At 55.3% G+C, this 56,913-nt stretch carries 53 protein-coding genes and 3 pseudogenes (1 of these 56 only partly in view); 29 read left to right on the forward strand and 27 right to left on the reverse strand.

The window, feature by feature from the left end; genetic code table 11:
* From LBF07_RS00005 to LBF07_RS00025, 5 genes are all read left to right on the forward strand, one after another.
* Complete coding sequence (locus LBF07_RS00005; protein WP_094935489.1) at nt 1-1,440, forward strand: GGDEF domain-containing protein; 1,440 nt, start codon at nt 1-3, stop codon at nt 1,438-1,440.
* A 119-nt stretch (nt 1,441-1,559) separates the two neighbouring features.
* Complete coding sequence (locus LBF07_RS00010) at nt 1,560-2,525, forward strand: sensor domain-containing diguanylate cyclase (RefSeq protein WP_094935490.1); 966 nt, start codon at nt 1,560-1,562, stop codon at nt 2,523-2,525.
* 82 nt (nt 2,526-2,607) lie between these two features.
* The gene (locus tag LBF07_RS00015) at nt 2,608-3,135 is read left to right on the forward strand and encodes a GNAT family N-acetyltransferase (RefSeq protein ID WP_094935491.1); all 528 of its coding nucleotides are present in this window, start codon (nt 2,608-2,610) and stop codon (nt 3,133-3,135) included.
* Between the two features lie 118 nt (nt 3,136-3,253).
* Nucleotides 3,254-4,705 (forward strand): tagaturonate reductase, encoded by a 1,452-nt coding sequence (locus LBF07_RS00020; protein WP_094935492.1) that lies wholly within the window; start codon nt 3,254-3,256, stop codon nt 4,703-4,705.
* A 200-nt stretch (nt 4,706-4,905) separates the two neighbouring features.
* Nucleotides 4,906-5,820 carry a bestrophin family protein gene (locus LBF07_RS00025; RefSeq protein ID WP_033145546.1) on the forward strand — a complete coding sequence of 305 codons (915 nt, stop codon included), beginning with the start codon at nt 4,906-4,908 and terminating at the stop codon, nt 5,818-5,820.
* Here the strand turns inward: LBF07_RS00025 and LBF07_RS00030 are convergent.
* On the reverse strand, nt 5,808-6,356 hold the full coding sequence (locus tag LBF07_RS00030; protein ID WP_094935493.1) for a GNAT family N-acetyltransferase: 549 nt from the start codon (nt 6,354-6,356) through the stop codon (nt 5,808-5,810). The genes LBF07_RS00025 and LBF07_RS00030 overlap by 13 nt on opposite strands.
* 231 nt (nt 6,357-6,587) lie before the next feature.
* Between LBF07_RS00030 and LBF07_RS00035 the strand changes: the two genes are divergently transcribed.
* The 8 genes from LBF07_RS00035 (at nt 6,588) to LBF07_RS00070 (ending at nt 13,158) form a co-directional block, all read left to right on the forward strand.
* On the forward strand, nt 6,588-7,091 hold the full coding sequence (locus LBF07_RS00035) for a hypothetical protein (protein WP_224435097.1): 504 nt from the start codon (nt 6,588-6,590) through the stop codon (nt 7,089-7,091).
* Nucleotides 7,091-7,678 (forward strand): hypothetical protein, encoded by a 588-nt coding sequence (locus tag LBF07_RS00040; RefSeq protein ID WP_094935494.1) that lies wholly within the window; start codon nt 7,091-7,093, stop codon nt 7,676-7,678. The genes LBF07_RS00035 and LBF07_RS00040 overlap by 1 nt, the downstream gene beginning before the upstream one ends.
* Nucleotides 7,679-7,687: 9 nt before the next feature.
* Entirely contained in the window at nt 7,688-8,158 is a 471-nt protein-coding gene (locus tag LBF07_RS00045; RefSeq protein ID WP_094935495.1) for a GNAT family N-acetyltransferase, read from the forward strand.
* Nucleotides 8,159-8,170: 12 nt separating this feature from the next.
* The gene (locus LBF07_RS00050; protein WP_094935496.1) at nt 8,171-8,611 is read left to right on the forward strand and encodes a GNAT family N-acetyltransferase; all 441 of its coding nucleotides are present in this window, start codon (nt 8,171-8,173) and stop codon (nt 8,609-8,611) included.
* 145 nt (nt 8,612-8,756) lie between these two features.
* Nucleotides 8,757-9,752, forward strand: a complete 996-nt coding sequence (locus LBF07_RS00055; protein ID WP_045888366.1) for an alpha/beta fold hydrolase — start codon at nt 8,757-8,759, stop codon at nt 9,750-9,752.
* A gap of 44 nt (nt 9,753-9,796) precedes the next feature.
* Complete coding sequence (locus LBF07_RS00060) at nt 9,797-10,537, forward strand: response regulator (RefSeq protein ID WP_033145553.1); 741 nt, start codon at nt 9,797-9,799, stop codon at nt 10,535-10,537.
* On the forward strand, nt 10,534-11,832 hold the full coding sequence (locus LBF07_RS00065; RefSeq protein ID WP_094935497.1) for an ATP-binding protein: 1,299 nt from the start codon (nt 10,534-10,536) through the stop codon (nt 11,830-11,832). Before LBF07_RS00060 ends, LBF07_RS00065 begins: the two co-directional genes overlap by 4 nt.
* Nucleotides 11,833-11,967: 135 nt before the next feature.
* A complete protein-coding gene (locus tag LBF07_RS00070) occupies nt 11,968-13,158 on the forward strand; it encodes a cytochrome c biogenesis protein/redoxin (RefSeq protein WP_094935498.1) in 1,191 nt (396 codons plus the stop codon).
* A gap of 4 nt (nt 13,159-13,162) precedes the next feature.
* On the opposite strand, the gene tam is transcribed toward LBF07_RS00070, so the two are convergent.
* Nucleotides 13,163-13,921 carry a trans-aconitate 2-methyltransferase gene (gene tam / locus LBF07_RS00075; protein WP_048981351.1) on the reverse strand — a complete coding sequence of 253 codons (759 nt, stop codon included), beginning with the start codon at nt 13,919-13,921 and terminating at the stop codon, nt 13,163-13,165.
* 383 nt (nt 13,922-14,304) lie between these two features.
* On the opposite strand from tam, the gene LBF07_RS00080 reads away from it, so the two are divergent.
* Nucleotides 14,305-14,943, forward strand: coding sequence for an acyl-homoserine-lactone synthase (locus LBF07_RS00080; RefSeq protein ID WP_087822586.1), 639 nt, complete (start codon nt 14,305-14,307; stop codon nt 14,941-14,943).
* A gap of 14 nt (nt 14,944-14,957) precedes the next feature.
* On the opposite strand, the gene LBF07_RS00085 is transcribed toward LBF07_RS00080, so the two are convergent.
* Together LBF07_RS00085 and LBF07_RS00090 are read right to left on the reverse strand one after the other, a co-directional pair.
* Nucleotides 14,958-15,650, reverse strand: coding sequence for a LuxR family transcriptional regulator (locus LBF07_RS00085; RefSeq protein WP_023311808.1), 693 nt, complete (start codon nt 15,648-15,650; stop codon nt 14,958-14,960).
* 302 nt (nt 15,651-15,952) lie between these two features.
* Nucleotides 15,953-16,537, reverse strand: coding sequence for an NUDIX domain-containing protein (locus tag LBF07_RS00090; RefSeq protein WP_094935499.1), 585 nt, complete (start codon nt 16,535-16,537; stop codon nt 15,953-15,955).
* An 86-nt stretch (nt 16,538-16,623) separates the two neighbouring features.
* On the opposite strand from LBF07_RS00090, the gene LBF07_RS00095 reads away from it, so the two are divergent.
* Nucleotides 16,624-17,391, forward strand: coding sequence for a DeoR/GlpR family DNA-binding transcription regulator (locus tag LBF07_RS00095; RefSeq protein WP_094935500.1), 768 nt, complete (start codon nt 16,624-16,626; stop codon nt 17,389-17,391).
* Between the two features lie 12 nt (nt 17,392-17,403).
* On the opposite strand, the gene LBF07_RS00100 is transcribed toward LBF07_RS00095, so the two are convergent.
* The 4 genes from LBF07_RS00100 to LBF07_RS00115 form a co-directional block, all read right to left on the reverse strand.
* Nucleotides 17,404-17,775 (reverse strand): VOC family protein, encoded by a 372-nt coding sequence (locus tag LBF07_RS00100; RefSeq protein ID WP_094935501.1) that lies wholly within the window; start codon nt 17,773-17,775, stop codon nt 17,404-17,406.
* Between the two features lie 87 nt (nt 17,776-17,862).
* Nucleotides 17,863-18,291, reverse strand: coding sequence for a DUF4354 family protein (locus LBF07_RS00105; RefSeq protein WP_048981345.1), 429 nt, complete (start codon nt 18,289-18,291; stop codon nt 17,863-17,865).
* Nucleotides 18,292-18,328: 37 nt separating this feature from the next.
* Nucleotides 18,329-18,772: a PACE efflux transporter gene (locus tag LBF07_RS00110; protein ID WP_033145563.1), complete on the reverse strand. Its 444-nt coding sequence runs from the start codon at nt 18,770-18,772 to the stop codon at nt 18,329-18,331.
* 74 nt (nt 18,773-18,846) lie between these two features.
* A complete protein-coding gene (locus LBF07_RS00115) occupies nt 18,847-19,809 on the reverse strand; it encodes an NAD-dependent epimerase/dehydratase family protein (RefSeq protein WP_094935502.1) in 963 nt (320 codons plus the stop codon).
* Nucleotides 19,810-19,903: 94 nt separating this feature from the next.
* On the opposite strand from LBF07_RS00115, the pseudogene LBF07_RS00120 reads away from it, so the two are divergent.
* Nucleotides 19,904-20,811, forward strand: a pseudogene (locus tag LBF07_RS00120) (LysR family transcriptional regulator).
* 260 nt (nt 20,812-21,071) lie between these two features.
* Here LBF07_RS00120 and LBF07_RS00125 read toward each other — a convergent pair.
* A pseudogene (locus tag LBF07_RS00125) lies at nt 21,072-21,155 on the reverse strand (alpha/beta hydrolase); the annotation flags it as partial.
* Between the two features lie 188 nt (nt 21,156-21,343).
* On the opposite strand from LBF07_RS00125, the pseudogene LBF07_RS00130 reads away from it, so the two are divergent.
* Nucleotides 21,344-21,583, forward strand: a pseudogene (locus tag LBF07_RS00130) (hypothetical protein); the annotation flags it as partial.
* A gap of 153 nt (nt 21,584-21,736) precedes the next feature.
* Nucleotides 21,737-22,183 (forward strand): hypothetical protein, encoded by a 447-nt coding sequence (locus LBF07_RS00135; protein WP_224435098.1) that lies wholly within the window; start codon nt 21,737-21,739, stop codon nt 22,181-22,183.
* A gap of 42 nt (nt 22,184-22,225) precedes the next feature.
* Here LBF07_RS00135 and silA read toward each other — a convergent pair whose 3' ends face one another.
* Genes silA through LBF07_RS00155 form a run of 4 tightly spaced genes read right to left on the reverse strand, consistent with a single transcriptional unit; the run spans nt 22,226 to nt 28,394 of the window.
* Nucleotides 22,226-25,366, reverse strand: a complete 3,141-nt coding sequence (silA, locus tag LBF07_RS00140; protein ID WP_094935872.1) for a Cu(+)/Ag(+) efflux RND transporter permease subunit SilA — start codon at nt 25,364-25,366, stop codon at nt 22,226-22,228.
* Between the two features lie 10 nt (nt 25,367-25,376).
* Nucleotides 25,377-26,627, reverse strand: a complete 1,251-nt coding sequence (locus LBF07_RS00145) for an efflux RND transporter periplasmic adaptor subunit (protein ID WP_094935871.1) — start codon at nt 26,625-26,627, stop codon at nt 25,377-25,379.
* An 11-nt stretch (nt 26,628-26,638) separates the two neighbouring features.
* Nucleotides 26,639-26,980, reverse strand: a complete 342-nt coding sequence (gene cusF, locus LBF07_RS00150; RefSeq protein ID WP_045888224.1) for a cation efflux system protein CusF — start codon at nt 26,978-26,980, stop codon at nt 26,639-26,641.
* 28 nt (nt 26,981-27,008) lie between these two features.
* Nucleotides 27,009-28,394: an efflux transporter outer membrane subunit gene (locus LBF07_RS00155; protein WP_112778272.1), complete on the reverse strand. Its 1,386-nt coding sequence runs from the start codon at nt 28,392-28,394 to the stop codon at nt 27,009-27,011.
* A gap of 162 nt (nt 28,395-28,556) precedes the next feature.
* On the opposite strand from LBF07_RS00155, the gene LBF07_RS00160 reads away from it, so the two are divergent.
* Nucleotides 28,557-29,240: a copper/silver response regulator transcription factor gene (locus LBF07_RS00160; protein ID WP_094935869.1), complete on the forward strand. Its 684-nt coding sequence runs from the start codon at nt 28,557-28,559 to the stop codon at nt 29,238-29,240.
* Nucleotides 29,230-30,684, forward strand: a complete 1,455-nt coding sequence (locus tag LBF07_RS00165; protein ID WP_094935868.1) for a Cu(+)/Ag(+) sensor histidine kinase — start codon at nt 29,230-29,232, stop codon at nt 30,682-30,684. Before LBF07_RS00160 ends, LBF07_RS00165 begins: the two co-directional genes overlap by 11 nt.
* 3 nt (nt 30,685-30,687) lie before the next feature.
* Here the strand turns inward: LBF07_RS00165 and LBF07_RS00170 are convergent, their stop codons facing one another.
* Nucleotides 30,688-31,593 (reverse strand): LysR family transcriptional regulator, encoded by a 906-nt coding sequence (locus LBF07_RS00170; protein WP_094935867.1) that lies wholly within the window; start codon nt 31,591-31,593, stop codon nt 30,688-30,690.
* 117 nt (nt 31,594-31,710) lie between these two features.
* Here LBF07_RS00170 and LBF07_RS00175 point away from each other — a divergent pair, with 117 nt between their 5' ends.
* Nucleotides 31,711-33,087, forward strand: a complete 1,377-nt coding sequence (locus LBF07_RS00175) for an MFS transporter (protein WP_094935866.1) — start codon at nt 31,711-31,713, stop codon at nt 33,085-33,087.
* Here the strand turns inward: LBF07_RS00175 and LBF07_RS00180 are convergent.
* The 5 genes from LBF07_RS00180 to LBF07_RS00200 all read right to left on the reverse strand — a co-directional run bounded on the left by LBF07_RS00180 (nt 33,080) and on the right by LBF07_RS00200 (nt 37,986).
* Nucleotides 33,080-34,200, reverse strand: a protein-coding gene (locus LBF07_RS00180; protein ID WP_087451024.1) for an IS3-like element ISSen4 family transposase whose coding sequence is annotated in 2 segments (ribosomal slippage) — nt 33,080-33,942 and nt 33,942-34,200 — 1,122 coding nt in all. Because the reading frame shifts where the segments join, the coding sequence is not laid out codon by codon here. The genes LBF07_RS00175 and LBF07_RS00180 overlap by 8 nt on opposite strands.
* Before the next feature lie 412 nt (nt 34,201-34,612).
* Nucleotides 34,613-35,005 (reverse strand): polymorphic toxin type 44 domain-containing protein, encoded by a 393-nt coding sequence (locus tag LBF07_RS00185; protein WP_094935040.1) that lies wholly within the window; start codon nt 35,003-35,005, stop codon nt 34,613-34,615.
* A gap of 270 nt (nt 35,006-35,275) precedes the next feature.
* Nucleotides 35,276-36,271: a DUF2891 domain-containing protein gene (locus LBF07_RS00190; RefSeq protein ID WP_094935039.1), complete on the reverse strand. Its 996-nt coding sequence runs from the start codon at nt 36,269-36,271 to the stop codon at nt 35,276-35,278.
* 9 nt (nt 36,272-36,280) lie between these two features.
* The gene (locus tag LBF07_RS00195; RefSeq protein WP_094935038.1) at nt 36,281-37,267 is read right to left on the reverse strand and encodes a DUF979 domain-containing protein; all 987 of its coding nucleotides are present in this window, start codon (nt 37,265-37,267) and stop codon (nt 36,281-36,283) included.
* Nucleotides 37,264-37,986, reverse strand: a complete 723-nt coding sequence (locus tag LBF07_RS00200) for a DUF969 domain-containing protein (protein WP_069302844.1) — start codon at nt 37,984-37,986, stop codon at nt 37,264-37,266. Before LBF07_RS00200 ends, LBF07_RS00195 begins: the two co-directional genes overlap by 4 nt.
* Before the next feature lie 238 nt (nt 37,987-38,224).
* Here LBF07_RS00200 and LBF07_RS00205 point away from each other — a divergent pair, with 238 nt between their 5' ends.
* Entirely contained in the window at nt 38,225-38,731 is a 507-nt protein-coding gene (locus tag LBF07_RS00205; protein ID WP_094935037.1) for a winged helix DNA-binding protein, read from the forward strand.
* Between the two features lie 2 nt (nt 38,732-38,733).
* Here the strand turns inward: LBF07_RS00205 and glgX are convergent, their stop codons facing one another.
* Genes glgX through treZ form a run of 3 tightly spaced genes read right to left on the reverse strand, consistent with a single transcriptional unit; the run spans nt 38,734 to nt 45,077 of the window.
* The gene (glgX, locus tag LBF07_RS00210) at nt 38,734-40,809 is read right to left on the reverse strand and encodes a glycogen debranching protein GlgX (protein WP_094935036.1); all 2,076 of its coding nucleotides are present in this window, start codon (nt 40,807-40,809) and stop codon (nt 38,734-38,736) included.
* A gap of 15 nt (nt 40,810-40,824) precedes the next feature.
* Nucleotides 40,825-43,293, reverse strand: coding sequence for a malto-oligosyltrehalose synthase (gene treY / locus LBF07_RS00215; protein WP_094935035.1), 2,469 nt, complete (start codon nt 43,291-43,293; stop codon nt 40,825-40,827).
* Nucleotides 43,290-45,077: a malto-oligosyltrehalose trehalohydrolase gene (gene treZ, locus LBF07_RS00220; RefSeq protein WP_094935034.1), complete on the reverse strand. Its 1,788-nt coding sequence runs from the start codon at nt 45,075-45,077 to the stop codon at nt 43,290-43,292. The genes treY and treZ overlap by 4 nt, the downstream gene beginning before the upstream one ends.
* A gap of 132 nt (nt 45,078-45,209) precedes the next feature.
* Here treZ and LBF07_RS00225 point away from each other — a divergent pair, with 132 nt between their 5' ends.
* The 4 genes from LBF07_RS00225 (at nt 45,210) to LBF07_RS00240 (ending at nt 48,614) form a co-directional block, all read left to right on the forward strand.
* On the forward strand, nt 45,210-45,737 hold the full coding sequence (locus LBF07_RS00225; RefSeq protein WP_033145585.1) for a GNAT family N-acetyltransferase: 528 nt from the start codon (nt 45,210-45,212) through the stop codon (nt 45,735-45,737).
* A gap of 86 nt (nt 45,738-45,823) precedes the next feature.
* Nucleotides 45,824-46,573 (forward strand): 5'-nucleotidase, lipoprotein e(P4) family, encoded by a 750-nt coding sequence (locus LBF07_RS00230; RefSeq protein ID WP_198922072.1) that lies wholly within the window; start codon nt 45,824-45,826, stop codon nt 46,571-46,573.
* A gap of 141 nt (nt 46,574-46,714) precedes the next feature.
* Complete coding sequence (locus LBF07_RS00235) at nt 46,715-47,701, forward strand: MBL fold metallo-hydrolase (RefSeq protein WP_064672557.1); 987 nt, start codon at nt 46,715-46,717, stop codon at nt 47,699-47,701.
* Between the two features lies 1 nt (nt 47,702).
* Nucleotides 47,703-48,614 (forward strand): LysR family transcriptional regulator, encoded by a 912-nt coding sequence (locus LBF07_RS00240; RefSeq protein WP_094935033.1) that lies wholly within the window; start codon nt 47,703-47,705, stop codon nt 48,612-48,614.
* Here the strand turns inward: LBF07_RS00240 and LBF07_RS00245 are convergent.
* Nucleotides 48,605-49,489 (reverse strand): LysR substrate-binding domain-containing protein, encoded by an 885-nt coding sequence (locus tag LBF07_RS00245; RefSeq protein WP_094935032.1) that lies wholly within the window; start codon nt 49,487-49,489, stop codon nt 48,605-48,607. The genes LBF07_RS00240 and LBF07_RS00245 overlap by 10 nt on opposite strands.
* A 112-nt stretch (nt 49,490-49,601) precedes the next feature.
* Between LBF07_RS00245 and LBF07_RS00250 the strand changes: the two genes are divergently transcribed.
* Nucleotides 49,602-51,089: a UbiD family decarboxylase gene (locus LBF07_RS00250; RefSeq protein WP_094935031.1), complete on the forward strand. Its 1,488-nt coding sequence runs from the start codon at nt 49,602-49,604 to the stop codon at nt 51,087-51,089.
* Nucleotides 51,090-51,162: 73 nt separating this feature from the next.
* Here LBF07_RS00250 and LBF07_RS00255 read toward each other — a convergent pair whose 3' ends face one another.
* Together LBF07_RS00255 and LBF07_RS00260 are read right to left on the reverse strand one after the other, a co-directional pair.
* Entirely contained in the window at nt 51,163-52,497 is a 1,335-nt protein-coding gene (locus LBF07_RS00255; RefSeq protein WP_058840934.1) for a J domain-containing protein, read from the reverse strand.
* On the reverse strand, nt 52,498-54,192 hold the full coding sequence (locus tag LBF07_RS00260) for an Hsp70 family protein (RefSeq protein WP_094935030.1): 1,695 nt from the start codon (nt 54,190-54,192) through the stop codon (nt 52,498-52,500).
* Nucleotides 54,193-54,357: 165 nt separating this feature from the next.
* On the opposite strand from LBF07_RS00260, the gene LBF07_RS00265 reads away from it, so the two are divergent.
* Together LBF07_RS00265 and LBF07_RS00270 are read left to right on the forward strand one after the other, a co-directional pair.
* Nucleotides 54,358-54,645 (forward strand): VF530 family DNA-binding protein, encoded by a 288-nt coding sequence (locus LBF07_RS00265; RefSeq protein ID WP_033145603.1) that lies wholly within the window; start codon nt 54,358-54,360, stop codon nt 54,643-54,645.
* Between the two features lie 7 nt (nt 54,646-54,652).
* On the forward strand, nt 54,653-55,945 hold the full coding sequence (locus LBF07_RS00270; protein ID WP_206462011.1) for a glycoside hydrolase family 10 protein: 1,293 nt from the start codon (nt 54,653-54,655) through the stop codon (nt 55,943-55,945).
* A 39-nt stretch (nt 55,946-55,984) separates the two neighbouring features.
* Here LBF07_RS00270 and dsbG read toward each other — a convergent pair whose 3' ends face one another.
* Both dsbG and LBF07_RS00280 read right to left on the reverse strand, forming a co-directional pair.
* Nucleotides 55,985-56,743 carry a thiol:disulfide interchange protein DsbG gene (gene dsbG, locus LBF07_RS00275; protein ID WP_094935029.1) on the reverse strand — a complete coding sequence of 253 codons (759 nt, stop codon included), beginning with the start codon at nt 56,741-56,743 and terminating at the stop codon, nt 55,985-55,987.
* A gap of 41 nt (nt 56,744-56,784) precedes the next feature.
* Nucleotides 56,785-56,913 carry the final stretch of a DsbA family protein gene (locus LBF07_RS00280; protein WP_094935028.1) on the reverse strand. Its footprint extends 483 nt past the window's final position, so the window shows 129 of its 612 coding nt (coding positions 484-612); the start codon falls outside the window, past its right edge; its stop codon occupies nt 56,785-56,787.

Below are 56,913 nucleotides of genomic sequence, written 5' to 3' on the forward strand. Positions count from 1 at the left end.
ATGCGTTCTGCTCTTACCGCTTTCAGGCCGTTCCAGGTTGACACGCCGCTGCGAAATGCAGCGACGATCTTCATCCTCACCACCTTATTCTATTTTGTGGGCGCGGAATTACGGCTCGTTGAGGCCCTGTCGCTGTTCTGGCCGCTGAACGGCGTCATGGCAGGGATCTTCGCCCGCTATGTTTACCTGAATCGCCTGCATTACTATGCGGTATGTTATGTCGCGATGCTGTTGTACGACGCGGTTACGACCAACTGGGGTATGGCCTCCGTGGTGATCAACCTGTCAAACATGATCTTTATCGTCGTCGTCGCCGTGCTGGTTCAGCGCGACAAGCGGCTGATGAAGAAAACCCCCGATCCGCTTAACGCGCTACGCCTGTTTAACTACTGTCTGATTGCCGCGCTGCTTTGCGCCTTGCTCGGCGCGGTAGGGTCGGTCGGGATTGACAGTCATACTTTCTGGCCGCTATTTGCCGACTGGTTTAGCGAGCAGTTCTCAACCGGCGTGCTTGTTGTGCCCTGTATGCTCACGTTGCGTATGCTCGGGCGTGAACTCAGGCTCCGTCTGGAGCAGCTGCTGCCGGTAATTGCGCTGATCGTCTCGGTGATCGCGTCGGTGGTGATTGGCGGAGCGGGGAGCCTCTCGTTTCCTCTGCCTGCGCTTATCTGGTGTGCGGTTCGCTACTCGTTGCCTGCGACCTGTCTGCTGACGTTTATCACGGGGGCCACTGAAATCATTCTGGTCGCCAACTCGATCATTAATATTGCCGTGGCGACGCCGTTTACGACGCCAATGATGTTTTCAGCCCGGCTGGGGATCGCCACGATGGCGATCTGCCCGGTGATGGTTTCCGTCAGCATGGCGGCGATTAATTCCCTGATCCGTCAGGTTTCGCTGAGGGCGGATTATGACTTTTTAACGCACGTCTACTCGCGTTCCGGGCTTTACGAGGCGTTAAAGCATGAAGAGACGTACCGGCACACGCGTTTTCTGACCGTCATGCTGCTGGATATTGATTATTTCAAGAGCATTAATGATAACTACGGCCACGAGTGCGGAGATCGCGTGCTGGCGTCGTTTGCCCGACAGGTGCAGCAGGTCGTCGGCGAAGACGGCATGGTGGCGCGCATGGGCGGGGAAGAGTTCGCCGTGGTGGTCAATTCAGGCGACGCGCAGCACGGTTTTGAACTGGCTGAACGTATCCGATCCACCGTTGCCGGCCATCCTTTTACATGGCGTCACCAGACGCTCTATCTGACGGTCAGCATTGGCCTCGGCAGCGGAAAGGCCGAGTCCTGGCAGCTGACCGAGGTCTTCAACAAGCTCATGGCCGAAGCGGACGATCATCTCTATCGTTCCAAAAAAGCGGGTCGAAACCGTACCAGCGCCCGGGTGGCGGACGAGCAAATTGCCGCGCCCTCCGGGAGTGAAACATAGCTGCGTTAATCGTCATAAGGCATTGACGTGAATAGTAAGCGGCTTAACAGGACGTCAGAACACTGACAATGTCTCTGTTTAAGCTACGCTTTTAGTAACGCTTTACGTCAGGAGACATTATGAAAGCACCTGCAACCCCTGAAAATGAAACAGACAGACTCAACTCGCTACGAGAATCAGGTCTGCTTGAGATCGACAGCTCCCCGGCGTTTGACCGCTTAACGCGTCTGGCAAAACGCTTCTTCCAGGTGCCGCTGGCGATGGTCAATCTCATTGATGAGCATTCGCTGATCGTGAAGTCGGCCGATGGTCAGGCACCCGGAAGCGTTCCGCGTAATATCTCATTTTGCGGGCATACGATCCTCACCGAAGCGCCGCTGGTGGTGGGGGATATGCTTCAGGACGATCGCTTTGCGGATAACCCGCTGGTGGCCGGTGAGCCTCGCGTGCGGTTTTACGCGGGCTTCCCGCTGCGCCTGCGCGACGGCGCAAGCGTTGGCTCGCTGTGCCTGATTGATTACGCTCCCCGCGAGTTTTCTGCCGCCGACCTCGCCGTGCTGGGTGACCTTGGCGCGCTGGCAGAGGATGAGTTTGCTGCCATCAGCGCGGCGACCACGGACGAATTAACCGGGTTATTCAACCGTCGGGGCTTTAATCAGCTCGTGCGGTTCACGCTTTCCGTTGCCCGGCGTCGCGCTGAGCCGCTCACGCTCGGCTGGCTGGATTTGGATCGCTTTAAGGAAATTAACGATCGCTTCGGGCATGAAGAGGGGGATAAGGCGCTGAAAGCGATGGCGCAGCTGATGCGCGCCTCTTTCCGTGAGGCGGATCTGCTGGTGCGTTTTGGCGGGGACGAGTTCGCCGTGCTGTTCGCGGATACGGATGAGCAGGGCGCCTGGATTGCCATGCAGTATCTTGCCGAGCAGGTAGAAAATTATAACGCCCGCAAGCTACATCCCTGGTCGCTCCATTTCTCGTGGGGGCTCAGTGAATTCGATCATAACGGCAACGACCTGCAGCAGTGGTTAAAAGAGGCCGATGAAAAGATGTATGCCATGAAACAGCAGCGACAGCACTCCCGGTAACATAACAAAAGCGTATGTCCGATCCGTTTGCGTTAAGAAGATGTTAAATGCACAGTGACGGTATTCAACGTAAGGAAAAACAATGAATACCTCACTGCAAATCAAAAACCTCACCCGAGACGACATTCTCACCCATCTTGATGCGCTGGCCGGGATCCTCGAAAACTGTGTGAACGGCGGGGCATCCGTCAGCTTTATGCTTCCCTTTAGTCTGGATAAGGCTCGTTCGTTCTGGCGCGGCATCGCTGAAAGCGTAGGGCGCAACGAGCGTCTGGTGCTGGCCTGTGTCGACCCGCAGGACGGCGTCATCGGTACGGTGCAGCTGATCGTCGACCAGCCGGAAAACCAGCCGCATCGCGCCGATGTGGCGAAGCTGCTGGTTCACGAGAAAGCCCGCCGCAAAGGTGCCGCGATGGCCTTGATGGAAGCGCTTGAAGCGGAGGCGCGGGCCAGAAATATTTCGGTTCTGGTGCTCGATACCTCCACCGGCAGCGGCGCCGAGACGTTCTACCAGCGTGCCGGCTGGCAAAAGGTGGGGGAGATCCCGCGCTATGCCCTGATGCCGGACGGCGCCATGACGGCCACGTCCGTGTTCTATAAGTTCTTATGATTATTTTGTACAACTACGCCGTCCATTGATCAAAACAGGGTTTCTGGTCGTTAAGTTTTGATAAGTTATCGTACCAATCTTATCAGGCTGTATGACTAATCATAAAAGGAACCCTCTTGTGAACACGCTCAACCGTCGTGATTTTCCCGGTGCTCAATACCCGGAACGCATTATTCAGTTTGGTGAAGGCAACTTCCTGCGTGCGTTTGTCGACTGGCAAATTGACCTGCTAAATGAACATACCGATCTTAACGCCGGAGTGGTTATCGTTCGTCCTATTCAGAGCGACTTCCCGCCGTCGCTGAACACTCAGGATGGTCTCTACACCACTATCATTCGTGGCCTGAACGGGCAGGGTAAAGCGGTGAGTGAGAGCCGTCTTATCCGCTCGGTTAACCGGGAGATCGACGTCTACGGCCAGTATGATGCGTTCCTGAAACTGGCGCACAATCCGGACATGCGCTTTGTTTTCTCGAACACCACCGAAGCGGGTATTAGCTACCACGCGGGTGACCGATTCGACGATGCCCCTGCGGTGAGCTACCCGGCGAAGCTGACGCGACTGCTGTTTGAGCGTTATAGCCACTTCAACGGTGCAGCGGATAAAGGCTGGATCATCATTCCGTGCGAGCTGATTGACTACAACGGTGATGCGCTGCGCGAACTCGTCCTGCGCTATGCCCGCGAATGGGCGCTGCCTGCCGCCTTTATCCAGTGGCTTAACGAGGCGAACAGCTTCTGCTCGACGCTGGTTGACCGTATCGTGACCGGTTACCCGCGCGACGAAGCGGCCACGCTGGAGGCTGAGCTGGGTTATCACGATGGTTTCCTGGATACGGCTGAACATTTCTATCTGTTCGTTATCCAGGGGCCGGCATCTCTTGCGCAGGAACTTCGTCTGGATAAGTACCCGTTGAATGTGCTGATTGTCGACGACATCAGACCGTACAAAGAGCGCAAAGTCGCTATCCTGAACGGCGCGCATACGGCGCTGGTGCCGGTGGCATTCCAGGCTGGGTTAGAGACGGTAGGCGAGGCGATGAATGATGCCGAGATCTGCGCGTTTGTCGAAAAAGCGATTTATCAGGAGATCATTCCGGTCCTCGATCTGCCGCGTGACGAGCTGGAATCTTTTGCCAGCGCGGTAACAGGGCGTTTCCGCAACCCTTACATCAGACACCAGCTGCTTTCCATTGCGCTTAACGGCATGACCAAATACCGCACCCGCATCCTGCCGCAGCTGCTGGCAGGGCAGAAGGCAAGCGGACAACTGCCGGCGCGTCTGACGTTCGCGCTGGCTGCATTGATAGCGTTTTATCGCGGGGAGCGTAACGGGGAAAACTACCCGGTACAGGATGATGCATTCTGGCTGGAACGTTATCAACAGCTGTGGGCGCAGCATCGCGACCAGCAGTTGAGCACCCGTGAGCTGGTTCAGGCCGTATTGAGCGTGAGCGAGCACTGGGAACAGGATCTTACGCAGGTCTCCGGACTTGTCGACCAGGTCACCCTGGATCTTGACGCCATTCTCCTGAAGGGAATGCGCGCAGCGGTGAACCCCCTTTGCTAATGACGTTACCCGGCTTCGGCCGGGTTTAATTACACCTTATTTTAGTTACAACATACTATATGCTCTTTTTTTAAAACCGCATGCAGCACCGTGCGGTTATCGCTAAGCAGGTCATAAAATTCAATGTCCCGTTAACATGCTTGCAACCGTGAGGGAGATCACGTTTAATAGCCACGCTCTTTTCCTTCCTGAAACTCACTATGATTGTTCGTCCTAAACAGCACTGGCTACAACTGATTTTTGTCTGGCACGGCTCGGTACTTCCCAAAATTTACACCCGACTGCTGCTGAACTTCCTGCTTTCAATCGCCGTTATCCTGATGCTGCCGTGGTATACCTCGCTGGGCATCAAATTTACCGTGGCGCCATTTAGCATTCTCGGCGTGGCGATCGCTATCTTTCTCGGTTTCAGAAACAACGCCTGTTATTCGCGCTACGTTGAGGCTCGCCTGCTTTGGGGGCAGTTGATGATAGCGGCACGCTCGCTGTTTCGCGAGGTGAAAAACACCTTGCCTGACGATAAGCACCTGGGGGAATTTGTCCGCCTGCAGATAGCTTTTGCCAACTGCCTGCGTATGACCCTGCGCCGGGACCTGAACGCCGAACAGCTTTCTCGCTATCTTGCTCCGGACGATTTGCGTCACGTGATGAGCGCCAACTCGCCGGCGAACCGCATTTTACTGATCATGGGGGAGTGGCTGGCCGTGCGGCGGCGTAACGGGCAGCTTTCAGACATCCTGTTCCACAGCCTGAACAACCGTCTGAACGATATGTCCATCGTCCTCTCCGGCTGCGAGCGCATTGCGACTACGCCGGTGCCGTTTGCCTATACGCTGATTTTGCACCGCACGGTCTATCTGTTCTGCATCATGCTGCCGTTCGCGCTGGTTGTAGATCTGCACTACATGACGCCGTTTGTCTCGGCGCTGATCTCATATACCTTTATCTCGCTGGACACCCTGGCGGAAGAGCTGGAAGACCCGTTCGGCACAGAAGATAACGATCTGCCGCTGGACGCCATCTGCAACATGATGGAACGCGATCTGCTGCAGATGAACGATGAAGAGAACATTCCTGAAAGGCTGATGCCGGATAAGTATTATCAGCTGACCTGACGGGCGTTCCACTCGTCGCGGGTGATCTCCCACAGTTCGGAATCCAGCATGCCGCTGACGTAGTCTTTCTTTTCCGTCCTGATAAGCCGCATGCCGCTACTGTCTGAAATACGCCGGGAGCGGCTGTTGGCGGCGGCTTTCGGGGCGCGTAATACGGGTTTGTTTAGCGTATTGAACCAGTAATCCGTCGCGGCAATGCTGGCCTCGCGCATGTATCCCTGGCCCTGAAACTCCGGGGCCAACCAGAATCCACGGTTGTTATCTTCGACGTCATACAAACAGATAATACCCATCAACTCATCCGGCACCTCGCGACGACGGATGCTCCAGAACCAGGCGATCCCTTTTGCCATATCAGGCAGCGCCACGTTGTTGACATAGTTTTCCGCGCCGTTATCCGGGTAGGGCCAGGGCACGGAAGAGACCATATAGCGGACGATCTCCCAGCGCGGATAACGCTTTTGTATCTGGGCCGCATCTTCGGCAACCAGCGGTTTTAGCAATAAGCGTTCTGTCGTGAGCGTCGGTATCGTCATCCGCGGATCTCCATATTTAAGCGTTATGCTTTTGTTTGCGTTCTGGTATTTTCACTTCTACCACATTCTATTTAGTTGCGTTGAAACTTATTTACTACCAAAATTTTGCTCTGCATAGCGCTCGATTACCGTCAGATTAGTTGGGTTAACTTACCCATCCACATAAGGAGTAATGTATGGTTTTGCCTGGAATGGGTAGCGATTGGCTACGCAGGAACCCTTGCGACCGGGTTGCAATGCGTTAACGGCCTTTATCGTATCTATGATTTGGTTGAAAACGGTGGCGGTAATGTTGCCTGGCTCGATACGCAAGAATGGTACGTCGCCACCTCAACTTCACTGGATGTAATTTCGTTAGCAAGTGCAGGAGGGGCGCTAAAAGAAGCAGTTACCACCTGGCGTGCAATGAAATCTATATCTTCCTTGAAAGCCACTGAGTGGTTAAAAAGTTATCCTCGTCAGGATCGCGCTCGTTTGACCGAATTGATAATTCGCGCGCAAAACCCCGGTATAAGCAACAAGGAAATTAAGGCACTTATACGCGCTGGTCTTTATCCGAAACGATTTCCAACCGGGCCTGTTCAGGTAGAGCTCACTCGACAACTTGGGCAAGTGGTTACAAGTGCCGCAGCATTGGCCGGGAGTGCTGTGAGTGGCGTTATTGCAGCGCCCAGTAATTTACCACGGACCGGTAAATACATTATCGGTACCATTCACTCACTGGCGGTATTCTGATGAAGTTTTTGAGTTTTTTAACCGGACGGGTTTTCCAGGATCTCCTGCAGCATGGCAAAGAGGTAGAGGAGGCTATTGGTCAGCGTGATACCCGTCTCTTGAATTATTCCACGCCAGAGCTGGAACGGTATTTTTCGCGTCCTCTCAGCGAGCTTCCGCGTCAAAATCCTTATCCAGTAGCGGTGCTGTTACCTCTGTTTTTAGTGGCGTTTGCGTTAAACCTTCTGCCTTTTCTCAGCGCGTTGCAGGGGTTGTCACCTTTACATCATGCATTGAGCTTTTTCGTACCATCATTGACGATGACAGGCGCGCTCATTGTGATAAGCGTACTCCTGGCTCGTGGGAAGACGTCGGGATTGTTGGGGTTTAGGGCGTTGTTCATCATTCTGCTGATAACGACCCTCGTTCATGTTTTACATATCCTGCTTTCGCATAACGGAGGCCTTTGGCCGCTGGTCATCGCATCCTTCGCACTGTTATTTTGTCGGGTGGTGATGAACAGCAGCGGCTTTGTGCTGTTTACGCTCTATTGTCGTACTCAGCGTCTTGCCAGACTGGCACGGGAAATGCGACTAAAAAGCCGTTAAAGAGGGGTTATGACTTTACGAAAAGCTAAGCCACAGGAAGCCGAAATACTCTGGAATATTCGCAATCAGGCGATTCGTCACGGCTGTAAAACCAGTTACGACGCCGACGTCATTGCGCGCTGGACGCCGGATCTCATGCCCAAACACTATCGGCAGATGGTCATTGAATACCCTTTTTACGTGGTGGAAGATGAAACGGGCGACGTTGCGGCGACCGGCTATCTGGATCTGGATACCCACTGTCTGGAGGCGATATTCACCTTGCCCGCGGCATTCGGTAAAGGCATGGCGACCCGGATTATCGAGGCGCTAAAAAATGAGGCCCGCAGCCGGGGGATAACCCGCCTGAGGCTGGATGCAACGCCTAACGCCCAGTCGTTTTATCAGAAACTGGGGTTTGTCACGCTGAGCGAAACCTATCATCACTCGCGTATGGCAGGTGTTGATTTACGCTGTTTCGAAATGGCGATCGATTTGTAATGTGAGGAACACATGGCTGTCACGGTAAGACCTCTATGCGAAGACGATTACTCCCAATGGCGACCGCTGTGGGATGGCTATACCCATTTTTATGATTGTTACCTCGAGGAATCCGTCACCGCATCGACATGGGAAAGGGCGCTCTCAGCGCATTCCTCGATGTTTTGCCGCGTGGTAGAGAAGGATGAAAAGGTCATCGGTTTCGCGATGTGCATTCTGCACGAAGGAACCTGGTCAACGGCCCCCGTTTGCTACCTGGAAGATCTGTTTGTTGATGCCGACGAACGCGGGGCGGGAGCCGGTAAGGCGCTTATTGATGCTCTGATTGCGGAAGGCAAGCGCGAAGGGTGGTCAAAGCTGTACTGGGTCACCCGGGAGAACAACCCGGCTCGTAAACTCTATGACAAATATGGCGAAGCTGACGATTACGTCCGCTATCGGCTCTCGCTTTAAGGTGACAAGGCCTGGGTTTGTATCACACTGTATCTGCGTCGCTGATACATACACAGGCTTGCAATAAACCCGCTTTCGCACATATCCGCTATACATTGCCGTGTTGTTATATCCCCGTGAACTGTACTCAACCGGAGATACCAACATGTTTAGCAAACTCGCCTACTCAACTCTCGCACTGACCGTTTCTCTTGGCACCGTGATGTCCTGTCAGGCTGAAGTCACCGGCACAAATTTCGCGGCAGCCTTTGATCATCCGCAGCAAATTAACGCCGGCGATCTGAATGTCGGTTATGTCGACATCGGCCCGAAAAACGGCCAGCCGGTTATTTTACTGCACGGCTGGCCTTACGATATTCACAGCTACGCCGACGTCGCCCCCGCGCTGGCGGCAAAAGGCTATCGGGTGATTGTGCCTTCTCTGCGCGGCTACGGCACCACGCGCTTCCTGTCTGCCAAAACGCCGCGCAACGGCCAGCCTTCAGCCATGGCGAAAGATATTGTGAACCTGATGGATGCCCTGAATATTAAGCAGGCGGTATTTGCAGGATATGACTGGGGTGCTCGTACGGCGGATATCGTTGCGGCGCTGTGGCCAGAGCGCGTTAAGTCACTGGTGTCGGTGAGCGGGTATCTCATCAGCAGCCAGCAGATTGGCAAACAGCCGCTGCCGCCAAAAGCGGAGCAGCAGTGGTGGTATCAGTTCTATTTCGCTACCGCGCGCGGTGCTGATGGCTATGCCAAAAACACGCATGACTTCGCCCGTTTGATCTGGTCTCAGGCCTCGCCTGACTGGAAATTTAGTGATGCTGTCTTCAACGCCAGCGCCAAATCCCTCGATAACCCGGACCACGTCGCGGTGACGCTTAGCAACTATCGCTGGCGTTTAGGGCTGGAAAAAGGCGAGCGCAAATACGACAGCTACGAGCAAAAACTCGCTACGCTGCCGAATATCACCGTTCCAACGATCACCATCGAAGGTGGGAACAACGGTGCGCCGCATCCGGCTCCGCAGGCCTACGCGGGTAAATTTACCGGTAAATATGAGCACCGCACCTTCGGGGCAAACGTGGGGCACAATCCGCCTCAGGAAGATCCGCAGGATTTCGTCAAGGCCGTCGTTGACGCGGACAAGCTCTGAAATGTGCTATTTTCAGTACGTTACCCTTCGGTCTGGAGATTTCGGTGGAGCATATTGATCATATCCTTGTCGTCGATGACGACAGGGATATTCGTGAACTGATTGTCGATTATCTCGTTAAGTCTGGCTATCGCGCGACGGGCGCGGCAAACGGCAAAGAGATGCGCGTCGTGCTGGATAAACAGCATATCGACCTGGTTGTGCTGGATGTCATGATGCCCGGCGACGACGGGCTTACGTTATGTCGAGAGCTACGCGTCGGGAAATACAAAGATCTGCCCATTCTGATGCTGACGGCCCGCAACGAGGAGACGGACAGGATCCTGGGTCTGGAGATGGGCGCGGATGACTACGTGGTGAAGCCGTTTGTCGCCCGCGAACTGCTGGCGCGTATCAAAGCGATTTTACGACGTTTTCGCACGATGCCGCCCAATTTGCAGGTGACAGAAGCCGGGCGGCTGGTGATGTTCGGTGAATGGCAGCTCGATACCGTTGCCCGTCACTTAATCGATCCGGAAGGGGTGATCGTCGCGCTCAGCGGGGCGGAGTATCGCCTGCTGCGCGTTTTCCTTGACCATCCTCAGCGTGTGCTGACCCGCGATCAGCTGCTCAACCTGACGCAGGGGCGAGACGCCGAGCTGTTTGAACGTTCAATCGACCTGCTGGTTAGCCGGGTCCGCCAGCGCCTGAACGAAGATGCCCGCACGCCCGCCTATATCAAGACCGTGCGCAGCGAGGGATACGTTTTTACCATGCCGGTGACCATCAAAGAGGCTAACGAATGACGCTCTGGCCACGCTCGCTGCTGGCCCGCCTGCTGCTCGTCGTGCTGTCCGGCCTGCTGCTGGCCAACGCCCTGAGCCTGACGCTGGTCATGATTGAACGAATGCACAGCGCCAGAACGGTGATGCTCGGTAATCTGGAAAACGACGTCGCAACCAGTGTCGCCATTTTAGACCGCTTACCGGCCAGCGAGCGCGCGGCCTGGCTTCCGCGCCTCGAACGGGGTAATTATCGCTATATTCTGGGGCCGGGAGAGCCCGGCAACGCGCCGGCGGATAAGCGTTCGCAGGACGCCATCCGAACCTTAAAAGCGACGCTTGCGACACAGTACCCGCTCAGCTTCACCGCCGTTCCCGGTGCCGTTTCACACATCCAGGCGCATCTGACGCTGCGCGACGGCGCGCCGCTGACCATTGACCTGATCCCACGCATGCCGCCGGTCGCCAGCTGGCTGCCCGTAGTGCTGATCCTGCAGCTGCTGTTGCTGGCTGCGTGCGCCTGGATTGCCGTGCGGCAGGTGGTGCGGCCTTTTTCACAATTTACCCGCGCGGTGGATTCGCTGGATCCGGCGGCCAGCACGCCAATGACGGAGAAAGGGCCGCTGGAGGTGCAGCGTGCAGCGCATGCCTTCAACGCGATGCAGGCGCGCATTCAGTCTTATCTCCGGGAGCGCGCGCAGATCCTGGCGTCCATTTCTCACGATCTTCAGACGCCGATTACCCGCATGAAGCTGCGCGTCGAGATGGCAGGGGAACCTGAGCTTCGCGACAAGCTCCTGAACGATCTTGATAGCATGACGCGTCTTGTTCGCGAAGGTATTGCGTATGCCCGGTCATCAGAATCCCTGGAAGAGACCCCGCTGAAGCTGGAGCTGAACGCCTGGGTCAACAGCATCGCCTGCGATTACCAGGACATCGGTAAAAACGTGCAGCTTCAGGCAAACGATACTCGCTTACCGATCGTTACGCGTCCGCAGGCGCTTCGTCGGGTGATGACCAACCTGCTGGATAACGCTCTTAAGTTCGGTGAGTATGCCGTTATTGCCATTGATAATTCGTCTTCCGAAGAGGTGGTGATTCACATCACTGACGGCGGACCGGGAATACCCGATGACGAACTTGAGGCGGTATTACAGCCGTTTTACCGGGTGGAAACATCGCGCAACCGCGATACCGGCGGAACAGGACTCGGACTGGCGATTGCCGCGCAGCTCACCGCTCAGCTGGACGGAAAGCTCAACCTGACGAACCGTGCCGGAGGCGGACTGGATGTTTCCATTACGCTACCGCGCCGTTAATTGTACGGCTTTGTATCTCCCGGCCCGGGTGATACAGAGCCAGACAAAATCTGCGTTTTTACACATATCCTGAACACATCCGCACGATGAAATAGCCTCACTGCAGCGTCGCAGGACTTGTATTGTGAGGTGTCTATGTTTCTGGTAATCGCTTTTCTGGGCGGGATGATAAGCCTGCTCAGTCCATGTACGCTCCCGGTTATCCCACTCCTTTTCGCCGGTTTTCAGGGACAGCGACGACATATTCTGGCCCTGCTGGCGGGGATGATCGTGATGTTCACCCTGGTGGCGATGGCCGTCACCGTCGCCAGCGAGTGGATAGCAGAGGCAACCATCGTCGGGCGCTGGATCGCTCTCGTTATTCTGGCCACGGCCGCGCTGGCCTTAATTTTTCCGTCATTCGCCCAGCGTATTGCGGGTCCGGCCGTCAGCGCGGGAAATGTCCTGAACACCCGAAGCGGGCAAACGCGCGGTATGGCATCGGCTTTTCTGGCCGGGCTCGCGGTGGGGCTGCTCTGGTCTCCCTGCGCCGGTCCCATACTGGGCGCCATTTTCAGCATTAATATCGCGGGCCATTCGGCCATAGCGACGGGCGCGCTGCTGGCGGCCTACGGCAGCGGATGCGCGCTAATGCTGAGCCTGCTCGTTTCAGGAGGCCGCACGCTGATGGCGCCGTTAAGAGCAAAATCGGCGCTGATGGAAAAGCTGCGGCAGGGGGCGGGCGTAGCGATGCTGGCGGCTGTCGTATTCAACGCGACGGGAATGACTTCGCTTCTGACAGGAGCAAACGGCGTTGCGGATCGTCTGGAGACAACACTTTTGACGCTGGCGAAACCCACAGCCGCGCCGGTGAAGCTCCGGCCGGTCGTGATGACAGAGCCCAGCAGCCAGCTGCCTTCGTTAACCGGGGGAACAGGGTGGATAAACGGTGACCCTGTCACGTCTGAATCCCTGCGAGGGAAGGTGGTATTAATTGATTTCTGGACGTGGGATTGCATTAACTGCCAGCATACGCTTCCCCATGTGAGAGACTGGGCCACGAAGTATCAGTCTCAGGGGCTGGTCGTGATTGGGGTTCACACCCCGGAATATCCCTGGGAAAAGCCGCTTTCGTCGGTAAAAACCGCGGTGGAGAAATGGCAGCTGCCGTATCGGGTGGTGACGGATAACAACTATCAAATCTGGAACGCTTTCGGGAACCAGTACTGGCCAGCGCATTACTATTTCGATGCCAAAGGCCAGCTACGCTATACCGCCTTTGGCGAAGGAGATTATGCGCAACAGGAAAAGGTCATTCAGCAGCTGCTGAAAGAAGCCCGGTCATAACCCGTCAGGGCTGGCGTTGCGCCACGATAAACAGCCGCGGAAAAGCGAGCAGTATCTGCCCATTTTCCTGGAGCGGATACTGCTCTTCCAGCAGTTCATGGTAGCGTTTCAGGAAACGTTTCTGCTCGCTCTCGTTCAGTTCCTGGAGCCACGGGCGCAAGCCGGTGGCGCTTACCCAGTCAATAATGGCCTGGTGCGAGCTCATTTTATGGAAATAGGTTGTCCGCCAGATATCCACGTCACAGCCCGCCTCGGACAAGATATCGTAGTAGGCATGCACACCCGGGAGAGGTTCGCGGCCGCGGTCAGGGTAGTCTTGTTCCAGCGCCACTTCGCGCATCGCCACATGAGTAGGTTCAAGCCAGTTGTCAGGCATCTGGATTGCTAATACGCCGTTAAGCGTGAGTAAAGAAACGAGATGAGGCAGGAGATCGTAATGGTCAGGAACCCATTGCAGCGAAGCGTTGGCATAAATCAGGTTCAGCGGCTGGCCAGGCTTATACTGGCGGATATCGGCCTCAACAAAATGGCAGTCAGGCAATGCGGCTCTTGCTTCCTCGAGCATTGCAGGGGAGTTGTCGACCCCGGTAATGTGCGCCGAAGGCCAGCGATGCTTCAACAGCGCGGTGCTGTTTCCCGGCCCGCAGCCTAAATCAGCAATGGTGGATACCTCATCCAGAGGAATTCTGGCGAGCAGTTCAGCGGCAGGACGCGTTCTTTCCGCGCCGTACTGCAGATAAAGAGAGGGATTCCAGTCGGCCATTTTGGTTCTCCGTTTAGCATGCTTCTGCAAGAGTAGCACAGCATTAAGAACAGAGATAATAGGAGAAAAAATAGAAAAAGGAAATATTACCCCTTAAATACTTAAGGGGCAATACTTTAATTGTAATTATTTTATGATTATCGTTTTTTAATATTTTATCGGCTAAGTGCTTCTTACGCTCTGTACCCGAAACTATAAATATTAGATAATCATGAATGGATATATCCCTGGTGTTTCGTAGGTCTTTGACCTCCTGGCCACTGAGTTTCACGAGGACTTAGTGGCCGGGTACTTTTTAAGTATAAGGAATACCATGCACAATGAAAGCTGTCCTAAAAGACAGGGGATAATAGTTTCAGGTGTTATTATCAGGAATAAGAGCAATGAATTCTGTTATTGAGTTTTTTTTGCATGATTACGATGATTTACCGTCAGCATTAGCCCGCGAACTCTTCCGACTCAGGAGAAAAACCTTTCGGGACCGACTCGACTGGAAAGTTGAATGCGTTGAAGATATGGAAAAGGATCGGTTTGACAACCCAAACACGACATACTTGCTGGGTATGTATGAGGGACAGTTGTTATGCGGCGCACGATTCATTAACTCGACGCATCCGACGATGATAAGCGAAATATTTCACAATTATTTTGACGAAGCCATTATTTTCCCGGCAGATGTTCCCTGCTGTGAAATTAGCCGTTTATTTTTAGATAAAGAAACGCGAGACTCCGCAAGTCTGCAGGGCGTGCCCGCCAGTAAGGCATTGTTTCTTGCAATGAATATGTATTGCATAAAGCAAAAATACCATGGAATGTACGCTGTAGCCAGTCGCGGTATGTATGCCATATTTCGCCATGCGAACTGGAAAGTTGAAGTTATTCAACGCGGTGTTTCTGAAAAAGGGGAGGTTATTTACTATATTTATATGCCTGCCAGCACCAGCATTATTGAAGACATTATTAGCAAAGACAAATCCAGTCACTGGCTTCGCGAAATGCTGGAGCATTTACGCCACTTATAACCAGTGGCTGAGGCTCAGTCGTCCAGTAAGCGTAGTTCTGTTCCAAGCTTTATTGCGTGTCTGGCATTATTCACACCGAGCTTTTTCATTACATTTCCCATATGGAACTTAACGGTGCGTTCAGCAATAGACAAAATAACAGAAATTTCTGCGTAGGTTTTCCCGGCGCTGACCCATTTAAGGATTTGTCGCTCACGTGGTGACAGAAAAACATTCTTTTTCTGTTGATGCTGGCTATACAGGTTGAGTGTCTTCTGATGCAGTTGAACAAGGAAGCTTAGAAATTGTGGCCGATATTTTTCTATATCAATACCAGAGTGCTTAGGACTGATGACGGATAAGACGACAAGATTATTCAGATAGTCATGCAGAGGAAAAGTCTGTCCCTGGTAGATATCATACTGGACGCTTTCGTTGAAAATGCGTGTCAGGTTATAACCATCCGACAGGATGACATCACTTTCCCAGAAAAAATCTTCAACACAGCGCAAAGCCCGAATGATAACAGGGTCAATGAACTGATATTTCCTGTCGAGGTAGATATCAAACCACTCGGGGCTGTTATTGATTATCCGCATCTGGGAAGGATCTTTCTTGTTCATAATGGCGTAGGCGAAGACGATCCCTTTGAAATCCTCAAAAAACGCGTCCAGCTCACTCTGAATTAGCGTATTGATCGCTATGTCGTTGTAATATGTATCCTTCACGTGAGTTGCTTGCCTCCTGTTCGAGTGGAGGAGCAAGTATAATATGCTTCGTTATCTGTAGCGAGTCGCATTTTAATCCAGTCAACAGATAAGACAGGCTACCTCAACTGGTAGCCTGGTCAACGTGTGGCATTTCTAATGGTAAATGCAGATGACTCGGCGAATTTTTGAAGATTTTGTCAAATCCCGAAATAGTTCACTAAATATAGTAGGCTGCAAAATTTAGGAGGTTTTCCGCTTTACATTTGAGTAATGGATAAGCGTACCGACCCAGATTCAAAATCAGGATTTTAACCAGCAGTCTACATAATGCCTTTAAGAGCAATATGATAAAGCAGCATGATGGTTTTACCGTCGACAATCTTGCCTGTTTCTATGCCGCGTAATGCCTCTTCAAGCGTCATTTCCAGCACGTCGATATCTTCTCCCTCAGCCTTGATCCCGCCGCCTGCGCCGGTTCTGTCTTTCGGCTGATACTCGGCAAGATAAAAATAGAGTTTTTCCGTGACGGAGCCCGGGCTCATATAGGCTTCAAAGATTTTCTGCAAGCTCGAAACCTGAAACCCTGTCTCTTCTTCCGCTTCTGCTTTTATGCGGCTTTCGGGATCCATGTTGTCCAGCAGTCCCGCCGCGGCTTCGATTAAATCGTCCTCATGGCCGTTGATAAAGACGGGAAAGCGGAACTGGCGCGTCAGGATCACCGTTTTTTCCTCACGGTTGTAGAGAAGAATAGTTGCGCCGTTGCCACGGTCGTAGACCTCCCGTTGCTGTCTTTGCCATTCGCCGTCACGGCGCTGCAGGTCGAAGGTGTATTTTTTAAGGTTGTACCAGTTATCTGACAGGGTTTCACTGTCAATGATGCGCACATCTGCACGTTTTGATTGCACGTTTGTTCCTCCTTACGTAGAGTAATTATCATAAACAGCATTATCGTGCACTTTCAAGATAAAACATGCAACATCAGGAATTCATGATGCTCACCAGTCAGCGAAAACAATTGATCCTCGAAAAGCTCGGCGCAGAAGGTCAGGTCCAGTCAAAAGCACTCAGCATGCTCTTTGACGTTTCTGAAGACACCATTCGGCGTGATTTACGCGAGCTGGCGGCGGAAGGGCGTTTACAGCGGGTTCACGGCGGCGCGCTGCCGTCATCTTCTGCTATTGCTCCCTATGCCGAACGGCAATCCGTGAAGATGGATGCAAAAAAGAGGGTAGCCCGGAAAGGGGCTCAGCTGATTTCATCAGGGCAGGTGGTGATCGTTGACGGTGGCACGACAACTTCAGAGCTGATTACGTTTTTCCCTCCAGACCTGCGCATCACGGTGGTTACGCACAGCCCGAGCATCGCCCTGGGGCTTGTGGATCATCCGTCCATCGAGGTGATTCTGATCGGCGGTCGCTTGTATAAGCACTCCATTGTTGCGGTCGGCGCTGCAGCGATCGAAGGCATCGAAAATATTCATGCAGATCTGTTTTTTATGGGCGTGACCGGGATCCATCCTGAGGCGGGGCTGACAACCGGCGATTTCGAAGAAGCGTGCATCAAACGTGCATTTTCCGGCAGAGCCGCGGAGACGGTCGTCCTGGCTTCCCCGGAAAAGGTCAACACAGCGTCTTCGTTTGTGATTGGCGATGTGTCATCGGTGAACACCATCGTCGTTGAAGACAATACCGATCGGGACTGGATCCGCGCGGTATTGGAAAAAGGGGTCTCCGTCGTGTTGACCTCGGAGAGTGACTGAAAAAGCCTTGTGCTACACGCCCTCCGGCGCATGGCACACAGCCTCAATATTGTGGCCATCGGGCGAGATGACAAACGCGGCATAGTAATTTTCACCGTATGACCTCAGCCCCGGCCCGCCGTTATCGCGTCCACCGGCGCGCAGGGCGGCATGGTAAAACGCATCGACCTGCTGGCGCGTGTTGGCCACAAACGCCAGATGCAGAGGAGCAGGTTTATCATTTGTCTGAAAAAGACAGAACGAAACGTCGCCTGAACTCATTTCGACACCGTAGTCTGGCGTGCCTTCATCAATGAGTTCTACACCAAGCGGCTTAAGCGCATGGAGGAAGAAGGTTTTACTTTTTTCATAATCACTGACGCCGAATTTCACATGATCGAACATGGTTCCTTCCTTTATGAGATGGAGAAATAACCAGTATAGAAGGAGAGTGGGGCGACCATACGAAATAACGTGTCAATGTGACAGTCATCAATTTATGCAGTCTTTTCCGATGCCGAAGCGGACAAATGGCATATTTAAAACGTCAGGGTTTGAGCTGGAAAAATAGACCAATCCGGTTCTGTTGTCCCGCGGGTTGTATTTTTTCAACATTTCAAGCTCAATGCCGGTGCTCATAAATGTTTTCCCGTTTTTATCAAACAGGAAGAAACACATTTTATTATCTTTGCCCGGCTCAATACTTTTACCCGACGCGTTATCAAGCGTAACCTTGTAGCTAACCATATATTTTGCTTCGCCCGTTGTACTGTCCCATTGGCTTCCCTGAGACTCTTTTTGAGCGAAAATGGTTATCCCGGTGAGCTTGTCGTCATGGATCTCTTTCTTAGCGGCCTGAGCCGTCCCGGCGGCCGACAGCGCTAACGCAAGACAAATTCCTTTAGTCAGGAGACTTCGCATTTTTCTTCCTCTTCATTTTTTACATTGATTCACTTAGCTATAACGCCGAACGTTTCCGTCCAACGAACGTCCAGCGCAGGTAGTCGTAAAGCCAGTTAAACAGCATCGTATAGGGCAGGAAAAACAGCACCAGGCCAATCTCAACAAAAAATGCCTCCGTCACGGTCAGGTTCAGCATAACCATTGCCACAGGGATTAAGGAGATGATAAGTCCCGTTTCAAAACCAACCGCATGGATTGCGCGAACGAGAAATGTGCGCTGAAACTGATGTTTTTTCTGCAGGGAATCAAAGAGCTTATTAAAAATAAAATTCCAGACCGTTGCGGTAAGTGCAGATATCACGGACAACGAACCTGACTGAAGTACCGACACGTTCATCAGCCAGGCGAGTGACAGCGCGATGATAACGTTGGCCGTCACTTCAAAAATGACAGCATGGAAAACTCTCTCTTTAAAACTTTTATTTAATTCAATTTCCATTTGCTTACGACAGCGTTTTCAAAAGCTGAAGTATATCAGACATTTTTCAACCCTTTCTAAACGTGCAGGTTATGTTAAATACAGCCCAGGCCCGCTAGTGTAGAACGCACGGCCTCGGCAAGAGGGGTCTGAGGTTCATGGCCTAAAAAGGCGATCAGTTTTGAATTATCCATCTCTATTGTCTGCTCCCAGAGATAGCGCATCTCCCGCATTTCACGCAGCGTGGTGTTAAACGGACTCATTGCAGAGACCAGCCACCATGGAAATGACTTCACCTTTGCCTTAATACCGGCATGCTCCGCGACGTACTTTATGGCTGTGGTCATCGCGGTCCCATCAGGATCCCAATGCCCACGCATATGGAAACTGGCAAACGGTTCGAGCTCATCCCGCCGCGCCAGCAATGCCGCAACGGTTTCGGCGACATCCGGCAGATAAGCCCACTGATGTCCTGCGCCGGGTTGCCCGGGATTTTTAATAACCTTGGGTGGATGCCCTGATTTTACCAGTCCCTGTGAAAACCAGTTGTTGCCTGCGAGGGGACCAAAAAAGTCACCCGCCCGCAAAATGAGCACCTTTCCGCCACGCTGAGCATAGGCTGAGAGCGCCTTCTCCATTTGCACGCGTATGGCTCCTTTTCGGGTAACCGGATCCTGAGGGGAATCCTCGCGTAAGAGGGGAAAAGCATCCGGACCGTAGTTATAAATCGTGCCCGGCAGAACGATTAATGCACCGTTTCGCTCCGCTGCGTTGATGGTGTTATGCAGCATGGGTAAAACCAGCTGTTCCCAGTTTCGATAACCCGGCGGGTTAACGGCATGGACAATCACGCTGCAATCTGACGCCGCTGCCTCAACCCGTTCAGCATTCTGCGCATCGCCGCTTATCCAGGTCATGCTTTCGTTGCGATCGTCATGTTGAGGAGCGCTGCGGCGCAATGCCCGAACATCCCATTCGTCACGGATCAATTTACGGGCAATTTCGCCACCGATCCCACCCGTTGCGCCCAGTATCAGTACCTTATTTGTGCTTATCATTGTCTGGCCCTTATTGGATATCTGCTTGACATCTTAAGGGCTGCACGAGCTAAATGTAATTGCATAATATAAACCAACAGGTATGCATTTTTGTATGAAGCTAAATATCCCGTGGGAATGGTATCGCACCTTTTTGGCCGTGATGAAAGAAGGGTCTTTGTCAGGGGCCGCACGCAGGCTTGCCATTACCCAGCCAACCGCCGGACGCCACATTGCGGCACTGGAATCAGCCCTGGGCCTCGTTTTATTTACCCGTTCGCAGACGGGATTGCAGGCCACGGATGCAGCCGTTGAGCTGAAGGGCCATGCGCAGGCGATGGAAAATACGGCCATGATGATTGAGCGGTCGGCTGCGAGTTTCAGCTCCGGCGCAACCGGGTTGCGGGGCGTGGTGCGCGTCGCCGCCAGTGAAATCATCGGCACGGAGGTTCTGCCTCCCGTGATTGCACAGATAAAGGATGCATATCCGCAAATAACCGTTGAACTGGTTCTGTCTAATCGAGTTCAGGATTTACTGAATCGGGAGGCGGATATTGCCGTACGCATGGCCACGCCGGTGCAGGAGCAACTGATTGCCCGTCGGATGGGAAGGGTTGAAATAGGTCTGCATGCAGCGCCAGCCTATCTGTCACGACGTGGTGCTCCGGAAAATATTGATGAGTTATTCACCCATACGCTTGTCGGTTTCGATAATTTAACGCCCTTTATTTTACAGGCACTTAAACAATATCCACAGCTAAACCGCGATCGGTTTACCGTACGGACCGACAGTGATATTGCCCAATTAAACCTTATACGCGCAGGGGCCGGTATCGGAATGTGTCAGGTTCAACTGGCAGATTTTTCTCCGCCGCTGCAGAGGATAATGCCGATTACTTTGCGTTTCATCTGGACACCTGGCTGGTGATGCATGAGGATTTACGCCACAGTCAGGCCTGCAAAACGGTGTTTGATTTTCTTGCTGAGGGTTTACAGGCTTATATCAACAGAGCAAAACGGTAAGCCATGCACTGTGAGGCGATCATGACGATAGCAGCACGTGAGAAGACACTATCAGAGGACATCAGCATCCAGGCCCAACGTGTCCATAAGATGCCAGATTTCTTCTGATTCCACATTGGTACGCATAATGTATATTATGTTAAATGCGATATGGACATCAGAGAATAAGCCATAAACCGTTCAGTCAAACCCCTCATAGCTGCCTTCCCTCTCACATCAATGCAGTAACCTTTGGATCACTGCATCGGTTACTGAGGAAGTTATCTTTTATTAAGATATTTATTGAAGAATGCCGTGATGTTATCGAACGGGATCTTATCCATACGATCATATAAATGAAGGTGTATACAGACTACCATCCCGTCATCAACATGCTCCATCAAATGACCAATTTCGTTGATGATATGTCTGGCACCATGCTCCGTTAACAATACTAGTAACGGGTCGATACCCCTCTCTGACTTGGACCTTTAAGGAACATCTTTATGATTTGATCGCTGAGTTAACGCTGCTATTATCTAAGTCTTAATAAGCGCAGAATCCAGGTATCTCCAGCGCCGGCGTGAAGGCAGCGATCCGCGCAGGCGTCTACCCGAAACGTTTCCCCAGCGAATCATTACAAAAATCACTGCAACGTGAGCTGATGAGTGCCGTGAACAACGCATCGGCTTTTGTGGGCAGTTCACTCACGGGAACGATCCGCAATCCTCAAAACACCGTCCAGTCCGGGCGCTATGTAGTCGGTCTGTTGCAGTCATTTTCGCCTAACTAAACGCTAAGTATTCAAATGGTTAAAGTTTTTTCCCGCCGCCTGCAACACTGTAACGAGGTGGCTACCAGCATAAGCAATGCCTCCCCGACACAGCTGCAACAGCTAAAGACTGAGTTGGCTGACGAAATGGGCAAACCTGTAGGTCTACACACCATGGGTATTCCAGCGGCGATCAGTACCCTCGGGGTGATTGTCAGTTTCGCTATTCCTCAGCTGTGGCTGGGGTATGGCGTACTCGCCGGACTCGACCAGCCAGCGGAACACGTATTCGTCTGGGTTGTCCTGATCGCCCTTCTGTTCGCTGGCCTTAACGGCGTGACGATGTTAATGATTGGCAAAGGCAGCATGCGCGCCGTGAGGTTACACCTTACGCTGGCGGTGATAAGCCTGGTATTAACAGCAGCCTATCTGCTGGTCGCGCTGAGCGGTAGCGCAGCTCCGGGCGTCAGTCTGACCGCGGCGCTAGTGAGTATCGGCATGCTACTGCTTAGCGGCAGCTGTATCCTTTCCACCGCCTTCTATAAGATGCTGCTGTTTACTCTGCATAATCGTGCCTGGCGCAAGCTTCTCAGCCAGACGCGTGCTAAAACAGCGCGCTAAGGGTTCATCCCGTAAAAAACCCGCCATCGCTGGCGGTTTTTTTTATGGCTTTTTATGCCTGCGCAGCCAGATTAACTTGTACGCCGCAGGAATAATAAACAGCGATAACAGCGGCGCCGTGATCATCCCGCCAATCATCGGCGCCGCTATCCGGCTCATGACCTCTGACCCTGCCCCCGTTCCCCAAAGAATGGGCAGCAGACCGGCAATGATCACCGCGACGGTCATCGCCTTTGGCCGCACGCGCAGCACGGCGCCATGGTAAAGGGCGTTATCAAGCCCCTGTTCGGTGAACGTGTCCCGATGGGACAACGCTGGTTGCGCTTCAACGGCATGACGCAAATACATCAGCATGACTACGCCAAATTCTGCCGCTACCCCGGCAAGGGCGATAAAGCCGGTACCGGTTGCCACAGACATATGGAAGCCCTGCCAGTAGAGGAACCATATTCCCCCGACCAGGGCGAACGGCAGGCTCATCAGGATCAGCAGCGCTTCATCCACGCGGCGGAACGCCAGATACAGCAGAATGAAGATGATCATCACCGTCATCGGCACCATCAGCTTCAGTTTCTTGTTGGCGTGTTCGAGCAGCTCAAACTGCCCGGAGAATGAGACGCTGGTGCCCGGCCTCAGCTTTACGTTCTGACTAATGGCCGTCTTAATGTCATTCACCACCGACACCATATCCCTGCCGCGGGCATCAATATAAATCCAGCTCGCAGGGCGGGCATTCTCCGTTTTCAGCATCGTGGGGCCGGAAACCACGTTGATATCCGCCACATCGCCCAGCGTGATCTGCTGTTTCATCGGCGTCAGGATCGGCATTTGCTTTAACGCGTTCGGGCTGTTCCGGTAGTCGTGGGGATAGCGGATATTAATCGGGTACCGGGCGACGCCTTCCACCGTTTCCCCCACCGTCGCCCCGCCGATGGCCGAGGAGACGAACAGCTGCACATCGCCCACCGTCATCCCGTAGCGCGAGGCTTTTTCCCGCTTGATATCAACGTCAATGTAGCGCCCGCCCTCCAGACGTTCAGCCAGGGCAGACACCACGCCCGGCACCGTTTTGGCTACCGCCTCGATGCTCTGCGCCGTGGCGTCGATATCCGACAGAACGGTACCCGACACCTTGATACCAATCGGGCTTTTGATCCCGGTGGAAAGCATATCGATGCGGTTACGAATGGGCGGAACCCAGAGGTTCGCCAGGCCGGGCAATCGAACGGTCTTGTCGAGTTCGTCAATAATCTTGTCATTCGTCATGCCGGGCCGCCACTCATTCTCAGGCTTGAGCTGAATCGTGGTTTCCACCATCTCGAGCGGCGCGGAATCCGTTGCGGTCTCAGCCTTACCCGTTTTACCAAAAACGGAGGCCACTTCTGGCACGGTTTTGATTAACTTGTCCGTGGTCTGTAACAGCGCCGCTGCTTCTGCCGGAGAAACACCCGGCAATGTTGACGGCATATACAGCAGATCGCCTTCGTTGATCTTCGGTAAAAACTCGCCGCCCACCTGGCTGAGAGGCCAGATCACCGTGAATATGGACAAGGCCGCAACCAGCAGGGTTGTTTTTGGCCTGTGGAGCACTCTAATCAGTAGCGGATGGTAGGCTTTAATCAGCAGCCTGTTCAGTGGGTTACTGGTCTCAGCGGGAATTTTACCCCGGATCCAGAATCCCATCAGGATGGGGATAACGACGATGGCCAGCGCGGCCGCACCCGCCATGGAGTACGTTTTGGTGAAGGCCAGCGGACCAAACAGCCGCCCTTCCTGCCCCTCAAGAGTAAAGATGGGAATGAAGGACAGGGTGATAATCAGCAGGCTAATAAACAGCGCGGGGCCAACCTCGACAGAGGCGTTGGTGATCACCTTCCAGCGCGTGGCGTTATCAATCTGCTCTCCCGGATGCTGGTGATCCCACTCTTCGAGCCGTTTGTGCGCGTTTTCAATCATGACGATGGCGGCATCCACCATCGCCCCGACGGCAATGGCAATGCCTCCCAGCGACATAATGTTGGCGTTCAGCCCCTGGAAATGCATGACGATAAAGGCAATACACAGGCCAAGCGGCAGAGAGATAATCGCGACCAGCGCAGAGCGCACGTGCCACAGGAACAGTGCGCAGACGATGGCCACCACGATAAACTCTTCGAGCAGTTTGGAACTCAGGTTGTCGATTGCCCGATCGATGAGCTGGCTGCGATCGTAGGTGGTCACAATCTCAACGCCTTCCGGCAGGCTGGCCTTCAGCGTCTCCAGCTTATCTTTCACCGCCGTGATGACTTCACGCGCATTTTTACCTGAACGCAGGATCACCACGCCACCCGCAACTTCCCCCTGCCCGTTTAATTCGGCAATGCCGCGGCGCATTTCCGGCCCCGTTTGTACGCGGGCGACATCGCGAAGATAAATCGGTACCCCGTTCTCTCCGGCTTTCAGGACAATGTTATTGAAATCATCCATCGTCTGCAGATAGCCGCTGGCCCGGACCATATACTCCGCTTCCGCCATTTCAACTGACGATCCCCCCGCCTCCTGGTTAGACGACTCAAGTGCCTGCTTAACCTCCGGCAGGCTAATGCCGTACTGAGCCAGTTTTAACGGATTGACCTGGATCTGATACTGCTTCACCACGCCGCCGACGGAGGCCACTTCGGCCACGTTAGGAATCGTTTTCAGTTCAAATTTCAGGAACCAGTCCTGCAACGAGCGCAACTCTGCGAGATCGTGTTTTCCGCTGCGATCCACCAGCGCATACTCAAATATCCAGCCCACGCCCGTGGCATCAGGACCGATTTCAGAGCTCACGCCGGCAGGCAGCTTGCCCTGAACCTGGTTCAGATACTCCAGCACGCGCGAACGGGCCCAGTACAAATCGGTGCCGTCTTCAAAAATGACGTACACGTACGAATCGCCAAATTGCGAAAAACCGCGCACGGTCTTTGCGCCGGGAACCGACAGCATGGTGGTAGTCAGTGGATAGGTGACCTGATTTTCAACAATCTGCGGGGCCTGGCCGGGATAGCTGGTTTTGATAATCACCTGAACGTCAGAGAGATCGGGCAAGGCATCGACTGGCGTGTTAATAATCGTCCATGTGCCCCAGACGCTGAGGAACAGCGCCCCCATCATGACCAGGAAACGGTTGGCGACCGACCGCCGGATAATCCATTCAATCATCATCGTCTCCTTAATGGCCAGAATGCGCGTCGTCAGCGGCTTCAGCGTGACGCATGCGCTCCAGCGCGCCGGAAATATTGGCCTCCGAGTCAATCAGGAACAGACCGCTGACCACTACCGACTCCCCCTCTTCCAGTCCGCTACCAATGCCGGACTGCTGCTGAGATTCGTGCAGTACGTGGATCCTTTTCGGTACAAAATTCCCGTCTGCATCGACGGTAATCACGCGCTGTTCTTTACCGGTATCGATAACGGCCTGGGAGGGGATCAGCAGCATTTCCTGGCTTTGAGTATTCAGCTTCAGGTACGCGTTCATGCTTGGTTTCAGCAGCTCATCCCTGTTAGAGACCTGCAGGCGCACCTGCAGCGTACGGGTGGTTGGATCCGCGCTCGGCAGAAGACTCCATTTTTCAACCGGGAAGGATTTATCCGGATAAGCCGGTATCGAAACAGCAAACTGCGAGGTCTCTTTCAGCAGATAAGCAATGGATTCAGGCACTGCCGCGCCGATCCAGACCGGATCCATCCCCTGAATTTGCGCCACCACCTTATCTTTGGAAATATTCATGCCGGTACGCAGATCAAAGGCCGTGATCGCTCCGTCGATCGGCGCCCTGATGGTAAACCGGGTCTGAATAGTACGGGTCGCACGCAGCCTCTGAATATCCTCATCCGGCATACCCGCCAGCCGAAGCCGTTCCAGAACCCCTTTGATTTGCGTCGGCGTTCCGCCGGTACCGGATAACAGCAGAAACTCGCTCTGCGCCTCTACCCAGTCAGGAATGGTTATATCAACGAGCGGCGTGCCTTTCTTCACCTTATCGCCCGTCGTCAGCGGGTACACTTTTTCCACAAAGCCCTCCGCGCGCGCCTGCACAATGACAAACTGATAGTCGTTATAGCTGACGTTAGCCGGGATCGTCTGGGCATAATTAAGCGTTCCGCGCGTCACCTTTTGTGTTTTTAATCCCAGGTTCTGGACCTGCGTCGGGTCAATACGGATACCGGCACTGCTTTTATTCTCATTTTCATCCGCATATTTCGGTACCAGATCCATATCCATAAACGGCGATTTACCGGGCTTATCGAATTTCACGTCTGGCTTCATTGGGTCATACCAGAAAAGCACCTTTCTTTCTGGTGCGCTATTTTCTGTTTTTTCAGATGAATGAAGCGCCTGCCATGCCGTCACCGATATCAGCCCTCCCGCAATAAGGCTGCTGACTATCACGGCGGCATATTTTATTTTTACTGAGGCCATGCCGCGTCTCGCTATTTAATGCTCTTGAGTAAAGAGAGATTGCCCTGCTGAACAAACGAGAAATTCACGTGGTTACCGATTTTTAAGGCATTAATACTCTCGTCAGCCTGAATAAAGGTAAAACGCATGGTCATCGCGGGCCAGCCAATTTCCGGGATCGCTTCATGGGAAATCGTGACTTTTTTATTCGTGAGATCAATGTCTTTCACGATGCCGGTTCCCGTGATGAGCTGCTCTGAGGTCCCTTCGCTGGCAGCACTCATCATCTCGTGCTGATGAACTTCAGCCTGGAGGCCGGCAGAAAACACAATGGAGATTGCACCAAATACAACGGCCTTAAGTGAATTGCGCATGGTTATTTTCCTGTTTAATTAAATAAGATTATTCGACCCAACCGCCGCCGAGCGCGGTGAAGAGATTAATTTCATTAACCTGCCGGGCATAAATAAGGTCGAGAATATTTTGCTGGGTAGAGAAAAGAGAACGCTCCGCGTCAAGCACTTCGATATAGCTGACCGCGCCGCTGGAATATAACCCTCTGGCCCGTTGCAGGGTGATGCGTAGCGAATCAAGATACCGCTGCTGTGCAGCAAGCTGCTGGTTAATGCTGTCACGGAGCGCGAGCGCGTCGGCAACCTGTTTAAAGGCGGACTGAATTTTTTGTTCGTAATTAACAACCGACTGCTGTTGGCGAATTTCGGCCAGCTTCAGGTTGGCCTTATTTCTGCCCGCATTAAAAATGGGAATTTCTATTTTAGGAATAAAATTCCACATCCCGCTCCCGGAAGTAAAGAGGCTGGACAACTCCGTGCTTCCGGTTGATAGCCCGCTGGTGAGAGATATGGACGGGAAAAAGGCGGCGCGCGCCGCACCGATATTCGCATCGGCCGCTTTAAGCTGATACTCCGCCTCCATAATATCCGGGCGCTGCAGCAGTATCTCGGAGGAAAGATGAGGAGGCAGTTTTACCGGCGCAACGTCGCTGGCGTTCATGCCGCCGTCACCCGGCAGCGCGCGATACGTGCCGAGGACCAGCTGCAGGGCGTTATTGGCCTGCGCCAGTTCCCCCTCTCTTTTGGCAATCTCTGCCCGCGTGCTTTCGATCTGTCCCCGGGCCTGTTCCAGCGCCAGGACGTTCGTACTGCCCGTCACCAGCTGCTGCTCAACGAACGCATAAGACTGCCGGTAATTGTTCAGCGTATCCTGCGCGATACGCAGCTGTTTATATGCCAGCTGCTGGTTGAAATAGCTCTGGGAAACGTTAGAGACGAGCAGGATATGCACCGCGCGACGGGCCTCTTCGCTCGCGAAAAAATTTTGTCGGTCGGCCTCGCTCATGTTCTTCAGCTTGCCGAAGAAATCGAGTTCATAGCTAAGCGCAAGGCCCGCGTCGTACTGCTGCGCGGTGGGTTTGTCACTTTTCAGCCCGCCGCTGTACGTGATGCCCGAGGAGGCATTCAGCTGAGGGTAGCGATCCGCATCCGTCACGTTGAACTGCGCCCGGGCCTCTTCGACCTTCAGGGCGGCCATTTTCAGATCGCGATTGTTCTTCAGGGCCTCCGTAATCAGCCCGGCAACCTGAGGGTCGACGAAAAAGTTGCGCCAGCCGGTGTCCTGATACCCCGCCGCCGCGGGCGTCAGGCCGTTTCGGGAGAGCGAAAACTGCCGGGGGACAGGTGCCTCCGGCCGCTGGTACTCCGGGGCCAGCGAGACGCAGCCTGCCAGAATAAATACCGTACTGATGCTTAGTCGTTTTAACAGGAACATAACGGTTCAAATAAAGTCCAGAGTAGTTTTAGGGCTACTCTACGCAACGCATCCTGTTTGACGGGTGACAGGATAATGACAATGTTGTCATTTTTAGCGTAAGTCATTGTTAACGGCGGTACGCTCACTAGAATGTCATCAGCAGCCAGTCAGGGGAGCACGATGAAAATACTGATCGTCGAAGACGAAATGAAAACCGGTGAGTACCTGAGTAAGGGGCTGACTGAAGCGGGGTTTGTGGTGGACCACGCGGATAATGGCCTGAACGGCTACCATCTCGCCATGACCGCTGAATACGATCTGCTGATTCTGGATATCATGCTGCCCGATGTGAACGGCTGGGACATTGTCCGCATGCTCCGCTCTGCGGGAAAAGGGATGCCCATCCTGTTACTCACGGCTCTCGGCACGATTGAACACCGGGTTAAAGGGCTTGAGCTGGGCGCGGATGACTATCTGATTAAGCCATTCGCTTTTGCCGAGCTGCTCGCCCGGGTGAGGACGCTGTTGAGACGCGGAAATACGGTGATCGCGGAAAGCCAGCTTCAGGTGGCAGACCTGACGGTTGACCTCGTGTCGAGAAAGGTAAGCCGGGCCGGAAGCCGCATCTCGTTAACCAGCAAAGAGTTCAGCCTGCTGGAGTTTTTCCTGCGGCATCAGGGAGAGGTGCTTCCCCGCGCCCTGATTGCCTCCCAGGTGTGGGACATGAATTTTGACAGCGACACAAACGCAATTGACGTGGCGGTAAAGCGGCTTCGCGCGAAAATCGATAACGATTTTCAACCGAAGCTGATCCAGACGGTGCGCGGCGTGGGCTATATGCTGGAGGTGCCGGATGCGCGTTAAGCTTCCCGGGCGCCCTTTTTCGCTTGCCCTGCGGCTGACCTTTTTTATCAGTCTCTCCACGATACTGGCCTTTTTCGCCTTTACCTGGTTTATGCTGCATTCCGTTGAAAAGCACTTCGCCGAGCAGGATGTCAGCGACCTGCAGCAAATCAGCACCGCGATGCACCGCATCCTGCAGTCTCCGGTCGATCCTGACCAAAAGAAAATCAGTAAAATCAAAGAGTCGATCGCCAGCTACCGCAACGTAGCCGTCCTGCTCCTGGATCCGCAGGGCAATATCCTGTTCAGCTCGGCGCAAGGGGAAGCACTGCGCCCTGCGATGAACGCGGCGGACTTCAGCGAACACCGCCGCGCGCAGGATGTGTTTCTCTGGACGGTTGAAGACTCTGCCGCAAACATGCACGCCGGGTCCGACATGAAAATGGAAACGTACCGGATTATCGCCTCTTCAGGCACGGCGACGCTGCAGGGCAAAACGCAGGGCTACGTGATGCTGATCGGGCTCTCCATCAATTTTCATCTGCACTACCTTGAGGCGCTGAAAAAGAATCTCCTGGCAATTGCCGCGGCGATCAGCCTGCTGATTATTCTTGTCATTCGCATCGCGGTTCGTCAGGGACATTTGCCCCTGCGTAACGTCAGCAACGCCATTAAAAATATCACTTCAGAAAACCTCGACGCGCGGCTGGAGCCGTCCCGCGTGCCCGTTGAGCTGGAACAGCTGGTCATTTCCTTCAACCATATGATCGAAAAGATTGAAGATGTCTTTACCCGCCAGGCGAATTTTTCCGCCGATATCGCGCATGAAATCAGAACCCCCATCACCAACCTGGTGACGCAAACGGAAATCGCGCTGAGCCAGAACCGCTCGCAGAAAGAGCTGGAAGATGTTCTGTACTCCAGCCTGGAAGAGTACAACCGGATGACCCGCATGGTCAGCGACATGCTTTTCCTGGCGCAGGCGGATAATAATCAGCTCATCCCTGACCGGGTGGTGTTTGATTTAAGTGCGGAGGTCATGAAAGTCTTCGATTTCTTCGAAGCCTGGGCGGAAGAACGCAACGTTACGCTGAAATTTAACGGGATGCCCTGCCTGATAGAAGGCGATCCGCAGATGTTCCGGAGAGCAATGAATAATCTGCTCTCCAATGCCCTGCGCTATACGCCAGCAGGAAAAGCGGTGACGGTTTCCATCAGAGAACAGGATAACGACGTTGAACTGATGATAGAAAATCCCGGTACGCCGATCCCGCAAGAGCATCTGCCAAAGCTGTTTGACCGTTTCTATCGCGTCGATCCGTCAAGGCAGCGCAAAGGCGAAGGCAGCGGGATCGGGCTTGCCATCGTGAAGTCCATCGTCTCCGCGCATCACGGAAAAGTCCGCGTGGAATCGGATGCGGCATCGACGCGCTTCATCCTCATCGTGCCGGGAAAAGTGGCCTGAGCGTCAGCGCACGGCCCGACACACTTCCAGTACTTTTTCCCTGAGCCATCGATGTCCCGGGTCCCTTTCCATGCGCGGATGCCACATCTGTGACACCGTAATGGTCCGGGTTTTAAACGGCAGTTCAAAGACGTGTACGCGCTCGTTCATCGGCTGATTGAGCAGGTACAGCGCCGGCACCATGGCAATCAGATCGGACGCCAGCGCCACGGATAGCGCCGTTGGAAATCCGGGCACCACGCTGGCGACCTTGCGTTTCATCCCCCGTTCCGCCAGCGCGTCATCGACAAACCCGTGTAGCGATCCGTCCGGCGAGGCCACCACGTGGCCCCACGCGACATAATCGTCAAGGCTGACGTCAGGCCGTAATGAGAGCGGATGTCCCTTACGCACCGCGCCAACAAACCGATCCTGAAAGAGCCGTTGCAGCCGTATTTCCGGCCCCATATTGCTCTGCACGCCGATCTCCAGGTCGACCAGCCCCTCACGCAAATAGCGCGACGTTTTTTCAGGTTTCGGCGAGAAGCGGATGCACACCCCGGGGGCAACGCTCGCCACCGCCGCAATCAGCAGTGGCCCAAACGCCACCACAAAACCGTCGTTGGCTCTGATGGTGAACAGCCGCTCGAGATTTTCCACCTTCAGCGCGTCGGTGGAGGGCTGCAGCACCGCCCTCGCCTCATGCACGGCGCTTCTGGCGCGGTCCCGCGTGGCTTCTCCCCAGGGCGTCAGCACCATATGACGCCCGGCCCTCACCAGAACAGGATCGCCGGTCACCTCCCGCAGCCTGCTCAGGGTGCGGCTCATGGCGGAGGTGCTGAGGTTCAAACGTCGCGCCGCGCCCGCCACGCTGGCTTCGGCCAGCAGAACGTCGAGCGCAACCAGAAGGTTAAAGTCAGGATCGGACACGGTGACTCCTAAGATAAGGCGTTATATGCAACGATTAAGTGCAGCTGATGCGTCTTCCGCCCTGTATACCGCATGCTTATAGTTTCGTCATCACTATTCTTATGCGGAGTAACGACGATGACGTTTTTTTCAAACCTGCCCGGCGATGAAGGCTTACCCGGTCATGAACGCGCCCGGGTCATGGCCGCCGTCATGACCACCACGCTGATGGGCGTCTTTGACGGCACCATGATCAACATCGCGCTGCCCTCCATGGCAAGGTCGATGCAGGTTCCCGCGAACGTTGCTGTCTGGTTCGCCAACGGTTACCTGCTTTCAGCGGCAATGACGTTAGCCATCTTCGCGGCGCTGGCGGCGCGCGTAGGCTATCGCCCGGTGTTTCTTGTTGGGCTTGCCACCTTTACGCTCACCTCGCTCGGCTGCGCGCTGGCAGCGACGCCGGAAATGTTAACCGGCATGCGTATTCTGCAGGGCATCGGCGGCGCGGCCACCCTGAGTATCGCTCCGGCGATCCTGCGATCCGTTTTTCCAGGTCGACTGCTTGGCCGTATTCTGGGGCTGCACGCCCTGCTTATCGCTTCCAGCACGGCGATTGCCCCCGTGCTGGGCGGAACCATACTGGACGCGCTGAGCTGGCAGTGGCTGTTCGCCATTAACATTGTTCCGGGCAGCGTCGCCCTGCTGCTGGCATGGCGGGCCTTGCCGCGGGAAACGGCCGTTGACCGCTCACCCTTTGACGCGCCGGGCGCCGTGCTCTCCGCCGTGCTGTTAGGTTCAGCAATCATGCTGGCCGACAGCCTTCAGCACGTGACGCAAAACATCAACCAGACGGCCACGGGCTGGGGGCTGCTCGCGCTGGTCAGCGCCCTCGCCTTTATCTGGCGGATTCGGCGCGCGCGAAGTCCCATCCTGCCGCCCGTCATGTTTAAAAACGGACGCTTTACCCTCGCAGCCCTGACCTCGCTGGCCTCGTTTGTCAGTCAGGGCATCACCTTTGTCGCGCTGCCGTTTCTGTTTCAGAGCGTGTATGGCTACAGCCCGGTGGTCTCCGCGCTGCTGTTCACCCCGTGGCCGATTGGCATCGTGCTGATCGCGCCGCACGCGGGACGCTGGGCAGATACGATTTCCGCGCCGCTGATCTCGACAATCGGGCTGATGATTTTTGTCGGTGGGCTGCTCCTGCTGGCGACGTTGCCGGAGAGCCCTTCCGCATGGAATATCTGCCTGCGCAGCCTGGTTTGCGGGATTGGGTTTGGCTGCTTCCAGAGCCCCAATAACCGGGAGATGCTCTCTAACGTGGCGCGGGAATATGCCAGCTACGCCTCCGGCGTGTTGTCGATTGTGAGGACATTCGGCCAGTGTCTCGGTGCCGCCGCGGTGGGCGTGCTGCTGGCGACGACCGAATCAGACCATGACCGGGCCGTGCATCTGGCGCTATGGATAGCCGTGATAGCCTCTGACCTGCCCCCACGATTAGATACAACACTCAGTTAGTAACGTCGGAATCTTCATTCTCAGAATGACCCTTTCTCCAGCCCGCTGCAAATTCAGACGGTGTCTGATAATTCAGCGTGGAGTGCGGGCGGCATTCGTTATAATCCTGCCGCCAGTCATTAATAATTTTCCTGGCATGAACGATATCGCTGAACCAGTGCTCATTCAAACATTCATCGCGAAATCGTCCGTTAAAGCTCTCAATAAATCCGTTCTGCGTTGGCTTGCCCGGCTGGATTAAGCGCAACTCAACACCATGCTCAAAGGCCCATTGATCCAGTGCACGGCAAGTGAACTCCGGCCCCTGGTCAGTTCTTATCGTCGCCGGATAGCCTCGAAACAGTGCAATGCTGTCCAGAATACGCGTGACCTGAACGCCTGAAATCCCAAAGGCAACAGTGACCGTCAGGCATTCCTTTGTGAAATCATCGACGCAGGTAAGACACTTGATCCTGCGACCGGTGGAAAGTGCGTCCATGACGAAATCCATCGACCAGGTCAGATTGGGCGCCGCCGGACGGAGCAGCGGCAGACGTTCTGTTGCCAGCCCTTTACGACGTCTTCTGCGTTTTACGCCCAGGCCACTGAGGTGATAAAGCCGGTACACGCGCTTATGATTAACATGAAGCCCTTCACGGCGCAGCAACTGCCAAATACGACGGTAGCCAAAACGCCTGCGCTCCAGTGCCAGCTCAGTGATGCGCCCTGATAAATGCGCATCAGCAGCCGGACGGTGAGCCTCATAGCGGCAGGTCGACAGGGATAAACCTGTAAGCCTGCAGGCACGACGTTGCGACAGACCGGTCGCATCACACATCAACATCACGGCTTCCCGCTTCTGGTCTGTCGTCAGTACTTTCGCCCAAGAGCCACCTGAAGCGCCTCTTTATCCAGCATGGCTTCGGCAAGCAGCTTCTTGAGTCTGGCGTTCTCTTCCTCAAGCGACTTCAGGCGCTTAACTTCAGGCACCTCCATACCGCCATACTTCTTACGCCAGGTGTAAAACGTGGCATCGGAAATGGCATGCTTGCGGCAGAGTTCACGGGCGGGTACCCCAGCTTCGGCTTCGCGGAGAATACTGATGATCTGTTCGTCGGAAAAACGCTTCTTCATGGGGATGTCCTCATGTGGCTTATGAAGACATTACTAACATCGGGGTGTACTAATCAACGGGGAGCAGGTCACCGAATTAGTGAATGAATAAACCTTACCTGTGATTTTTATATTTACCGTGTTCCCATAAGCAGAAGCTGTAACATCGCTTGTATTGGCTTCAAGGAACGGCGATCGATCTTTAAGGGCCTTCATAATGTTCCCGCTGCTGTCTTTATCTAAATAGAAGCGGTAAATATCCGACACCGTAGCTCCTCCGTCATCATACTTTGTTATGTACAGTGTGACGGTATCAGATAGTTTCTGTTTGCTGACAAAGTTATCGTGAGGAGGTGCATTAAAATAATATTGATATGTCAGAAACCCGCAAACAACGATCAATAAAATCGTTGTGAGTAAACAATGAAGCCGTTTAATAACCGTGTTTCTTTGCATATTCAATCCCTTGACTTATCCAAAACTGATCGTGAGGATCATCCCCATATGGCGGTTTTTGATACCAGTGCCCCCATTTCTTTTTGGAGGTTTTAGCTCTTTCCTGCGCCCATCCTGCCCCCATCAATAACGTTTCTGATGGTATCCCGGCAGCATAGCCAGCCGAACCATAATTGAAGTTACCAAAGTTCGCTAACTCAGGGTGTCCCTGCTTGTAATCCCATGGCCCCTTATTTCTTACTTTTTGATAAAACCAAAGATAGGTTGTAGGAATAGCCATATTTCTACTCATACCATGCGCTCTTGCAATCCTCATGTTTGCTAATGCAAGCGCGATTCCTTCTTTTGGTAACAAAGGTATATCAGCCATATTAACCATTCTTTTCACATGGATATATGACCACGTATCGTACACTTTTGCGATAGTAAAAAAGATATCTGTTTCGAGACAAATGACGGAAAAATAACCGATTAAGATATTAATCGCATTAAAAATAAAGAAATTTAGGCTGCGCCTGCAGTTCGGGCATCAGCCTGATTCGCCCGGCGGCGCTACGCTTGCACGGGCCTACAAGGAAGCTTTGCACAATGTAGGCCGGGTAAGCGCAGCGCCACCCGGCAAGAAAGACGGCGCGTTCGTTTACTCCAGCGCCAGCAGCGCAAAGCTCGCCAGCCAGTGCCCGCCGCTGTAGTGGCTGCCGACCACATGCTCAACGCTAGCCGTCAGGTGTTTCGTCACCGCCTCGCGCAGCGCCTGCTGCGCCGGATGGTTTGCGGGAAGCGCTCTGGCAATGTGCTTCATGCACCAGGCGCGGCTGAGGTTTAACCCGTCGAGATGGGCAATTTTCGGGTCGGTACGGTCGCTCACTTCCGCCGGGTTCATCAGCGCCGCAATGGTGCCCGCCTCCGGGAGAAACGCGTCAAACCAGGCCGGGAAGTCTTTCTGCACCTTGCTCATCAGCAGCGCTTCCGTCAGCGCGCCGGAAATATACTCATCACCGCCGGGCTCGTAGTGGGCCGGATAGCGCGTGTCGGCGAGATAAAACCGCTCCGCCGCCGTGACAATCGCCTGCTCAAGCGCGCTATCCTCCACGGCTCGCGCGTAATCGAGCGCCAGCGCGAGGGCAAACGCCGTGTTGTAGTGCGTCCCGACGCGGATCGGATAGGTGAGCTTGCTGAGGTAATCCACCAGGCGGTTACGAATATCCTGGGTTAACGGCTCAAGCGTCCGGTACCAGCCTTCGGCCTGCGGCAGCGACGACTGCTTTAGCTCCTGGGCCAGCGCCAGCAGCCAGCCGTAACCATACGGGCGCTCAAACGAGGCGCGGAACGGCGCGGTGAAATAGGCCAGCTCCTTCGCCACGTTCTCTTCCGTCAGGTGCTCGTCGACAAGCGCGACGATCGCGTCCCGGCTCGGCAGCTCCGGGTAGAGGCGCACGCAGCGCAGCAGCAGCCAGTAGCCGTGCACCGCCGAGTGCCAGTCGAAACAGCCGTAGAAAATGGGGTGCAGTTCGCGCGGCGGCAGAACGTCACCATCATCATTCAGCAGGTGCATGATGTGGTTCGGGTATTCCTGGCGCAAATAGGTCAAAGGCATGCGGGCAAACGCGTCAGCCTGATGTTGCGTTAATTCCATAACAGCTCCTTAGCGAAACACGAGGAAATACATGAGGAACACGTTCACCACCAGCAGGGTTAACGCGGTCGGGATCTGGATCTTGATCACCTGATACTTATCTTTCAGCTCCAGCAGCGCGGCGGGAACAATGTTGAAGTTAGCGGCCATCGGCGTCATCAGCGTGCCGCAGTAGCCCGCGTACATGCCAATCGCCAGCAGCGGCGCCGGGTTGCCGTGATGCACGTTGATCAGAAACGGCAACGCGATCCCCGCGCTCAGCACCGGGAAGGCCGCAAACGCATTCCCCATGATCATGGTAAACAGCGCCATCCCCACGCAGTAAATCACCACCAGCATAAAGCGGTTATCCGGGTTAACGAACAGGCTCACCACCTTCTGCACCGAGTCACCGGTATTGGCCGCCACGAACACGCCGCCGAGCATGGCCAGCATCTGCGGCAGGATCACCGCCCAGCCGATGGTGTCGACAAGACGGCGAGACTGGCGAATGGCGTGCAGCGGCGTGCCTTTGGTCAGCCACCAGCCGGTGAGGATCGCCGCGACGCAGGCCACGCACAGCGCCGCCAGAGTGAGCTGCTTCTGATCGAGCAGGAACACGCCGCCAACCGAAACCCCTTTCAGGAACAGGGTGCCTATAACCGTCACCACCGGGATCATCAGCGCGGGCAGAAACAGCCAGTTTTTGAGGCGGTTTGACGACGCGAGACGTTCGCCTTCGGTGGACATTTTATAGTGCCCTTTCCCGACCAGACCAAAGCCCGCCAGCAGCGCGATAGCGATGACGCCGCCGCCAACGATCCGGTACGCCAGCGATTTCCCCAGCTCCTGCACCATCAGATCGCCGAACAGGAAGATCCCGCCAAATAAAAACCAGAACAGCGCCGTGGTAAAACGCTTCGGATTGGCGCGATCGCGCAGGGTCATCACAACCAGCAGCATCACGACGAAGCCGATCAGGTAGTACACGCGGTTAATGGTGATAAGCGTCATCATTGCGCGGCCTCCCGCGTGCCCTGCTCCGCGCGCCAGGCCATGACGTCGCGACGGATGCTGGCATCCAGGCGCAGAAGGCGCGTCATATGAATAACTAATGCCGCAATGGCGGTTGGGATGGCCCACAGGCCGATATGCAGCGGTTCGATGCCCGCAATACCGTTCTCTTTCAGGAACGCGTCGATCAGCAGCACCGCGCCAAAGGCAATAAAGATATCTTCCCCAAAGAAGACCGCAATGTTGTCGCACGCGGCGGCATGGGCTTTGATTTTGTCGCGGATGTGCTGCGGCAGCTCGCCGTATTCGTTCAGCGCCGCCCCTTCGGCCATCGGCGCCAGCAGCGGACGCACCGTCTGGGCATGACCGCCCAGCGACATCAGCCCCAGCGCGGCGGTGCCTTCACGGGCGACAAAATAGAGCATCAGAATACGCGCCGAGGTCGCGCTGGCGATCTTCGCCACCCAGGCCTGGGCGCGCTCCTTGAGCCCGTAATATTCCAGCAGACCAATCACCGGCAGGATCAGAATGAAGGTCGCCAGGGATCGGCTATTCACGAACTTTTCGCCAAAGGTCTCCAGCAGCATCCCGAAATCCATACCGACCAGCAGACCCGTCGCCAGCCCCGCCACTACGACCACCAGCAGCGGGTTGAAGCGCAGTGCAAAACCAATAACCACGATCGGTATCCCGATCAGCGGCAACAGCGTAGTACCGTCCATAACGTTTACCCTATCCAAAGTGAGCGTTGCGCGCCGACGGCTATTTTTTTATTTTGCGGCGAGCGATGTTGTGTTTTTCGACAGGTTTCGGAAAACCTGCGCTAAAAAGCTATATCTGAACCTCAAAAACATGTAAACAAATTATCAATAAAATGTTCTTATTTTATCGATGAGTTTACATTTCTGGCTAAGGAACGTTATGACCTAGGAAAAGAGTGCTACACCCCCTCACGACGATATCAACGACGGCCGGATCGTCTCGTCCCGCCACCTGGTGTCCGAGCGCTGCGCGGAACTGTCAGAGCTGGAGTACGCGCTGATCATGACCAGTAACGCGTTCAATAAATGGATGGTGCGCTGCATGGCCGCTGCCGGCGAACCGGATATGGGCGCATTTGACGTCTCGCTGCTGCATCACGTGAACCACCGCGACCGCAAGAAAAAGCTGGCCGATATCTGTTTCGTTCTTAACGTGGAAGATACTCACGTGGTGACCTACGCCCTGAAAAAGCTGGTCAAAGCGGGCTACGTGACGAGCGAGAAAGCGGGCAAAGAGCTCTTTTTCTCGACTACCGAGGAAGGGAAAGCGTTGTGTATGAAGTACCGGGACGTGCGGGAGGCGTGTCTGATTGCAATCCACGCGGAGAGCGGCATTGCCGGGAAGTCGATTGGCGAAACCGCGCAGCTGTTACGCACGATCTCCTCCCTGTATGACACCGCCGCCCGCGCGGCGGCATCACTCTGAAGCTAAGGACGTCTGAAGAGAGTAATACTGCGTCCGGCCAGTTCGTACTCTACGGTGTCGGTGAACGCTGTCCCGGCGGCAGCGTCCTCTGCCGTAGACAGCTCCAGCACCCATCCCCCTTCGCCAAACTGCGGGATCTGGAACGGCACGGTCCCTTCAAACGGGTTGAACAGCATCAGCACGTCGTGCCAGATGCCGTCCTCCTGCCTGAGATCGGGCCTGCTGATGGAGACGCCGAGCGTCGAGCCTTCATCCCACTGCTCGGCCTGCTGCGGGCCGCCGCCGGCATTGAACCAGCGGATCTCCAGCCCGTCGCGCCAGCTTTCACGGCGCAGCAGCGGCTGTTGCGCGCGAAGGTCAATGAGCCGTCGGGTAAACTCGCGCAGCGCAGCGTCGTTTTCGGTTATCCCGTTCCAGTCGATCCACGAGATTTCGCTGTCCTGGCAGTAACCGTTGTTATTGCCCTTCTGCGTGCGGCCAAACTCGTCCCCCGCCAGCAGCATCGGCGTGCCGTGGGAAAACAGCAGCGTGGTCAGGAAATTCCGCTTCTGCCGTTCGCGGGTGGCAATAATATCCGGGTTCTCCGTCGGCCCTTCTTCGCCATAGTTGTACGAGCGATTATCGTTATGCCCGTCGTTATTGTCCTCGCCGTTGTCGGCGTTATGCTTCTCGTTGTACGACACCAGGTCATTCAGCGTAAAGCCGTCGTGAGCGGTGATGAAGTTGACGCTGGCCCACGGACGACGCCCGCGCAGGTCGTACAGATCCCCGGATCCCAGCAGCCGTGCGGCAAAGTCGTTGGAGACGTTATCGCCCTTCCAGTACTCGCGTACGGTATCGCGGTATTTGTCGTTCCACTCACCCCAGCCCGGCGGGAAACCGCCAACCTGATACCCGCCGGGACCGATGTCCCAGGGTTCACCAATCAGCTTAAGTCTTGATAACACCGGATCCTGAGTCATGGCGTCGAAGAAACCGCCGCGCGGGTCAAATCCTTCCGGCTCGCGGCCCAGTATCGTCCCCAGGTCGAAACGAAAACCGTCAATATGCATCGATTCCGCCCAGTAGCGCAGCGAATCCATCACCATCTGCAGCACGCGTGGGTGCGAGGTGTTGACCGTGTTTCCCGTCCCGGTGTCGTTGATGTAGTACCGGTGCTGGTCCGGCAGGGTGCGGTAATAGCTGTAGTTATCAATCCCCTTAAACGAAAGCGTCGGGCCAAGCTCATTTCCTTCCGCCGTATGGTTGTACACCACGTCCAGAATCACCTCGATGCCCGCATCGTGATACGCGCGCACCATGTCGCGAAAGCCCTGGATCCCCGCCGGGCCGTAGTAGCGCGACGCCGGAGCAAAAAAGCCGAGGGTGTTATAGCCCCAGAAGTTCTTCAGGCCGCGGTCGAGCAGGTGCTGGTCGTCGGGGAACCAGTGCACCGGCAGCAGCTCCACCGAGGTGATGCCAAGACTCTTGATGTAGTCGACCGAGGCTTTATGTCCCATCCCCTCAAACGTGCCGCGCAGCTCCGGCGGAATGGCCGGGTTCATCTGGGTAAAGCCCTTCACGTGGCTCTCATAGACGACGGTATGCGGCCAGGGCACGTTGGGCCGGCTGTTGTCCTGCCAGTCAAAGGCGTTCGGGTCGATGACCTTGCACTTCGGCGTGAACGGCGCGCTGTCGCGCGTGTCAAAGCTGAGATCCAGTTCATCATTCCCCAGCTCATAGCCGAAATGGGCGTCGTTCCAGTCGATATCGCCCACCAGTTCGCGGGCGTAAGGGTCGATAAGCAGCTTGTGCGGGTTAAAGCGGTGACCGTTTTCCGGATCGTAAGGGCCGTAGACGCGATAGCCGTACAGCGCGCCGGGCTTCAGGTCCGGCACATAGTCGTGCCAGACCTCATGGGTATATTCCGGCAGCTCCAGCCGGGCGATTTCGTTTTTCCCGGACGGGTCAAACAGACAGAGCTCCACCCGCTCGGCGTGAGCGGAGAACAGCGCGAAGTTGACGCCCTTCCCGTCATAATTCGCCCCCAACTGCTGGCCATGACCGGCCCGAATTTCAAACGTAGTATCCTTTGCCATTTTCGTTCTCCACGATTATTCGCAGGTAAGCAGAACCAGTACACATCCCTTTTCTGACGTTAAATCCAGCGTCTCTTGCAGAATGCGGCTCTCACCGCTGAACAGATCCCGATAGCGTTTCCCGGCCAGTTCTTCCGGTATCGCGACCCTGGTATTGACCCACAGCTGATGATTATCGGTGACATCAAAAACCAGACGCGGCACGGCGACAATCAGCGCCTCCTCGTCCTTAACGCGCGCATAGACAATCAGGTTCTCCTCGCGCTCGCCGGAGACCTTAAGTGGCAGCCAGTCGCCGTAGCGGAATAGCGCGTCGTAATGCGGACGCAGCCGCAGCAGCGTGGCGGTGACGAACTGCTTAACGCGCCCGTCTCGCCAGCAGGCCGGGTTATCAAATACCGTGGCATCCGCCGCGCTGAGGTTGTGCACCAGCGCGTTGAAATCCGGCTCCCGCCGGTTATCCGGGTCGACGAGGCTAAAGTTAAGCGCCTCGCTGCCCTGATAGATATCCGGCACGCCGGGAGCCGTGAGCTTGATTACCGTCTGGCTGAGGCTGTTCATCAGCCCGGCCCGGATAAAGGGCTGCATCGCCTCGCTAAAATCCTGCAGGAACAGCACGTTGTCCGGCGAAAGCAGGTGCCGCGCGTAGCTCAGCACCACGCTCTCATAGCTCTCGTTGCTGTCGATCCAGTCGGTGCGCTGTTTTGCCTCGCGCAGCGCTTTCTCGAGGAAGCCGATGAATCGCGCGTCGAGTGCTTTAAGCCCTTCGGCGTCGTCCGGCGACTGCGTGGCGGGCCAGACGCCCGCCAGCGCCTGATAGATCATCCAGGTATCGGCAGCGTTCGGCGCGGTACCGTCATTGAGAAAACGCACCTGAGTCTGGTTCATCTGTCGCCAGCGGGCCAGATTTTCCCCCCAGCGTTCCGGCGCTTCCGTCAGGGTGTAGAGACGCGCCCGGGCGTCTTCCCCGCGCTTGGTATCGTGCGTGGAGGTGCCCAGCAGCGCGTCGGGCTGTCGGGCGAGACGAATGCGCATCTCCTGGTGGAAGCGGGATAATGAAAACGCGCGCGGCGTCGGGTCGGCGCCCACTTCATTGAGCGCCAGCTCGAGGTTGTGGCGAAAGAACAGCGTGTCTTCAACGGACTTCGCCATCAGCGGCCCGGTAAGCTGCTGGAAGCGGGTTCTGAACAGCGCGGCGGACTCGCGGCAATCTTCCGGCAGGTCGCCGGTAAGAATGCGCACAATCAGGCTCAGCGCCGCTTCAGACGTCTCCACGCTGGCGATCACGCGGTTAAGCAGCGCCACGTCCGGCGGGGTTAATCCTTCCCGGGTGCCGTAGGTGCGGTAGACCGGAAAGGCGATAAGCAGCTCGCGCAGCGCGTGGCGGATATCCTCGCGCGGTAGCGCAACCTCATTGCGGCGGGCCAGATCGTAAGCAAAGTTAAGCAGCGTGGTGAATTCACCCTCAAAATTGCGATCGGTCATCAGGCCCTTGGCATCGCGCAGTTCCGCGTGGCGATCGACCGTTAACCCCAGCGTTTCGTCGTGGATGGTCTCCAGGCGCGACAGGTTATCGTCGTCGACCAGCACTTCCGCCAGCGAGGCGATAAACTCGTAGCCGGTGGTGCCGGATACCGGCCAGTCGGCGGGGAGCTGTTCTCCCTTCGCGAGGATTTTTTCAACCGTGATGTAGCAGTCGGGCCCGGTTTTCTCCCGCAGGCGCTGCAGATACCCCAGCGGATCGGCCAGGCCGTCGACGTGGTCGATTCGCAGGCCGTCCACCACGCCAGCGTGAACCAGCTCCAGGATCAGCCGGTGCGTATCGTCGAATACCGGCTCGTCTTCAACCCGAACGCCGACCAGCCCGGTGATCTCGAAGAAGCGCCGCCACGAGAGCTGCTTCGGCGCTTCCCGCCAGGACATCAGCCGCCAGCTTTGCGCTTCATGCAATTCAGCGATGCTCTTATCCTCGCTGTATGTGCCCGGGTTGAGCGGATACGCCGTATCGTAATAGACCAGAGAGGCCTTTCCCGTGACGGTGTCACGCTTCAGGGTGAGGGCCCCCTTCTCCAGCTCCGCCTCAAAGGTGTCGCCGAGGAACGGCAGCGTTAGCGGGCGCGACCCGTCGATATCGAAATAGCGGAAATAGCGGCTCTGCTGGCCGTATTCAATTACGTCCCGCCACCAGCCGTTTTCCAGCGAGGTGGACATATGGTTCGGGACAATGTCCAGAATCAGCCCCATGCCGGCCTGCTTAAGCGCCGTGGCCATGCGGTCGAAACCGTCTCGTCCGCCGATTGCGGGGTCAATTTCATTCGGGTTGGTCACGTCATAGCCGTGAGTGGAACCCGCTGTGGCGGTAAATACGGGCGACGCGTAGAGATGGCTGATGCCAAGATCTTTCAGATAAGGCACCAGCGCCGCAACGCGGTCGAAGGTCATGCCATTACGGAACTGAATACGGTACGTGGCGGAAGGGATCATAACGATGCTTCTCCATCAGCAAAGCGAACGACAATACCGTTCGGCGGTAAAACGTCAGTGACTTCCGGCCAGGCAAAGCGCGTCTCACCCGCAAGATCGGGCAGCGCGGCGGGCTTACTACCGATATTCAGCGCCAGAGAGAGCGTCCCCGACGTGAAATGCCAGCTCACCGCCACCATGCCGGGCGCGGTCTTGATTATCTTGCCCTCAACGGCGCCGCCATGACGCAGAAGCGGAACGATATGGCGATGACGCAGCGTCAGCAGGTGGCGCGTGAAGCGCAGCCACGTTTTGCCTTCGTCGGTGGCAATCTTATTCCAGTCGAGTTTTGAACGGATAAACGTGTTCACGTCGTTCGGATCCGGGACGGTTTCATCGTGCCCGGCATGGCCGGTAAACTCTTTTGCGCGCCCTTCCCGCACCGCCTTTGCCAGATCGCCGTGAAAATCGGTGAAAAACAGGAACGGGTGCGTTTCCCCAAACTCCTCGCCCATAAACAGCAGCGGGATATGGGGGGAAAGCAGCAGCGCGGCAAGCAGCACCCGCGTCTTGTCGGCTCCGGCCAGGGTGATAAGCCGTTCGCCCTGGGCGCGATTCCCGGTCTGATCGTGGTTTTGAATAAAATCGACGAAGAACTGCGGCGGCTGCGTCTGGCACTCCACCCCGCGGGATTCGCCGGTTTGCAGCGAAATCTCGCCCTGGTAGACAAAGCCTTCCGCCAGCGCCCGGGCGAACTTTTTCTCCGGCTCAAAGGCAAAATCCTGGTAGTACGCATGCGTCTCGCCGGTGGCAAACACGTGGGCGGCGTTGTGGAAGTCATCATTCCACTCGGCGGTGAACAGCGGCGTGTTGCCCTGTTCATCGCGCGGATGCAGGAAAATCACGTTGCGGCTGTCTTCCGTGGTCAGGTGAACGTGACGGTGCGGGATCGCGTCGCGGATTTTTGCGGCAATCTCCTCCAGAATGTGCGTCTCCGAGGCGTCTTTAATCTGGTCGATGGCATCAAAGCGCAGGCCGTCCAGACGGTACTCCGTCAGCCAGTAGAGGGGCGCATCGGTAATGTACTGCCTTACCGGCTCGCGTTCGTAAGCGATGCCGTTGCCCCACGGCGTCATCCGCTGTGCATCAAAAAACGCGGGCGACAGCAGCGGCAGATAGTTCCCCTCCGGGCCGAAGTGGTTGAGCACGATATCCAGCACCACGGAGAGTCCCAGCCCGTGCGCGGCGTCGATAAACGCGTGGAAATCCTCCGGCGTACCGTAGGCAGAGTGCGGGGCGTACAGCAGCACGCCGTCATACCCCCAGCCGCGTGTTCCGCCAAACTGAGAGACGGGCATCACTTCAAGCTGGGTAATACCGAGCTCTGCCAGATACGGCAGCTTGTCGATGGCGGCCCGGAAGGTGCCCTCCGGGGTAAACGTGCCGATGTGCAGCTCGTAGATAACCGTATCTTCCCACGGCCGCCCTGCCCAGTCCCGGTTGACCGGCTGATAGCGTTGGGGATCGATAACGATGGAGGGGCCGTTAACGTCGCCTTTTTGCGCGCGCGAGGCGGGGTCGGGCACCGTCATGCCGTCCTGCAGAACAAATTGATATTCTGCACCGTGCGTGACGCCGGGTACGTCTGCCTGAAACCAGCCGTCGCCAGCTGCCGTCATCGGCACGTCGGCGGCGGCCAGACGTAGCGTAAGTTCTTTCTGTCCTTCTGCCCAGACGCGAAAACGTACAACGTCATCGGAAATAAACTCAGCACCCCACTGCTTTTGAAATGTCCTGAATTCCATTCATTGTCCTCGAATGACCCACATTTTACGCGGAACGAAGTACAAGCTTAGTTCAGGATTAAAAGTGTGTTAGGCCAGCGAATTTAACCGCTTCGTCTATTCTTTATGAAATAACTCACTACCGGGAAGACTATGCAGATTCGAAAAGGACTCAATACCGACCTCGCTCGCCTTGAATGCTGTGACTTTTCTTTCACCATTAGCCACATTGCGCGAGAGCCCTTTATCCACTGCGATTTGCATATCGAAGCCGTCGCCGTGCCCTGGATTAAAACCTACGAGCTCGATATCCAAACCCTTGAAAACCACTGCGTTAATCCGGACGCCATATTTCTTATTGCCGAAACGGATGACGGGGAAATTGCCGGATTTATTACCGCGTCTATCGGCTGGAATAAGTTTATCTCGGTGGATTACATTGCCGTGGAGCGCACGAAACGCAGAACCGGCGCCGCGCAAAAATTAATGGCCGCCGCGCACGTCTGGGCCCGTAGCGTAAACGCGCCGGGATTACGGCTTGAAACACAAAATGTGAACGTCTCTGCCTGTCTGTTTTACCGCAACTACGGGTTTACCCTGGGCGGATACGATCGTTATCTCTACAACGCCTTACCGGAAAAGGACGAAGTCGCCCTGTTCTGGTATTACATGCTGGTCTAGCGGTGCGGCCTTCATATTTCTGTCATTGAATTTCATTACGCTTTCGGGATTTTAACCAGGGTGTTGAGGAAAAAAGTGTGAATTCAATGGCTAAGGTATTACTGCTGGCATTACCTGTTTTGAGTGCAACGGCCGCGGCGACGGCCGCCGGGGGCGAGCTGTGTGAACCCAAAGCGTACGAAATGGCGCTGCGCTATCAGCAGAAATCGGCAGAGATCGTGGCTCTTCAGCTGCAGACGTATCGGTTTGCCACCGAGCGTTTCAACGAGAAGTTAAAAGAGCTGAAAACGCCTGAAAATTACGCCGTGGTAATGGATCTGGATGAAACGGTGCTGGATAACACCCCTCTGCTGGTGCGCGACACCGAGCAGTGTCACGACTATACAAAATGGGACACCTGGAGCGACTGGGAAAAACAGGGCAAACCCGGCTTAATTCCGGGCGCGAAGGCGTTTCTTGACCATGTGAATCAAAGCAAGGTCCGTATCTATTATGTTTCGGACCGTATGCAGGAAAATAAAGCCGATACGCTCAGGACGTTAAAAGCCCTGGGACTTCCGCAGGTGTCCGATGAAAGCGTGCTTCTGGACACGGTCAGCAAGGAAGAGCGTCGCCAGAGCATCCTCAAAAAGCAGCAGATCGTGATGCTGTTTGGCGACAGCCTGCCGGATTTCGCCGTGCAGTTTAAAAATAAAAAGCCGAGCGAGCAGCAGCGCGAGCTGGTTGAAGCCAGCGCGGAACACTTCGGAAACGACTGGATTGTGCTGCCAAATGCCGCTTATGGCTCCTGGTCCAAAGCCACGCCGGACAGCTGGAACGCGCCGCTGAAAAAATAAGATTTTACGGGCCGGGAAAGGCAGCATCGCCACCCGGCTTCTGCGTTGTGCTATCCACTGCGTTTATAGGTCCTATCATTTCTGGGCAGGTTCTTATAATTTTACGAAGAAGTAAGATGAGTGCTTTCAAAGGAGACTCGTATGCTTACCGTGAAAAAACTTGCTCTTTCTACGCTGATTTCCAGTTCATTGCTTTTCTACCCTGCGCTGCAGGCGTCGGCAGAGACGCCCCAGCACGTCGTTAAACAACCGGCGGGCGGATACAGCGTTCAGGTCGGCGACGTTCTGGTCACCTCGTTTACCGACGGGACCGTCGCGCAGGATCTGCACAAGCTGCTGCGCCGGACAACGCCGCAAAAAATCGATGCGCTGCTCGCGAAAAATTTCCAGACCAACCCGCCTGAGGTATCCATTAACGCGTTCCTGATTGCGATGCCCGGACATAAAATTCTGGTGGATACGGGCTCAGGCCAGCTCTTTGGCCCCGGCAACGGCGGACGTCTGATTGAGAGCCTCGCCACCCAGGGGATTAAACCCGAGGACATTACTGAAGTCCTGCTGACCCACGCCCACTCCGATCACGCGGGCGGCCTGGTGAAAGACGGCAAGGTGGTGTTCAGCAACGCGCGCGTTTTCGTTGGCAAACCGGACGTCGACTTTTTCTTTAACGACGAGAATCAGAAAAAAACCGGCTACGGCAAGAACTACTTTGACGTCGCGCAGAAAACCTTAAAACCCTATCTTGACGCCGGTAAAGTGGTGCCGTTTAGCGGCACATCTGAGATTCTCCCCGGGCTGACCGGCACGGTTCATCCCGGCCATACGCCGGGTTCAGCCTTCTACACGCTGACAAGCAACGGCGAGAAGATCACCTTTGTCGGCGACATCATTCATGCCGCGGCGGTTCAGTTCCCGCAGCCTGACGTGACCATTACCTACGATGAAGATCAGAACAAAGCCGCAAGCGTGCGCGAACACGCGTTTGCGGACTTTGTGAAAAATAAAGACCTGGTTGCCGCGCCCCATCTGCCGTTCCCGGGTATCGGCTATGTCACCAAAGGCGAAAACGGCGGCTATGCCTGGGTCCCTGTGACCTATACCAACCGGGACGCCGGCAGCGCGAAATAAAATGACGCCCGTCTCTGACATGGACATCGACCTGCTCCTGACCCTGGACGCCCTGCTTCAGGACAGGAATATCACCCATGCGGCTGCGCGGCTGGGCATCAGCCAGCCCGCGCTGTCCGCTCGTCTGGCGCGTCTGCGAACGCTGTTTGGCGAACCGCTGTTTATTCCCTCCCCACATGGACGTGGGGTGCTACCGACGCCGCGAGCGGAAGCGCTTAAGCCGCAGGTGGAGAGCGTGCTGCGCGGCATCAGCGCGATGTTTTCTCCCACCACGTTTGATGCCCAGACCAGCACCCGGACCTTTGTTATCGCGCTGCACGAAAACCCGGCGCTGATGCTGGGCACAGGGCTGCTTAACCAGGTGGGTACCGAAGCTCCAGGTATTCGCCTGCGCTTCGCCCTGCCACAGATGTCCGAACTGCCGCAGCAGCTTGAAAACGGAGATGTGGATATCTACATCGGCGTGAGCGCGGGCGCCCATGACGGCTGGGTGAGGCGCAAACTGCTCGACGATGCGTTTGCCACCGCCCAGCGTAAAGGCCATCCGCGCGGGACCGGAGCGTTAGACCTGGAAAGCTACTGCGCGCTTTCTCATCTGGTGGTGTCATCGGCGGGAGATCCGTTTACCGGCTTTGTCGATCAAACCCTGGCCGGGCTGGGCTACCAGCGGCACGTCGCGATGTCCACGCAGAGCTACGCCGTGGCGCCTGCGCTTGTTGCCGGTACCGACCTGGCGTGCACCCTGCCGGAGCGGATGCTGAAACGGTTTGCCGGCACGCTGGATCTCTTTGCGCCGCCGCTGCCGCTCCAGCCGATTACCATCTACATGTACTGGCACCCGAAAAACAGCCAGGATCCGGCGAATGCCTGGCTGCGCGAGCAGCTGCTGCAGGCCGCCGGGCGTCAGGTCTGATCGAGGGTAACCAGAAACTTTTTAAGCACTTCTGATCGGATAATCCGGTGACAAACCAGCGTCAGCTCGCTTTCACGGAGCCGGTCGAGGATGTCCACGTAAACCACGTTCTCAACGCTCACCGCCTTTGCCGATGCGGGAAGCAGCGCCAGCCCAAATCCCGCCGAGACCAGGCTTATCACGGTGGGCACGTCGGTCGCGTTTTGCACCACGTCCGGCTGAAAGCCCGCCCCGCTGCAGGCGTCATAAAAGTACTGTTCCAGCCCCATTCCCTCCGGGTCGCGCAGGGAGATCCATTTTTCGTCCTTCACCGACGAAAGCGTCAGCGCGGAAGATCCCGCCAGCGGATGCTGACGATACAGCGCAAGTACCGTTTTCTCTGACGTGAATGGACGGCTTTGCAGATCGTCAGGCAGCGACGGCAGCGGCGCCCGGATAATAGCCACATCGAGCTGGTTGCTCTGCACGGCCGCGTAGAGCGTCTGCACGTTTCCCGTCACCAGCGACATGGTAATGGCCGGCCAGCGCGTATGCATCTGGCGCAGCGCGGCGGGCAGCCTGCCGTCGAACATCGCGCTCGACACGCACCCCAGGTTTAATACCCCCTGCTCGCCCCGTGCCGTTTGCCTGGCGTCCAGAACCGCCTGCTCGGTCAGGGAGATGGCGAGCCTGGCTTTCACCAGAAACGCTTCACCTGCGGGCGTCAGGGTTAAGCGGCGGTTCGCCCGGCTAAAGAGCGTGACGCCTAAACGTTCTTCCAGCGCCTTTATCTGCTGGCTCAGGGCCGGTTGCGCCATGTTCAGACGCTCGGCGGCCCGGTGCATGTGGAGCTCTTCGGCCACCACGATGAAATGGCGCATCTGACGAAACTGCACGGAACGCTTCCTTTTTTGATATGAATTTAATTATCAATTTAGCAGTAATGATGCAATTGATGCTATTGGTCATTGCCATAAAAATGGAGGTATTCAAACGAGGGAGGAAAATATGGAAAACCCGATCAACGATCTCCGCAGCGCCATCGCCCTGCTTCAGCGCCACGAAGGGCAGTATCTTGAAACCGATTATCCGGTCGATCCCAACGCGGAGCTGGCGGGGGTCTACCGTCATATCGGCGCGGGAGGCACGGTAAAACGTCCAACGCGTACAGGCCCGGCCATGATGTTCAACAGCGTGAAGGGCTATCCGGGCTCCCGCATCCTGGTGGGCATGCACGGCAGCCGCGAGCGTGCGGCGCTCCTTCTGGGCTGCGAGCCCTCTGAACTCGCAAAACACGTCGGCCAGGCGGTGAAAAAGCCGGTTGCGCCGGTTGTCGTTCCGGCCTCGCAGGCGCCCTGCCAGGAACAGGTTTTCTACGCTGACGACCACGACTTCGACCTGCGCAAGCTTCTTCCGGCCCCCACAAACACGCCGATTGATGCGGGCCCGTTCTTCTGTCTGGGGCTGGTGCTGGCGAGCGATCCGGAAGACAGTTCGCTGACGGATGTCACCATCCACCGCCTCTGCGTTCAGGAGCGCGACGAGCTTTCCATGTTCCTTGCCGCCGGTCGGCATATCGAAGTCTTCCGCAAAAAGGCGGAAGAAGCCGGAAAACCGCTGCCGGTGACGATCAATATGGGGCTCGATCCCGCCATCTATATCGGCGCGTGCTTTGAGGCGCCCACCACGCCGTTTGGCTACAACGAGCTGGGCGTCGCCGGGGCGCTGCGCCAGCAGCCGGTCGAACTGGTACAGGGCGTGGCGGTAAAAGAGAAAGCGATCGCGCGGGCGGAAATCATCATTGAGGGCGAACTGCTTCCGGGCGTGCGCGTAAGAGAAGATCAGCACACCAATACCGGCCACGCGATGCCGGAGTTCCCGGGCTACTGCGGCGAGGCGAACCCGTCCCTGCCCGTGATCAAAGTGAAAGCCGTGACCATGCGAAACCACGCGATCCTGCAAACGCTGGTGGGACCGGGAGAAGAGCATACCACCCTGGCCGGTTTACCGACGGAAGCCAGCATCCGCAATGCCGTTGAAGAGGCGATTCCGGGCTTCCTGCAAAACGTCTATGCGCATACCGCGGGCGGCGGTAAATTCCTCGGGATCCTGCAGGTGAAAAAACGCCAGCCGTCAGACGAAGGACGTCAGGGACAGGCGGCGCTCATTGCCTTAGCCACCTATTCGGAGCTGAAGAACATCATTCTTGTCGACGAAGACGTGGATATTTTCGACAGCGACGACATCCTGTGGGCGATGACCACCCGCATGCAGGGCGATGTCAGCATCACCAATATTCCGGGGATCCGCGGCCACCAGCTGGATCCGTCCCAGTCGCCGGATTACAGCACCTCAATTCGCGCAAACGGCATCTCCTGCAAGACCATCTTCGACTGCACGGTGCCGTGGGCGCTGAAGGACCGCTTCGAGCGCGCGCCGTTTATGGAGGTGGATCCGCGTCCGTGGGCGCCGGAGCTGTTCGCTGATAAGAAATAAATAGCTGAAAATTTAATAAGGTCACTCTGGCTTAAGCCGGGTGACCTTTTATTATTAGAGCGCCATATTTAATTCATCTCTCACTAAACTGATTAATCAGCGCCGCCATAACCGCAGCACAAATAAAGTAATGAATGAAAAGCCAGATAAAGCTATACCAGGCGAAATTCATCACCTCAAGGATCCGCCATGGACTGGAAAAGAGCCTGCTCATGATAATTCCGGGCAAGCGGATCGCCGGTACTTTTCGATTCGGCCACACTGCCCATACGGCTATCGCCGACAGCAGCAAAAAGATCGCCGTCATCAGGAGTGGTGGCCCCAGACCGGGTGTAGTAATGGCCGAAAGAGCAGCAAAATAGAGTCCGCCAAAGAACCACTGAATAATAATGAGTGAAAGCAGGAACTCAATGCCTAAAAAAGCGCTGAGCAATCTGGGTCTGGAATGGGCGCTTATCAACACCATATCGCTGACGTAAAGGTAGAAAATAAGCGTTGCAATTGTAATGGTACTGACGAGGGTAATACCCCCAGTGGAGGGTAAAATAGCGCTGAAAAGAAAACCCCAGAATGCCAATAAGAAAAGACCCGCCGATGTGAGGCCTAATCGTGCTCTCTGCAGGAACTGCAGAATAAAAGGATTGAGCCGGGGGAGGATTTCCGGAAAAGATTGCAGTACGTATTGATATCGTGTTGCCATAGTTTCAATCAAACCCGGCAATAATCGTATCCAAAAAGGTACGTTCGGTCGTTCACTTCTGAGCAGCTTAATAGCCAGCCTCTCCCGCCATGATCCCTGCTTCCCTTCCGCCTCCATTTTCTGCCAGGCTCGGAGGATTTCAGTTTGGCGGATCTGATGATTAATGGCGTGTTGAAGGTAAAGCGGGATGATATGGCTAAAGTCGTAATCATGTATCCGCCAGTTCAGCATTTCCGCCACGATATCAAGTTGCGCTTCAGTTAATCCAGCCTGTTCAGCCAGTGCAGCGGCAAGACGTTGACTGAAAAGCCGTTGTTGTTCAAGACTTCCTCGCCCGTTAATGCGGGCGGAGAGATGCTTGAGAGAAGCAATGCCGGATATTTCTTCGTTGACGAGCTTATAAGCCAGAGCAGATATTTCCTGTTCCGTATATAACGCTTCGCGCTCTGGTAAGAAAACGGTCACGCGTTCATCAGTTTCTTCCTGACGATCAACCATTGCCGCTGGTTCATCAACTAAAACACGTTGTGGATCCTTCTCTTTGCCTTCCTTTGCTAAGCGTTTTGCATCGTCAAAGGCTTCCCGTAGGCGTTGGTAACCAGTGGGGTCGGTATCAGGACGATTCTTTTTTAACTGGCGTGCGTAGGCTCGCCGAATTTCCGATTCATCCTCTGTAGGAGCAATATCAAGAGTTTGCCAGATGCTCATCTACCTGACCCCTTCGTAGCTATTGAGAAAAAGTTCAACCTCTCGTGCAGAACGTTCAATCCGCTGCGGCTCCTGACTCTCAAGAGCCCACTCAAATTCTGTTGTAAGCCGGTCAATGCAGGCTCGCTCGTCCCCCAGCAGCCGTTCATAGAGTCGCGAACAGCGAGCCAACAGCGCGACGTTTTCCTTACGATCGCGAGGGTGGATTTTGAGTGCGGCGAGCTTTTGCAGACTCTCGGCAATTTGTTCATCGCTCATCTGCCCCGGCACTTTTTCAATAATCCGTCTTGAGATGGCGGGGTTTCCCTGACACTGACATTCGACTTCCAGCAAACCATCGAGGGTATAGGTAAAGCGGACATCCAGAGAGACCTCTCCCGCCGGTGCAGGTGGGACATCAATACTCATTTCACCCAGAAAAATATTATCGCGAACTTTGCGCGCCTCCCCCTGGTAGATCTTCAGCAATACAGTGCGTTGATTATCTTCAACGGTATTGACTGTCTCCATCTTACTCACGGGTAGAAAGGTATTTCGTTCGATGAGTGGCAGGAAAAATCCCGTCTCAAGACGCTCCGAACTCCGCCTGGCAACTTCAACACCCAGAGAAAAAGGCATCACGTCCGTGAGAATGATATCCTCCACGGCGACATCAGACATGACCATACCGGCCTGAACGCCAGCACCAAGGGCTACGGCTTCGTCGGGATGAAGATCGTGACGTGGGAAGCGACCAAAAAGTCGCGCGACAGTCTGGCGGACGAGTGGCATGCGCGTCGCCCCTCCCACCAGAAGGATATGGTCCAGATCGCGCACGGAGAAACGCGCATCATTGAGCGCCTGCTGAACAGGATGTTGAAGCCGATTTAAAAGCGGTTTGCAGCACTGGGCAAATTGCTCTTCATTCATTAACCATCGCCACTCCGTATCATTCCAGCATAGAGTGACCTCGGCCTGTGCATGCTGGCTAAGCGTCAGTTTCATGCTTTCGGCTTTCGCCAGCAGCTCGGCCCTCACCGTATCGGGGGCTGCTTTTAGAGCCGGGTGTTGTTGCAACATCCATTGCAGAATGGCATCCGAAAAATCATCTCCACCTAAGTGTACGTCTCCGCTGCTGGCACGGACTTCCACCACGCCCTCAAACATATCAATAATGGATACATCGAATGTCCCACCGCCAAGATCGAAAGTGAGATATTTTTGTTCTCTGTTTTCCAGTAACCCAAAAGCAAGAGAAGCTGCGGTAGGTTCGTTTAAAAGGCGGATGGCATTCAGGCCGGCCAGGCTGGCAGCATTTTTTACCGCCCGTCGTTGTACATCATTAAAATAAGCCGGAACGGTGATGATCGCATCGGATATAGCCTGGCCAAGCCAGGCTTCAGCATCCTCTTTCAACTGGCGAAGCAGCAGAGCAGATAACTCCTCCGCACGAAATTGCCTTAGCCCAAGCGGAAGCTGGATGTCTGTCCCCATGAAACGCTTAAAGCTCGCCTGCGTGAGATGCGGATGAGTTTGTAAACGATCCCGGGCAGGACGGCCTGTCAGGATATTGCCGTCATCATCAAGACCCACGACTGAAGGGGTCAGAACCTCACCAATTTTATTCGTAACCAGCACTGGCCGCCCCTCAAGCCAAACGCTGACCGCGCTGTTCGTTGTCCCGAGATCGATTCCCAGCACCTGATTATGCGTCATCGGTATACCTGTTTTTCATTGTTACTCTATTGATTATACAAATAGTTAGAAGAGAACTAATGCCCAAAAAAAGGGGGATCTTGATATTATTGCCGCTTCCCCTGCTTTCTTGTACCCTTTCACCGGAAACCCTGCCCCCACAAACATTGAGACATCCGGACACCTATGACTGCACATATTTCCAAAGATCCTTTGCATGGCGTAACGCTGGAGATGATGGTCAATGCCCTGGTGGCAAAATACGGCTGGAGCGAACTGGGCGACCGAATCAAAATTAACTGTTTCAGAAAAGATCCCAGCGTTAAATCGAGCCTGAAATTTCTGCGCCGCACCCCGTGGGCGCGCGCGGAAGTGGAAGCCCTGTATCTGGACTCCCTCAACGATGAGGTAAGCACAGAACAGGCGGCGCCCGCGTTTAATCCTTGGGCCAACAGTCGGATTATCAAGAGCTAATACGCAAATGACGCGACACGTAAAACGGATTGGTGCGCTGGCTGCCTGCGCGCTTTTACTTGTGAGCTGCTCCTCCAAACCGCCAAAATCACTGGTTACCCCTCTTCCCACCGCGAGCAAACCGACGCAGCAGGCAAACGAGCCGATGCGCGGGATCTGGCTGGCGACCGTCTCGCGTCTCGACTGGCCGCCGGTGGCCTCGGTGAACGGCCGCAGCGCGGACCAGCGCATCGCGATGCAAAAGCAGGCGCTGACAAGCAAGCTCGACAACCTTAAGCGCCTCGGCATTAACACGGTGTTTTTCCAGGTGAAGCCGGACAGCACGGCCCTCTGGTCATCAAAAATTTTGCCGTGGTCGGATATGCTGACGGGCAACATCGGCGAGTATCCGGGATACGATCCGCTGCAGTTTATGCTGGATGAAGCGCACAAGCGCGGCATGAAAGTGCATGCCTGGTTCAACCCGTACCGCGTGTCGACTAACACCAAACCGTCCACCATCGCCGCCCTGAACCGGACCGCCTATCAGACCCCGTCCAGCGTCTATGTCCAGCACCCGGAGTGGGTGCGCATCTCGGGCGATCGCTTTGTGCTCGACCCCGGCATTCCGGAAGTGCGCGACTGGATAACCAAAGTGGTGACCGAAGTGGTGGCGAACTACGCGGTAGACGGCATGCAGTTCGATGATTACTTTTACGCCGAATCACCGGGGTCCGCGCTCAATGATTCGCAGACCTGGCGGCAGTACGGTCAGGGATTTGCCTCAAAGGCAGACTGGCGTAGACACAATACGCAGCAGCTGATCGTCCAGGTTTCCCGCGCGATTAAACAGACCAGGCCCCACGTTGAGTTTGGCGTCAGCCCGGCGGGCGTGTGGCGTAACCGTTCGTTTGACCCGGCAGGCTCGGACACCCGCGGCGCCGCGGCCTACGATGAATCCTACGCCGATACGCGGCAGTGGGTTCAGCAGGGCCTGCTCGACTACATCGCTCCGCAGATTTACTGGCCCTTCTCCCGGGACGCCGCGCGCTACGACGTGCTGACCAAATGGTGGGCCGACGTCGTGAAGCCGACCCACACTCGCCTGTATATCGGCATTGCGTTCTACAAGGTGGGCGAGCCGTCGAGAAACGAGCCGGACTGGACGGTTCAGGGCGGCGTGCCGGAGCTGAAAAAACAGCTCGATCTCAACGATTCGCTGCCCAACGTCAACGGCACCATCCTGTTCCGGGAAGATTACCTGAACCAGCCGCAGACCCAGCAGGCGGTGAACTACCTGAAAGGACGCTGGGGAAGCTAAATGCCATCAGGCAGAAACGCCCCGTTTCTGCCTGTTTTTTTACGGCTTCGGCCCGAACATCGCCTCAAGCTGCTGCGCATCCGGCATACCGACCACCTGCTGCAGCTCATTTTCCGCATTCAGATAGTAAATGGCCGGCGTGGCGTTAGCGCCCAGGCTGTCCATCAGCGTCTGGTGCTTCTGCAGGATTGCTACCGTTTCACGGGAAGCCTCGCCCTCTGGCTTCGGTAATTTTTTGCCACCTGAAAGCTCGTATTCGCGCCAGGCCGAAACCGGATCTTTCGCATTCAGAATCGCTGAGGCGTTGCGTCCGCTGTTGGGGTTGAGAAACGCCACCAGCAGCGTGTTGAGCTGCACCTTGCCCGCCTTCACCCACGGCTGCGCTTCGGCCCAGAACTGCTTGCAGTAAGGACAGAACGGATCGGCAAACACAAATACCTTACGCGGGGCGTTATTCGCCCCTTCCTTCAGGGGATGCGCCGCGTTGAGGTTCTTCCACATTTCGCGTCCCATCGGGGCGTAGATCTCTTTCTGGAAATAGCCCTCGCTGAGGTTCTTCCCTTTGTCATCGTACAGATAACCTGAGATGACGTGCTTGCCGTCCGGCGTTAAAAAGAGCGTCACGCCCATGTCCTGATACTGCCCCAGCCAGGCGGGCGCGCCGCCGGGCGCATCCAGCTTCTTGATAATTTTAATGTTCTGCTGCTCGCTGAAGTGCTTCACCACGTCCGGTATGGCTTCAGCCGCCTGCGCCAGCCCTGACGCCGTCAGCGCTGAAAGTAACAGTAATTTTTTCATTTCCCTCTCCGGTTTGTCGGGGGCATTCCGCCCCCTTCAGGTTAGCGGTTTTTCAGTGCGTCACTGACCATTTCGTCGAACTGTTCAAACGGCACCCAGCCGGGCAGCAGTCCCTCGCCGATGAGCGTGGCGGGCGTGCCCTGGATCCCCATTTTTTCCGCGACGATCAG

The organism is Enterobacter cloacae complex sp. ECL352, assembly GCF_020149545.1.
Taxonomy (GTDB): Bacteria; Pseudomonadota; Gammaproteobacteria; order Enterobacterales; family Enterobacteriaceae; genus Enterobacter; species Enterobacter asburiae_B.

Bases quoted from the DNA above. Each gene is read 5' to 3' on its own strand.
- LBF07_RS00070 (WP_094935498.1), top strand. From the start codon at position 11,968: ATGTTTCTGGTAATCGCTTTTCTGGGCGGGATGATAAGCCTGCTCAGT.
- LBF07_RS00255 (WP_058840934.1), bottom strand. From the start codon at position 52,497: ATGAGCATCTGGCAAACTCTTGATATTGCTCCTACAGAGGATGAATCG.
- LBF07_RS00050 (WP_094935496.1), top strand. From the start codon at position 8,171: ATGGCTGTCACGGTAAGACCTCTATGCGAAGACGATTACTCCCAATGG.
- LBF07_RS00185 (WP_094935040.1), bottom strand. From the start codon at position 35,005: ATGGCTGATATACCTTTGTTACCAAAAGAAGGAATCGCGCTTGCATTA.
- silA (WP_094935872.1), bottom strand. From the start codon at position 25,366: ATGATTGAATGGATTATCCGGCGGTCGGTCGCCAACCGTTTCCTGGTC.
- LBF07_RS00260 (WP_094935030.1), bottom strand. From the start codon at position 54,192: ATGACGCATAATCAGGTGCTGGGAATCGATCTCGGGACAACGAACAGC.
- LBF07_RS00165 (WP_094935868.1), top strand. From the start codon at position 29,230: ATGCGCGTTAAGCTTCCCGGGCGCCCTTTTTCGCTTGCCCTGCGGCTG.
- LBF07_RS00135 (WP_224435098.1), top strand. From the start codon at position 21,737: ATGGGTATTCCAGCGGCGATCAGTACCCTCGGGGTGATTGTCAGTTTC.
- LBF07_RS00100 (WP_094935501.1), bottom strand. From the start codon at position 17,775: ATGTTCGATCATGTGAAATTCGGCGTCAGTGATTATGAAAAAAGTAAA.
- LBF07_RS00025 (WP_033145546.1), top strand. From the start codon at position 4,906: ATGATTGTTCGTCCTAAACAGCACTGGCTACAACTGATTTTTGTCTGG.
- treY (WP_094935035.1), bottom strand. From the start codon at position 43,293: ATGATCCCTTCCGCCACGTACCGTATTCAGTTCCGTAATGGCATGACC.
- LBF07_RS00175 (WP_094935866.1), top strand. From the start codon at position 31,711: ATGACGTTTTTTTCAAACCTGCCCGGCGATGAAGGCTTACCCGGTCAT.
- LBF07_RS00155 (WP_112778272.1), bottom strand. From the start codon at position 28,394: ATGTTCCTGTTAAAACGACTAAGCATCAGTACGGTATTTATTCTGGCA.
- LBF07_RS00115 (WP_094935502.1), bottom strand. From the start codon at position 19,809: ATGATAAGCACAAATAAGGTACTGATACTGGGCGCAACGGGTGGGATC.
- LBF07_RS00110 (WP_033145563.1), bottom strand. From the start codon at position 18,772: ATGGAAATTGAATTAAATAAAAGTTTTAAAGAGAGAGTTTTCCATGCT.
- LBF07_RS00010 (WP_094935490.1), top strand. From the start codon at position 1,560: ATGAAAGCACCTGCAACCCCTGAAAATGAAACAGACAGACTCAACTCG.
- LBF07_RS00055 (WP_045888366.1), top strand. From the start codon at position 8,757: ATGTTTAGCAAACTCGCCTACTCAACTCTCGCACTGACCGTTTCTCTT.
- LBF07_RS00160 (WP_094935869.1), top strand. From the start codon at position 28,557: ATGAAAATACTGATCGTCGAAGACGAAATGAAAACCGGTGAGTACCTG.
- dsbG (WP_094935029.1), bottom strand. From the start codon at position 56,743: ATGAAAAAATTACTGTTACTTTCAGCGCTGACGGCGTCAGGGCTGGCG.
- LBF07_RS00270 (WP_206462011.1), top strand. From the start codon at position 54,653: ATGACGCGACACGTAAAACGGATTGGTGCGCTGGCTGCCTGCGCGCTT.
- LBF07_RS00230 (WP_198922072.1), top strand. From the start codon at position 45,824: ATGGCTAAGGTATTACTGCTGGCATTACCTGTTTTGAGTGCAACGGCC.
- LBF07_RS00030 (WP_094935493.1), bottom strand. From the start codon at position 6,356: ATGACGATACCGACGCTCACGACAGAACGCTTATTGCTAAAACCGCTG.
- LBF07_RS00080 (WP_087822586.1), top strand. From the start codon at position 14,305: ATGAATTCTGTTATTGAGTTTTTTTTGCATGATTACGATGATTTACCG.
- LBF07_RS00065 (WP_094935497.1), top strand. From the start codon at position 10,534: ATGACGCTCTGGCCACGCTCGCTGCTGGCCCGCCTGCTGCTCGTCGTG.
- tam (WP_048981351.1), bottom strand. From the start codon at position 13,921: ATGGCCGACTGGAATCCCTCTCTTTATCTGCAGTACGGCGCGGAAAGA.
- LBF07_RS00105 (WP_048981345.1), bottom strand. From the start codon at position 18,291: ATGCGAAGTCTCCTGACTAAAGGAATTTGTCTTGCGTTAGCGCTGTCG.
- LBF07_RS00240 (WP_094935033.1), top strand. From the start codon at position 47,703: ATGACGCCCGTCTCTGACATGGACATCGACCTGCTCCTGACCCTGGAC.
- LBF07_RS00250 (WP_094935031.1), top strand. From the start codon at position 49,602: ATGGAAAACCCGATCAACGATCTCCGCAGCGCCATCGCCCTGCTTCAG.
- cusF (WP_045888224.1), bottom strand. From the start codon at position 26,980: ATGCGCAATTCACTTAAGGCCGTTGTATTTGGTGCAATCTCCATTGTG.
- LBF07_RS00265 (WP_033145603.1), top strand. From the start codon at position 54,358: ATGACTGCACATATTTCCAAAGATCCTTTGCATGGCGTAACGCTGGAG.
- LBF07_RS00190 (WP_094935039.1), bottom strand. From the start codon at position 36,271: ATGGAATTAACGCAACATCAGGCTGACGCGTTTGCCCGCATGCCTTTG.
- glgX (WP_094935036.1), bottom strand. From the start codon at position 40,809: ATGGCAAAGGATACTACGTTTGAAATTCGGGCCGGTCATGGCCAGCAG.
- LBF07_RS00005 (WP_094935489.1), top strand. From the start codon at position 1: ATGCGTTCTGCTCTTACCGCTTTCAGGCCGTTCCAGGTTGACACGCCG.
- LBF07_RS00195 (WP_094935038.1), bottom strand. From the start codon at position 37,267: ATGATGACGCTTATCACCATTAACCGCGTGTACTACCTGATCGGCTTC.
- treZ (WP_094935034.1), bottom strand. From the start codon at position 45,077: ATGGAATTCAGGACATTTCAAAAGCAGTGGGGTGCTGAGTTTATTTCC.
- LBF07_RS00145 (WP_094935871.1), bottom strand. From the start codon at position 26,627: ATGGCCTCAGTAAAAATAAAATATGCCGCCGTGATAGTCAGCAGCCTT.
- LBF07_RS00225 (WP_033145585.1), top strand. From the start codon at position 45,210: ATGCAGATTCGAAAAGGACTCAATACCGACCTCGCTCGCCTTGAATGC.
- LBF07_RS00040 (WP_094935494.1), top strand. From the start codon at position 7,091: ATGAAGTTTTTGAGTTTTTTAACCGGACGGGTTTTCCAGGATCTCCTG.
- LBF07_RS00015 (WP_094935491.1), top strand. From the start codon at position 2,608: ATGAATACCTCACTGCAAATCAAAAACCTCACCCGAGACGACATTCTC.
- LBF07_RS00045 (WP_094935495.1), top strand. From the start codon at position 7,688: ATGACTTTACGAAAAGCTAAGCCACAGGAAGCCGAAATACTCTGGAAT.
- LBF07_RS00235 (WP_064672557.1), top strand. From the start codon at position 46,715: ATGCTTACCGTGAAAAAACTTGCTCTTTCTACGCTGATTTCCAGTTCA.
- LBF07_RS00095 (WP_094935500.1), top strand. From the start codon at position 16,624: ATGCTCACCAGTCAGCGAAAACAATTGATCCTCGAAAAGCTCGGCGCA.
- LBF07_RS00200 (WP_069302844.1), bottom strand. From the start codon at position 37,986: ATGGACGGTACTACGCTGTTGCCGCTGATCGGGATACCGATCGTGGTT.